Raw genomic sequence first — 57,671 nt, 5'->3', positions numbered from 1 at the left:
TTCATCGCGAAGAAAAGGTGTCCCAAGAACGCTTTCCCGGAAAAAACGTTGTCTATTTACTCAAAATGGCTTTCTGCATACCGCAATTTGGACAGAAATGAAATAACGACATGCCGCCGGAGAATCCAATGAACGCCGCGCTTTCACTGATTCGGATTGTGACGACAGCGATAAATGTCCCCGGGCCGGTCGCGGCGGCCCGCTTGGCGGAGATGGGAGCACACATCGTCAAAGTGGAACCGCCCAACGGTGACCCGCTGGCCGCTTACGACGCTGACTGGTACAAGACACTTGCAACGGGCCAGGAAATCATAACGCTCGACTTGAAAAGCGAAACAGGGACAACGCGTTTTCATGAGTTACTGGAAACCGCCGATCTGCTGCTGACGGCGCAGCGTCTCCCGGCACTGCAAAGATTGGGGCTGGATTGGCCGCGACTGCACCGCCGTTTCCCGAAACTTTGCCATGTGGCCATCGTTGGACACGCCCCCCCGGATGAAGACCTGCCGGGACACGACCTGACCTATTGCGCCGCCGTCGGTCTGGTTTCGCCCCCCGCATTACCCCCCACGCTCATCGCGGATCTCGCGGGTGCCGAAAGGACCGTCAGCGAAGCGCTGCGTTTGTTGCTGATACGGGAACGCACAGGCCTTGCGGGTTGCGCCCACGTGGCGCTTGCGGATGCGGCGGCGTTTTATGCGGAGCCGCTTCGGCGCGGCATTACCCGGCCGGAAAGCGTATTGGGAGGCGGAGTGCCCGATTACGGGTGTTACGCCACGCGCGAGGGTTGTCTGGCCGTCGCGACGCTCGAAACCCATTTCGCGCAGACCCTCCGCCGGGAACTCGGCCTCGAATTCGCCGACCGCGAAGCGCTTCAGGCGGTATTACTGACGAGAACCGCCGACGAATGGGAAGCATGGGCACGGGAAAAAGGGCTTCCCATTTGTAAAATTCAGAGTTACGAATAAGAAGACCGGTTGTCCGTCGCCGATTTGTAAGTACCCCGTCCTCTCCCGATAGATCGTTTTCGATTCGATCATTTCGAGGCTTCGGCCTTGCCTGTGCTACAATCCGGCCCGGATTGGAGCGTATATGCTGTTTGCAAAACCAAACGCGGAATTGTTGTGCAAAGGCGTCGAGACGGACGAGGAATTGCGCCTCGCCAACGATCTGATGGCCAAGGTGCACATGGCCGATTATTTCGCCGCGCTGAATTGGCTGGAAACCTGCGGGGCGGGCTATCCCGGATTCCGCCGGGAACACACCCGCATCGCCTTGTGGCGAGGCGAACTGGCCGGCGCCTTGCGCATGAACACCGAGACGATTCGTCTGGGCGAGGCGCGCCTCAAGACGGGCGGCATGGGATGGGTCACGACGGAACCGCGGCACCGTAAAAAGGGGATCGGCCGGGCGCTAATCATCGACACGCTCGACTACATGCGCAATCACGGCTACCACCTCTCCCTTCTTTTTGGCATTCCCAATTTCTATCATCGCTTCGGTTTCGCCACGGCGTTGTCGGATTATGCCATCATCGTCGAATTGGAGGAGACGGCGTCCTTGTCGGCATCCGCCCATAAAGTCCGGCTTGCCAAGCCTGGCGATATCCCCACGATTCAGCGCATTCACAATGCAAACGACAACGGGGTGGCGTGCAGCCTGATTCGCAACAGCGCCCATCTCACCAACAAATGGGCCCACTGCGGCAAGTCCATCCGCGTGCTCGCCAACGGACAAGGCAAGGTCGTCGCGTATTTCATGGCGCGCAAAGACGGGACGGCTCTCGTGGTTGACGAAGTCGGCGTTGCTGAAAATGCCTCCTGCGAGTCCGTGCTGGCCGCCTGCGCGCACATGGCCGCCGACGAGGCCGCCGGGCGAATCCGCTTTCTCGTGCCGCCGCCGCATCCGTTTGCGCATTTTCTGCTCCAATACAAATCCATTCACGAAATGCGCGTCACCCACGATGAGGGCGGCATGCTGGCCTTCGTCAATCTGTCCGAAACCCTTGAAAGCATGACCCCGGAATGGGAACGGCTCATCGCAGACAGTTCGTTGCGGGACGCGCGCGCGGAATTGACGCTGCTGGCCGGCGGGGAAGCGTACCGCATCCGTTCGAACCGCGGCGCAATTGACGTCGCGGCGGCTTCCGGCCGAAACCGCGTCAGCCTCACCCCGGTGGAATTGATGTTTCTTGTCACGGGGTGCAGGCATGTCGAGGACGTGCTGGCGGCGCGCCGCCGAATTCTATCCGAGGAAACCAGGCGATTTCTCGCCGCGCTGTTTCCCCGCCGCGCACCGTATGTCTGGACCTTCGACCGCTTCTAACGGGCTATCGGACCCGACCGGACGCCTTCTTCGTCTTCCAACCCGGCACAGGTTTTCACCCCGATTTCCGTTGGCCGCCGGGAAAAATAGAGTATCCCGTCGCGTTCCTCCGAGGCGACCATGCCGCATTCTTCCAGGATTTCGAGGTGACCGAGGACGCTCGATAGGCCAAAATGAAGGGTATCCATCGCGACACGCGGGAAAAGCATGCCCATCAACTGATGCGGCGTGAAAGGCCCCGCTCCCAACAACGCATACACTTGCTGCGTAAAGCGTTCCTGGCGGCGCAGCAGGGAGTCTATGATTTCACGGTGATTTCCAAAGGGGCTGCCGTGGCCGGGGTAACACACATCCATATCGAGCGCGCGGGTGCGCTGCAACGATTGACGGTATTCGGCCAAGGTGCGGACTTTCGCCTCACCGGGCCGGGGCCGCCGTATCAAGGGACTCGGACTGACGCCCTTCAACACATGATCGCCCGTAAAGGCCAAACGGCGGACGGGATCGTAAAAAAGGATATCGGACGGCGAATGGCCCGGCACATGAAGCGCCCGCAATCCCGCTGCCTCATCGCCGTCGCGAAGTTCGCGGGTGATGTCTATGCGTTCCACGAGTGTTTTATAAGATGCGCGAAGTTCGCAGATGCGTTCGATGGTGTCCGACGGTACGCCGCAACGCCGCATGATGCCCACAAAAAACGCCAGCGACTCCTTGGCGTCGTCCTCGTACGCGCGAAGGTGCGCGACAACGTCGGGATGGGCGCCGGATGTCGCGCCCGATACATGCACAATCCGGTTTACCATGCCGATATGATCGATGTGCCCGTGCGTCAGCAAAACCACGCCGATATCCCGCACGGAGAGACCCTGATCGGCCAGGCGCTGTTCGAGGCGTTCATAGGCCTCGTCGGTATTCGCTCCGGCATCAATCAGGACCGGCGGGTCCTGTTTCACGAGAAAAACGTTTACCGGACCCACCGGGAACGGGGTCGGCAAGGAAATTCGGACAATATCCGGATGCGACGGGACAGCGATCACGATGGAAACACCGATACCGGCTCGGGCGCGTGCATCATGCCGAGATAGAAATCAATCATGGACTGGCCGAAAAACAGGAAGAGCAGACCCGCGGCGGCCAGATAGGGTCCGAAGGGCAAATAATGGGCTTCCTCCTCGATGCCTTTCCTTTTTTGGATGATGACGAGCGTAACGCCGACCGCGCTTCCAACGAGCGAGGCCAGCATGATGATGACGAGGATGCTCCGCCAGCCGAGAAAGGCCCCCAGCATGGCCAAGAGTTTCACATCGCCAAAGCCCATGCCTGGCTTTTTGAGCAACAGTCGCGTCAACTTGTCCAGCAGGTACAGAATACCGCCGCCTAGGAGAATGCCGAACAGCGAATCGAACACATCGCGCGTCAGAAAGCCCGATTCGGGATAAAACATGCCCACGAGCGAACAGGCCAGTCCGAGTGGAATGCCGGGAAAGGTCACCTCGTTCGGGATGGTCCAATCGGCCAGATCCACGAAGGTAACGAGCACAAGGCCCGCGCACACGGCCATGTAAACCGGCGTGGCCATGCAAAGACCGAACCGCGCATAGACACAGGCGAACAAGACGCCCGTCAAGGCCTCGACCAGCGGATACTGCCAGCTGATCCAGGTGTGGCAATGCCGGCATTTCGCGCCGAGCGCCAGCCAGCTTACGATGGGGATATTGTCGTACCATGCGATGGGCGTGCCGCATTGGGGGCACTTCGATCGGGGTTTGACGACGGATTCGTTGCGCGGGAGCCTCCACACGCAAACGTTCAAAAAACTGCCGATCATGCATCCCAAAACGAAGGAAACAATCAGAAAAAAAGTATTCAGCACCTCAATTTGATTCTGCATGGACCTCGCGCTGCCTTGGTTGCCGGAACCGCTTCCTATGCGCCGTATTATGCCATCGTGTTTCATGCTCCCACAAATGGGCCTCTCGCGCTCGAATGCGCGAATTCGGTATACTTGCCCTGTCACGGGGTTGAAACGGAACCGGAAAAGAGGTGTTTGACGCGTGTTCAAAGGACTGGAAAATCTGGGCAATTTGCAGGGCATGTTCAAGCAGGTGTTCGAGATCAAGTCTCGGATGGAGGAAATCCGCGCCTCGCTGGCCGACCAACGGATTGAAGTTTCGGCGGTCGGGGGCATGGTGCGCGTCGTCATGAACGGTCATTTCGAGATTGTGTCTATCAAAATCGAGCCGGAAACCATGGCAAACAACGATATTGAAATGCTCGAAACATTGATTCGAAACACGATAAACGAAGCCGTGCGCAAGACGCAGGAACTCGTCAAAGCCAAGTTGGCCGAAGCCACGGGCGGCATTGACATACCGGGCATCACCTCGTAATGCGCATCGTTTTTTTCGGCACTCCGGATTTGGCTGTTCCGACCTTGCAGGCGGTATCGGCATCGCATGATGTCTCCGCGGTCGTGTGCCAGCCTGATCGTCCGCAGGGCCGCAGCGACAAACCGGCGCCGCCGCCCGTCAAACAATGGGCCTCCGCGCATGGAATCAGTGTCGCGCAACCGTCGAAATTGAACGACGGCTCCTTTGAGGAATGGTTGCGCGGACAAGAACCGGACGCATGCGTGCTGGTCGCGTATGGCCGCATACTCAAACAGCCGCTGCTCGATGTGCCGCGCCACGGTTTTCTCAACATGCACCCCAGCCTGTTGCCGCGTCATCGGGGACCGTCGCCCATCCAATCGGCCATTCTGTGCGGAAATGAGAAAACGGGCGTGACGATCATGCGGCTGGATGCCGGCATGGACACGGGCGATATTCTTCTTCAGGAATGCACGCCGATCGACCCGGATGAAAACGCCGTGGAACTGTCGGATCGTCTGGCCGAGATGGGCGCGCGAATGATGGTACAGGCATTGGATCTCCTGGCCTCCGGCAAGGCCGTGTTCACTCCCCAAGATCACGCACGCGCAACGGTTACCCGTATGCTGGAAAAAGCGGACGGCCAAATTCAATGGGCCCAGCCGGCAGCCGCCATTCACAACCTCGTGCGCGCCGCCTTGCCGTGGCCGGTCGCGCATTGCCGGTTCAAGGGCGAAATCTGTCGAATTTACCGGACGCATTTGGAAAGTGAGGAATGCCTGCCCTCTCCCCTACCGGCGCCGGGCACGGTTATTCGCGTCGAACGCGATCGCGCGATCGTCGCATGCGGAAAAGGCGCCATCGCTATTCTTGAAATTCAAATGCCCGGGAAAAAGCCGATGGGAATGGACGCATTCATGCGGGGGCGGCCCGTCAACATCGGCGATTGCTTCGAGGATCTCCCGACATGATCACGGCGGGCATTCTTCCGCCCCTGGGAGCAAGTCATGAATCTCGATCTTGTTCGTGATACGGCCGTTCGCGTGCTGGTGCGCGTATTCGAACAGGGGGCTTATCTCGATTTGGCGGTGGATGCGGCCTTGCGGCGGCGTACGCTGACCGACCGCGGACGTCGTTTCATGACGCAACTCGTCTACGGAACCGTTCGCCACCTGCTGCTGTGCGATCACGTGCTGAATCGCCTGCTGCGCGAACCGGCCGGGGACCTGCCGCCACCAGTGCGCGCCATCCTGCGGATGGGCGTTTTCCAAGCGCTGTTCTGCAAACAGGTCACTTTTCCCGCGATGGTCCACACCAGCGTTGACCTTGTCAGGCATCACAGCCATGCCGGGTTGGCGCGCGTGGCCAATGCGGTCCTCCGCCGAGTTCCACAACGAATTGACGATGTCCAACTGCCCGCCCCCGATAAGGATTTCACCGGTTATTTGAGCATTCGTCATTCGATGCCGCGTTGGCTGGTCGAGGAATGGTTGGACGAATTCGGCCCTGAAACCGCGGAAGCCCTCTGTGTCGCAAGCAATTCGGAAGCACACGCCACCATTCGGACAAACACGCTTGCGACAACCCCGGAACACTTGGTGGAAGCCCTCAACCGGCTGGGCAAATCCGGCGGATACCTCGCGAAAAAAACAACCGTCGTTCCGGAGGAAGTGACGCTCTCGCACGGCGCGCCGTCCGTTCGCTCGAAACTTTTTCAACAGGGCTGGTTCATGGTTCAAGACCCCGCGTCCATGCTTCCCGCGCACCTCCTGGAACCCAAAGCGGGCGAACGGGTATTGGATATGTGCGCGGCGCCGGGCGGCAAAACGACGCATCTGGCGCAGTTGGCCGGCAATGCGGCGTTAATTGTGGCGATGGACCGCCACGCAAATCGCCTGCCGCGAATCGCGGAGAACGTCGGGCGATTGCACATCAAGGGTGTACACCTGGTGTGTGGCGACGGTCTTTCACTTCCACTGAACGCGGTTTTCGACCGGGTATTGGTGGATGCGCCCTGCACCGGAATTGGCACGTTGCGCCGGCACCCGGATTTAAAGTGGCGCGCAACGCCACAGGGACGCGAGGAACTGGCCCGCCTGCAAACCGCGCTGTTGCGGAATGCGGTGCGAGTCTGCAAGAATCAGGGACATATTGTCTATTCCGTCTGCACGACCACGCGCCAGGAAACGCTTGATGTCGTGCAGGCTGTGCTGCAAACAGAAAAGGTCATTCCGGAAGATGGTCCGGAATGGTTCACGCCGTGGAAAACGGGACCGGGACAGTATCGAACACTCCCCACAGCCGGGGACTGGGACGGATTTTTCTTGATGCGATTTCGGAAGGCATCCTGAACGGCATCGCGTTTGTATTCCTGTTCATGGGATGGTGTGTGCGCTGGCTGCTGGCCACCGTTTTTTTCCTCGCCGTCATGGCTGGAACGGGATACTACGTATTCAACTATTTGTTGAGCGGCGGGGCCTATGTCAAAGTGCCCGATGTGACGCTGCGCCCAATCACAGAGGCATCGCTCATGCTTGCGCAACAGGGACTGGAGGTTGGCGGACAGACGCAAGTCGCCGACGATCACGTGCCCAAGTACCATGTCATCGTGCAACGTCCTGCGGCGGGCAAGGTGGTACGTGGCGGGCGCAAAGTCTACCTCACCGTCAGCGCGGGCAACGAATCACTCACTCCGCCCGACCTTGTGGGCAAGACCCTGACGGAGGCGGCGGAAATCCTGAGGCAAACCTCTTTTACCCTGGGCGCGGTGGCGCGCATTGCCCATTCGAGTCCGCGCGACACGGTTTTGGCACAAGATCCGGCCCCCACGCGCTTAGTGGCCAGCAATACGGTTATTGGACTGCTTGTCAGCGAAGGCCGCCGCGCCGGAAATGCATGGATCATGCCCGACCTTTTCCACAAGCCCGTCCAGGAAGTCCTGCAAATACTCGCCCCCTTTGGCGTGAAACCGGTCCCGAACATCGTCAATCAACCCGACCAACCGATGGATGTCGTCCTCGATCAGCAACCCGCCGCCGGCTCGCTGATTCAAGAAGGCGACCGGGTCGTGTACAGCGTGCGCCCGTCGGGCACCATTGCCCTGCCGGACGTTCAGCAGAAGGCCAACATATCCTACGTCGTGCCGCCGGCGCCTTTCGACCGCGAAGTGCGCATAGACGCCATTGACCGCAACGGCACGCGCGTTACGCTCTATCCGCTCGAAAGACAATACGTAAACGGCGAACCGCCCCGGCTGGCGCCGGGATCCTCGCTCGTCCTGCCGCCCGTGTCGTATGTGGACAAAATGGCTGTGGAAATTTACGTTGACGGCCAACTCGCCGAATCGCGATTCTACGAAAACGGCGCCGAACCCATCGTCACGCCGCACGCCATCCAATAAGAGACTTCGATCCCATTCCACCCATCGGGCGGTTCATGTTCGACTTCGGGCATGGGTTCATGGATAATCGTTTTCCGGGAGGTTCGATGCTTTGCGAGAATGGATCCGGATGGCGAGGAATGCCGTGGGCGGCATGCCATTCATGCGGCGCATGGTGCGGCATGAACTGGAAAAACTGGCCGCGGAACCGTGGAGCGGCGCGCTGATTGCGGATTTTATCGAAGGCCGTTCCGGCGAGGCGTATGGCATTTCCCGGTCCGAGAAAGAAACGATGGTTGAGAAATTCCGCCGGTGCAATGCCGGGATTCCATCCGGGACCTCGCCGCTGGTGCATGTGGCGCTTGCGCGCGAAATCATGGATGTTCCGCCGGACGTGGCGGGCAGCGTGGTCGAATGCGGGGTTTGGAAAGGCGCGAGTTCGGCAAGCCTTTCCCTCGTATGCGAACGCGTGGGACGCAAATTATGGGTCTGCGACTCGTTCCGGGGACTTCCGGACGATGGTTTGCGGCGTCACGAGGGCTTGCACACGGGTGTCTATGGATATTACAAGGAGGGGATGTTCGCGGGCGCCTTGGAAGAAGTCCGCGCGAATATCGCCCGGTACGGCTGTATCGAAGTCTGTGAAATGGTCGAGGGATATTTTGCGGATTCGTTGAAAACGCTACGGGATCCGATTGTGTTTGCCTTCCTCGACGTGGATCTCGTTTCATCCACCCGCGATTGCCTTCGGCATATTTGGCCCTTGCTTGTCGAAAACGCGGCCGTTTACACGGACGATGCCGGCGATCTCGACGTGGTCAAGGTCTTTTTCGACGATGCGTGGTGGCGGGAAACGTTTGGAGTGTCCGCGCCCGGTTACGTGGGATCGGGCTGCGGCCTGCCGTTGAATCCGAAATGTTCCCCGCTCGGTTACACGCGCAAACGCACGCGGTTCGATGAGGCCCAATGGCAACGTGCGCCATTTCTTTACTATCCGGAAGAACCACCCCGGACGAAGCCATAAACGGCCGGCGCTTACAGTAAATTCAGCCCCTTATCCGGACACCCATATCAAGGGAAACCAGAACGCCGTAATCCATGCCAGCACAATTCCGGATGCGACAATGCCGGAACGGTAATCGCCCGCGCCGCGCGTGGCCAGCGCATGGACCGCCGAAATGAAGATGAGAACCAGCGCAAGAATGCCCAGCATCATACCGGCGAAAGCGATGCCGTGTCCCATGAGCGCAAGCACGGCGCACCCCGCGAACAAGGGAACGGCGCGCGTCAATGCGCCCACGGCAAAGCGCTGAAACGCCGTGCGCAGGGGATTGCGCTCCAATGCGCTTGTAGTCAAGAAAAACACCCCGGCAAAAACCGGCGTCACCGCGATCCACATCAGCAAACGTTCCGGATGATTCAGGCTGCAGGTGTACACGTTGTCCGTCAGCAACCACGAAAGCAGCAGGACCAATGCAAGGCCGAACGCAACGCCCCGCAGGATGGCGTGATACAGGCTTCCCGAACGCGGCGGCGCAGCGATTCCTTTGCAGCCCGCCGCCCACGCGGCGATCCGGAAGGCGTTGAAGCGCCCCGGCATCGGAAGTGCGCCGGGCGCCTGTTGGGGCGGGGTTGGAAAAGAGGCGGCCTGTTCCGCAAGCCGCATCGCCGCCGAACAGCCGGCAAGCACGGCCATCAACAGCAGCGCCCCATGAAACCAAGGAAACGAACCGGGCGTGTCCAGTCCAAGCGCGGCGCCGGTCCAGTCCATGATGCCTTTGATCAGCAGCGGATCAAATGGCTCCAGCATGTGATCGCTGAAGAGACTGGCCAGCACATCGGCTTTGTCTTTGGCTACTTCGCGGGCGCGCGAGACGGAAAACAACTCCTCGAATTGTCCCATGGCGATTAGGGTTCTACAGGCGGGCGCGTTCCGGGGCAGCATGCCCATCGAGACAAACGCCTCGACAGGCGTTTCATCCCGAAAAGCCGCGTCTCCCGCTGCGCCGCCCATCGAATGGCCGAGATAGGCTAGGGGAAGTCCCTCAAAATGCGTGCGAACCCAGCGGCACCATGTCTTGACCTGATCCCCGTTTGACGGCCAGTCGAATCGTTCCCGCGATCGCCCATGGCCCCAGAAATCAATGGCTGCCACCGCATAGCCGTTCCGGGCGAAAGCGTTTGCCGCGACCGCCATGTAACCCCGGTTGGCCGTCACGCCGTGGCCGATTACGATAGCCGCCTTGGGCGACGGGGGTATCCAGGCCGTTCCAAGGCACGGCTTGCCGCCGGGACCGTCAATCCGGACGCTCCGCCTTTCAATACCCGCCACGAAGATGATCTTCATCGCAATGAGCGCCAACGCGTATACCCCCGCGGCGGCAACGAACCTGCGTCCTTTGTTCGCGGCAGGACGGGACTTGCCATCATGGTCATTGTGCATCATTTCCAACATGACTCCTCCGATTCCGGCCGCTCAGCGGGTTATAATGGGCTCGCAGAAAGCCCTTTTCCCGCTGTCTTCGTTTCACTTTGTTCCCTGCAAAGTCCCGGTCATTCCCGCCCTTGTGCGTTCATCTTAACTCCTGAAAACGATGAAATGCAACGGCTTGACTGTCCGAGCCCACATCAACGGAGACTCCATCCCCTCATGGACGCCCGCACCTCCTTAACGCACTCAGATCCTACTCCACAGGTTGTTCCTATACCAATCTACAGCTTGTGAACGGTTACGCCATTTACAGTATGAATCTAAGTGTCAATCCAGTATTCCGCCGCCAATACAATTGGCACAGAAGCCGCTGATACTGCACTCGGGACACAAGATCATTCCGCAGCCGGCACACTCCGTAGCTTCTTCATTCATGATTTCTTTGCCGCACATGTCGCACTTCATGTTGACCCCTTTCTAGTTGTATTGGCAATACCCCCACGGTTGATTCATAGCATGGCATTCCTTCGTTTTCTTGTTGCAGCAGCACATTTCGGCTGATGTTGAAAACCCTCTTGCGTTATGCGGGGGTAGGTTACATGCGTTCCATACGGTACTTGCCTAGGCCGAATGCGCTGGCTTTACCCAGGTGAAGCCGTTCACCCCAGGCGAGTGCGTCGAGAATTTCCTCCGGCATGGAGTCATACTCTGCCCAGCCCATGAATCCGCCGAATTCCATAGTCGTCTTCTGACGGGAGGAATAGCGCGTCCAATCCTTCCAAGTGACTTCGGATCGCAACAGTTTGACCGCAGAGCCCGCTGCGAGCAGACAGTCTATGTCCCGGACAAAAGTCCCCTTGCAGAAGAAATATTCCAGTAGGCTGAGTCGGCGTAATAGTGATGGCAGTAGCGCAGATAATTCAGGCGACATGGACAGTCGCCCCTCAACCATCAGACGCATGGGGGTCTCAAAGGTGAGCCTTACGGGGCAGTTTCGCAGGTCTTCTGCCCTTGCCCGCACGTCTTGCAGCGTAAGCGGCACAGGTGTTTCCGATAACCGTTCGTTCTGCCCGTCGTACAACGTTCGGATTTCACCATCGCGCGTTTCGGTCTCTACACCGAGGAGTTTCGTCTTCCCGCGGTTTCTGCCCAGCCCCCCTTTGGCCATCTCATCAAACGCATAGATAAAGTGCGGCAGATGATCTTGGGCCGTACCTACCAGAACAAGCCCTACCGCCAATTCTTCGCCCGGCTCATATTTACACCGGTCTTCCAGCGGCGGTTCTAGAATAAAAGGATGCGGTGCGCGCGGATACTTGCGCATGATTTCCGAACTCTTAGGCACCGGCGTTTCAAAGCACACACTGTAGGCACAGCGTTCGCGCAAGAGACATCCATCACAGGTCTGCCTGCGTAAGGCGCAAGCCACCTGGCGAAAAGCATGCCCCAGCGCGCCCCGGAATGTCGAACCCTTGTATTCCGGGAGCATCAAGGGCTCCTCTGTCCGAAATCGCACGCGCTGGACTGTCGCGTTCAACTTGTCAAACATGATCTATCTTTCATCTGCTTCAAGAGAGACTATGGCGTCAGCGAATCGTTGGTATGGATCCGTTCCCAGCGTAATTCCTTGTACAAGGAGCAATTCAGCGAGAACGTCAAGAATCTGGTCATCATTTTGTTTGAATTTCACGGTTTCAAGCAGCTTTTTTTTTGACAATCCCTCAAATCCGTGCGCGATTACACACTTATTCCGCAGGTCCGCCAACGGTCGAAGCTGTTTCACAACGGCATGAAAACGTTGAAAAACATCCAAGTTGAATCCGGCCTTCTTGATGGTATCAGGGTGGTTCTCGAAGAAACTGAGTGACGCCGAGAGAACCCCCACATTGCACGCAAGCGGTTGCGCCTTCTTGCTCTTTTTGTCGAACTTCTTCCGAACATATTCGGCATATTCAGATTGCTCCGACGCATTTGCCCATGCTTCAAAACTTATCTTGAACTCGAGCCCGTCATCTTTTTCCAAGCCGGTGATGCGAGCGATGACGCGGTAAAGGCTTGCCTCAAGCAAACGCCATGCTCTGCCCAGAAAATCAGCGCATTCATCGAGCCGCCATTTGGTTACAGCACTCCAGTAGACCTCGCGGAGCACATGAACCCGTGATCCTTGTGACAACAATCGCGCCTCGGCGAACAGTTCCTCAAGGCCTTCCAGCTTGCGTTCCGTCTTCAACTTCTGTAGATCATACAAGCCCTGCTCAAAATCCAAGTTCATCCGCGCAGCCGCCGCCTTGGCCAAGGCTCGTACCGTCTCAGAATGATCCGAGTTCTGGACGATTGCGTCGAAATCACGCCGTTCCACAAGCCGGCGCAAGGCGTGCCGACGCTGCCGGGCCAACACGTATTCAACGACATTCAAACGCAACGGTTCACTGGCGCCTTCCGGCACATGTAGCGTCACACAACGTTCCCCGAACTTCTCAATAGCGCGCAATGACAATGCCATGTTGCAGGCCGGTGTCCCCCCGGTGCAAAGCGCGAACAGCAGGTCGGCGTCAATAGTGGAACACAGTGCTCCATACTCATCCAGCATGGCATTCAGATCATGAGGCGGTTCGTACAGCGTTTGCACGCGGAGTCGCGCATCCCCGATTAACCCCGCATACTTGTCCGGCAGGAGTTGTGTCAGGACCTCGGCACATACGAACGTGTCGCCTTTCATGAACTCCTTGTCCCGCTGCTTTGTTGCAACAAGCACAATCTCGTTCAGCCGCTCGCCCCGTTTGGCCAGACTATCCAGCGCACTACACAGCATGGGAGCATCCAGGAAGGGGGCCAGCGCAACATAGTCCTTGGCGATCAGGCGTCCCCATTCCCGTATCCGCTTTTCCTCGCGCAACCGGCGTAGATTTTCAGCCCGCTCGGGGTCCTTAGAGGCCAGCGCCTTCTCATCCAGGGACAGGTCCCGTTGCCCGACATTCGCAATCAGTATAATCGTCATACAGATTCTCCTCTCTGGATTAGCCATCGCGCGTTTTGCGCATCATAGAGAATGTCCTGCATTCTACCCGTTCTACGATCCACACTCAAAGGTCCATGTGTGCGTAGGCGCATCGAACACACCGCGCCTTATGTCCATGACTGCAATTCCGGATCAAGCGTTTCCTGTGCCTGACCCTTGGTGATTTCAAGTACGCTCGCTGCATATTCGAGCGCCGCCTGCTTGTGCACCGGGTTCCCGCTTCGGTCATACCGGTTGGATTGCACGCACCGGGGGCAACCGTTTGCACACGGGCATTCCCGAGCGATCTTCATGCCGTACTCAAGCACCGTCCGCCACACCTCGTACAACTTTTCGGCCAAACCGATCCCGCCCGGCACCGTCTCATTAATATATACGGTGATTGGATCCTTGGTGCTGGTCAGACTGCCGAGGTCATACCGGTCGCAGGGAATGATAAACGGCGCGCCGATCCGGAGCAGTTGCTCCAGCCCTCGGAAACCCTCTTCGGCATCGCCCGGCACGACAGGTTTTTCGATGCTCAACCAGAACGCCCGCACTCGCAGCGATCGCGCCAGGCTTTCCCGCTTCTCGTCGATCACGGCGCCATCGGCATCGAAGGTTTTGTACCCCGCGAAATTCTCGAAGATGGTCAGACTCCCATGGTACGCATTGAAGGCCCCATTCCAGCGTCTCCCACTCCGCACCGCATCCGTGATGGCTGTCGAATAGAACGATGCCTCGGTACGCAGGCCGGCGGGTGCATCTTCGAGGAACACCTCGTTGTTGCCGTGAGCCACGACGCGATACGTCCGCCCGAAATGGCGATACGCGGCTCCGAGATAGCACTCGCGAAACAGTTGTTGATTCGATACGCTGCCGATCTCGCGGCCATGCAGCTTGAGTACCCAAGTCTGGCCGCCGACACTGCGTATGGCGCAGCGCATGTGCGGCGCAACCCGATGGTTCGCGGGCTTGTAGTCTTTGGACGCCTGCCGGTACCGCTCCAGAAATGCGGGTCCCAGAATCGCGTGATACGCGTCGTCATTTTCCAGCCGACCGGATTCGTAGAGAAGACAAGGCAAATGCCGTTGAATCAACTCATCGTTGTCCACGCCGACCATGATTTCATCGAGCGGGCGTTCCAGAAACGCCGCGAGGTTGTCCGCGTAAAACTGGTCCACCGCGTTGTTCTGTGCATAATACAGAACGAACGCTTTGCGGTCCCAACGCCGGCCCGCCCGGCCGATGCGCTGCCAAGCCGACATGATGTTATCCGGGAACCCCGCGAGGATGCAGACGTCGAGCCGCCCGATATCTATGCCTATCTCAAGCGCATTGGTCGTAAACACGGTTTGGTACGTTCCATCGTGAAGACCCTGCTCGATGCTGCGCCGTTCTTCCGTCGTGTATCCCGAGCGGTACGGGACAATGCGTCCAGGGTCCAGGCCAAACCGCTCCGCGTCCTTGTGGGCTTGGGCGAGGATTTCCTCAACGGACTTGCGCGTGGGACAGAACACGATCGTGCTTAGCCCCTTGCGCTGACAAGCCAACGCCGCACGCGCGATACGTAATGCAAAAATCGAGGAGAATTTATAGTCCGGCGCATTGAGCGCAATGAAGCCGAAATGCCGTTCCGGCCGCATACCGCTCTCATCGCGCACAATCGTGGCGCGCAACCCCGTCAGACGCTCCGCGTGCTCTTCGGGGTTGGCGCATGTTGCCGAAGACAGCACCACCGTCGGCCGCGAGCCCAGTTCAGACAGCTTGTGCAGGAACCGGCGGAACAATAGGGCCGCATTCGTGCCAAAGAAGCCCCGGTATTCGTGAATCTCATCCAGCACCAGAAACTGAAGCCGGCCAAGGAAGTCGCGCCACTGTTCCCCATGGCCCAGAAAAGCCAGGTGCAGATACTCCGGATTCGTAAGCATAATTTGCGGCGGGGTCTTCCGCAATATCGCACGATCGCTCGAAGGCGTATCCCCATCGTAGATCCACGAACTCACCGATTCCGCCCCATAGGCCCGGCAGAACATCTCAAGCTGCGCACGTTGATCCGCCGCGAGGGCCTTCGTGGGAAACACCATCAGGGCCGTTGCCCGTGGGTTGGCGGCAAGCGCCTCTACAATCGGTGCGTTGAAACACAGGGTTTTGCCGCTTGCCGTCGGCGCGGATAAGACCACCGTCTCTCTTGCCTGGATGTGCCGGATGGCATCCACTTGGTGTTGGTGCAACCGTTCGATGCCCAGCGCCGCGAGTGCGCTCCCCAATCGTCCGCCCGGGAACGACGGGTCCGCCGATTGAGGCGGCCGCGCCGGTAGCCAACCGGTCTGCACGCGGTCCCGCCGGCCTGTATCACTTCCGTCCCGCAATGCCTCGAACGCCCGGAGCGTATCGAGCAAGGACTCCATCCCACAAGGCTCGAATGTCTCCCTCGGCGCCGAACCCAAGCGCGGCAGATTGTTCCCGGCCGACGCATGCGGACCAGCGCCCGTCATGGACCGCTCCAACCGCGACAATAACGCCGGCATGTCCGATCGCTCGACGCCCGGAATGCGTTGCGTCAATCCACCGAGCCTGAACGCTCCCCGTCTCAAATCGCCTTGTGCCTGACATGCGTGCGTCATAACCTACTTCCTCATGTATCCTCCCGGCCCCATGCCGGGCAGATGAGAGACTGAACGCAACATGCATGCCAGTGCATGTCAAAAACGCGTAACCAGCTGAAACGCCAATCTTTTGAAGGAAATGGCGTCTGCACCGATACACCGAGGCGCCATCTGGACAGTCAACCATGGTTGATCAACGGCCAAACTCGGTTGATCATGCTGAAATGGAAGGCGGATTGGCCCCTCCGCGCGTGACGGCGTGCAGATGCCCCGAAAAGGCGCGATGAGAAAGCACGGGATACCCCTGCCGAAAAATGCCCTGAAGGGTGACGCTTTGAAAACCACCCGCGTCAACATGTCGTTTCTATCCCCTTTTCATCAGGTCATGGGGGTAAAGAAAGTTATTGCCGATCTGCAAGCAAAACTTGCGGCGGCGTTTCTATCCCTTTTTCATCAGGTCATGGGGGTAAAGCGGTCGAAAACGAATGGTTGATCAACGCGAAATACCGGTTTCTATCCCTTTTTCATCAGGTCATGGGGGTAAAGACTTTCGGCGCACTTAGACGCGCCGCAAGTACGCTGTTTCTATCCCTTTTTCATCAGGTCATGGGGGTAAAGGCATACACGGAATCAAGCAAGGAATCGTTGGGCACGGTTTCTATCCCTTTTTCATCAGGTCATGGGGGTAAAGCGGGTTCGCGACGGGAATGAAGTGCATTTCTAAGTGAAGTTTCTATCCCTTTTTCATCAGGTCATGGGGGTAAAGCACAAATGGCTCATGTTTTAAATCATATTTTGTTGTTTCTATCCCTTTTTCATCAGGTCATGGGGGTAAAGACGATGCCGCAGCGTTGTTGGCCGCCGCCGCGACGGTGTTTCTATCCCTTTTTCATCAGGTCATGGGGGTAAAGCGTTTTTGTACACCTGCCTGTTTTCCCACTGTACGTTTCTATCCCTTTTTCATCAGGTCATGGGGGTAAAGCAATGGCGGCGGAGGGAAAAGAATTGCCCGAGAAGTTTCTATCCCTTTTTCATCAGGTCATGGGGGTAAAGCTCCCCGGGGCGTCCCGGGAGTTCGAGAGGGAAGAGGTTTCTATCCCTTTTTCATCAGGTCATGGGGGTAAAGAAAAAAAAGGTTGAGGTGGCGAGCGGCGTCGGCAAGTTTCTATCCCTTTTTCATCAGGTCATGGGGGTAAAGCCTGATCTATATGATCAGGTGGATGCGTCCGGCCACCGAGTTTCTATCCCTTTTTCATCAGGTCATGGGGGTAAAGTATTGAGGATAGTTGTGATGGTGCAGTTATAGATGTTTCTATCCCTTTTTCATCAGGTCATGGGGGTAAAGCCGCATGACCCACCCGATAACTGGATAGAGGAGGCGTTTCTATCCCTTTTTCATCAGGTCATGGGGGTAAAGGCCGAAGAAATTGGGAAACAAGTAGGGGACGCGATGGTTTCTATCCCTTTTTCATCAGGTCATGGGGGTAAAGATCCACTAGATTTTGGAAAGAGGTATGGCCCGTCCCGTTTCTATCCCTTTTTCATCAGGTCATGGGGGTAAAGGACCCGCTATATTTATAAACGGTGCGCGCGGTGCGCAGTTTCTATCCCTTTTTCATCAGGTCATGGGGGTAAAGCGGGAAATCGCGCGAACATGGCTGAGGGAAACCGGGTTTCTATCCCTTTTTCATCAGGTCATGGGGGTAAAGCCGCAACTCGGCAAAACCAATTTTTCCGCTAATAATTGTTTCTATCCCTTTTTCATCAGGTCATGGGGGTAAAGATACGATGGATACGAAAGGCAATTATAGAAGAACTGTTTCTATCCCTTTTTCATCAGGTCATGGGGGTAAAGCATATAGCGCACTGACGAACGGGCGGCGGTTTCAAAGTTTCTATCCCTTTTTCATCAGGTCATGGGGGTAAAGACATGGCTATGTCGGGGTACGACGCCGCAGCGTTGTTGTTTCTATCCCTTTTTCATCAGGTCATGGGGGTAAAGTTGCAATTGATGGCACGTGCCGCAGCCGCTGCTTCGTTTCTATCCCTTTTTCATCAGGTCATGGGGGTAAAGGGCGCTGAAGCCATTGTACCGTGACTTCATCTGGGGTTTCTATCCCTTTTTCATCAGGTCATGGGGGTAAAGGGGGAGAAAGATCGTCAGCGGGCCAATGAGATGGATGTTTCTATCCCTTTTTCATCAGGTCATGGGGGTAAAGGATCGTCAGAGGGACAGTGAATTTCTAGAGCAGGTCGTTTCTATCCCTTTTTCATCAGGTCATGGGGGTAAAGTACAACACGCGACGAATCCGTGGCTATGGGTAACAGTTTCTATCCCTTTTTCATCAGGTCATGGGGGTAAAGAAAGAGTGATCACGAATTCGGTGAGCGACTCACCGGTTTCTATCCCTTTTTCATCAGGTCATGGGGGTAAAGGGCTGGCGCGATTATGGATCGTGCCAACGAAACGTGTTTCTATCCCTTTTTCATCAGGTCATGGGGGTAAAGTTACTTGGCGGCGTGCAGAACCGAATTGACATTGTTTCTATCCCTTTTTCATCAGGTCATGGGGGTAAAGTTCTGCTGCTTCAGCGAGAATGGTCTCTGAGTGTCCGTTTCTATCCCTTTTTCATCAGGTCATGGGGGTAAAGCCAATTTCAAAGACGCCGAACGGGGAGGCGTCGAGCCGTTTCTATCCCTTTTTCATCAGGTCATGGGGGTAAAGATCGATGACAGGGACTCTGTCCCTGTTATAAAAAGTTTCTATCCCTTTTTCATCAGGTCATGGGGGTAAAGTGATATATGTTTGAGTTATGGGGAGTCAGTTAGTTGTTTCTATCCCTTTTTCATCAGGTCATGGGGGTAAAGAATCTCACACCACACGAAATATCGTTTCCCGACGGGTTTCTATCCCTTTTTCATCAGGTCATGGGGGTAAAGAAAACCGATCCGGCGTTGGCCGCCGTGCTGGATAGTTTCTATCCCTTTTTCATCAGGTCATGGGGGTAAAGAACAGATATATACAACAAAACAATCCGTGCGGTTGGTTTCTATCCCTTTTTCATCAGGTCATGGGGGTAAAGAAAAAGAAAGGAAAATGAGATGAAAACGCTAAAGGAGTTTCTATCCCTTTTTCATCAGGTCATGGGGGTAAAGGCCCGGCCGAGCGGCCGGGTTGGTCGACGAGGAACTCGTTTCTATCCCTTTTTCATCAGGTCATGGGGGTAAAGAATCTTTGCGTCGTAAATGACGCGCCCTGCTTCACAGGTTTCTATCCCTTTTTCATCAGGTCATGGGGGTAAAGCCTCTTTTTATCCGATGTTCCGGTGTTATGTCAAAGCGTTTCTATCCCTTTTTCATCAGGTCATGGGGGTAAAGATGGTGCGCACCGAAAAACTTGAGTCTCGATAAACAGTTTCTATCCCTTTTTCATCAGGTCATGGGGGTAAAGCGAGCTATGGGAGCAATAAAAATTGACGGGGACCTTGTTTCTATCCCTTTTTCATCAGGTCATGGGGGTAAAGGACAAAAACGCGATCGCCTGCCGCAATTCGGCAGGCGTTTCTATCCCTTTTTCATCAGGTCATGGGGGTAAAGGAAATCGAACATGCCCATGCGGCAAAGGAGGAAAGTTTCTATCCCTTTTTCATCAGGTCATGGGGGTAAAGAAAGGAGACGGAATGAACGCAGACGCGAAAAAAATCGTTTCTATCCCTTTTTCATCAGGTCATGGGGGTAAAGGGCGTGAAAAATAACCCACCCGCCGGTGGCCGGCGGTTTCTATCCCTTTTTCATCAGGTCATGGGGGTAAAGATACTCTCGAGCTGCATGAGCAGCTCGACGGTATAAGTTTCTATCCCTTTTTCATCAGGTCATGGGGGTAAAGTGAGTAATCGGAAAGACTTCATGGACGGTCTGAATGTTTCTATCCCTTTTTCATCAGGTCATGGGGGTAAAGAAAATGAAAATGTTGAAGGAAAAGGTAATGGAAATCGTTTCTATCCCTTTTTCATCAGGTCATGGGGGTAAAGAGACCAAGTCTAACGGCTGGCGCGCGCGCGACGCGCGTTTCTATCCCTTTTTCATCAGGTCATGGGGGTAAAGTAAAAAACAATGAGGAACTCGGCAGATCGCTTACCGGTTTCTATCCCTTTTTCATCAGGTCATGGGGGTAAAGTGGTTGAGAAAATCGAGAGTAGTTTGTGAGTGATCGTTTCTATCCCTTTTTCATCAGGTCATGGGGGTAAAGCCAGGCCGAACTCGGACTCTCCAAAATGGAGATCGGTTTCTATCCCTTTTTCATCAGGTCATGGGGGTAAAGTAATTGTCGAGGGGAAGATAGGTTTCGCCGAACTCCGTTTCTATCCCTTTTTCATCAGGTCATGGGGGTAAAGAAGGTGCCCAAAACAACCATAAGGACATAAAGGAGGTTGTTTCTATCCCTTTTTCATCAGGTCATGGGGGTAAAGTAATTATATTGTTAGCCTCAATCTGTCTAGAAAGTAGTTTCTATCCCTTTTTCATCAGGTCATGGGGGTAAAGCGCAAATCGCCTCGTGAATCGGCGGCACTTTATCGGTTTCTATCCCTTTTTCATCAGGTCATGGGGGTAAAGATTTCGTTCCGCCGCGTCTAAGATACAGTGTGGTGAAGTTTCTATCCCTTTTTCATCAGGTCATGGGGGTAAAGAAAAGAAATGGCCAGAGACAATCAGAATCGCAGAATGTTTCTATCCCTTTTTCATCAGGTCATGGGGGTAAAGGGCGTGCTACCGCCCGATGTCAGGGCGGCATGGCTGTTTCTATCCCTTTTTCATCAGGTCATGGGGGTAAAGTGCAAGACGCGCTGAACAAATTGCTGAACGACATGATGTTTCTATCCCTTTTTCATCAGGTCATGGGGGTAAAGCGAAGGACATCGAAGACAAGAAGACGAGTCTCGAGGTTTCTATCCCTTTTTCATCAGGTCATGGGGGTAAAGGGCCTTGAAACGGACATAAAAATCATGTGAAAACATGTTTCTATCCCTTTTTCATCAGGTCATGGGGGTAAAGAAACCGATCCTGCCCTCCAATATCATTTTACGGATGCGTTTCTATCCCTTTTTCATCAGGTCATGGGGGTAAAGATGAGCCATTAGACGGATTTACGGTATTTTGAAATTTGCGCCTTGTGTTTTTTCCCTTGCTCAAGGTTTTGAATCCGTTGAAGTTGCGTGACATTTCCGGTCGAGTTTCTCAGATTGGTTTCTTATATGCTGTAAACGAGGCTTTTTTGAATGGATTTGCTGGCCCAAAATGTGTAACCCGTTTGATTCAAATGGTTTACTTCATTCGAAGATCGGGGGCTTTTTCAGGGCCTTTCGCGATCTTCGGGCTGATGTATTTGATATCATGTTTTTAGTAAAGCATAATTCTTGCAGGAAGTCAAGGGATTGTAGGCCGACGTATGTTTAGACGAACGCAAAGAGCGCTGCTACTCTGCGAAAACCGCGCGCATCGAGGCGGCTCGCCTATTCCAATCCCTCGTGAATCCAATCGAGAGGGCCGGACCGCGCCATCGGACAGCTTCCATAATCTACAGCGCAACCGGCTCTTTGACCGTGAACCGTTTGAATGTGGTTGGGTGAGTTTGGCGTCATGTTGCCGGTCGCGTTAGCTGGGGGCGCGTGTCTTGTCTGCTGCTTTGTGTCGGACTCGGTCTTCGGTGATGCCGATTTTCCGGGTTGCGGGCCGCTATAGGATCATGATTGGGGGGAGTCGGCAGGGCTCGACAGGCGTGCGGGATTCACGTCCGAGTTGCACGGCTTTGTTGAAGTCTGCGGCGCAGATGGGAAACATTTGGATACATAGTTTGCGGTCTTGGTCGTCTTTTTTCTCTTGCTTGAGGTATTGACGAATAAGTTGCTGAATCGTGTCGAGCAGTTTTTCGCGTTCGTCTTCATCGAGTTCGCCGAGGAACGCGGAGAACTGGGTGCGCTCCATGGCGGCGTCCCGGCAGGCGGTCTCGACCTGTTTTCGCAGGCGGTCGTTACCGATATCGAATGCGACGAGTGTCTGCATGGGCGTTCCTCTTACCAGGGCGCGGTGAATGGTTCGTGTGTTCGTTCCCCGCGAAGTTCCGCCGCGATTTCATAGGCTTTGGCCTGGATGATGTAACTGATGGTTTGCCGTTTTCCGTGGTATTCGAGGGTGTCGTTGAGTCGTTCGAGGACGCGGCCGGCGAGTCGTTTTCGGCTTTCGGCGTCGAGACGTCCGTGGGTTTCGAAGGTAGGGGTCCATCGTTTGGTGAGGATGGCGAAAACGGGCCGGTCCACGGTAAGCTGGCGGAATTCTTCGATGAGATCGCAGATGAAGGCGGGTTTGCCGTCTTCGAGGGCGTGGAGAAATCCGGCGTAGGGGTCGAGTCCGGCGATGAGCGTGGCGCTCCAGATGCGGCTGTAGAGGATGCCGTATCCGTAGTTCAGGGCGACATTGACGGGGTCGTTGGCGCCGCGGCGCACGCGTTGTTCGAAACGCAGGTCTCCGGGCAGTATGGCCTTGATGGCGGCCCAGTATTCGAGGGCGGCGAGTGCTTCGCGATTCATGAGTTTGGCTCGCGCTTCTTCGACGGGTTCGTCGGGGATGGCGTCGAGCTGCGGCACGAATGCGTTGATGGCGTCGGCGGCCTTGCGGAGGATGGCGTATTCGCTGGGGTCGGATTCTTTGCGTGACTTGGCGAAGTAGCGAAGGGTGGCGGCTTGGTTACCGAGCTTGGCGCGTAGGATGACGCGGGCGATGCGAATGCCGCGGGTGTCGCGGGTGGCGTCCAGTTGGGTGCGCCGGAGTACGACGTGCCGGTGGGCGTCGGCCGTGACGAGATGGGCATAGGGTTCGCCGTTGTAGGAGAGGAAAGAGACGGCGGCGCCTTTTTCGCAGGCCAGGCGGATGGCGTCGGTTGAGAAGGTGACGGATGGCCCGGCAATGAGGACGTGGGACACCGCGTGGGCGGGCAGCTCGCGCGGGGGTTCGCCGGGCGAGCGGACGACGAAGCGTTCGCCGGTCTTGCCGAAGTGCGCGTTGAAATCGGAAATTACAAGTTGCATGGATACAGTTCTCCTCTTCACCCCCATTGGGTGATTCAACTTCCAAAGAACATTCGCGGCGCGCAACAGCGCGGGCCGCGTATGGCTTGCTACTTCCAGTCTATTTCGAGTCGAAACCAGCCCATGGGTCGGTAACCGTCTTTGGCCGTGGCCGCCCATTTGCGGGTCTTGGGGAAAACGGGATGGCCCGGAGACCCCATGTTCTTGTTAGGCTTTCCTTCTCGATTGCGCCCGTACTTGTGGCGAATGGCCGCCAGTTCGTTATCTTCGAGTTGAAGTCCCACGGTCTTGGCGTTCCAGCCTGTGCCGAAACCGAGGTCGAGATGGATGGCGCCGGTTCGGCGTAATCCCTCGAAAAACGATACGGCGTTGTTTGCATGTTGATCGCGATAGAAGGCGATTTCGTGATCGATCAATGCGGTGGAGAATGCCTGTAATGCGCCCGAGAGTTCAGCGCCCTCTTGGAGCAGCCGTACCGTTCTGCCGCCGGCAACTTCTGCGAGAGCCGAGTCTTTCTTCAGACGGAACAAGTCCACGTAGAAGGGAATCTCGATGGCGCCGGTACCGGGCATAAGGCTTTCGAGGTAGATGGGCATGCCGTACTTGGCCTCGAAATTTCGCTGCACGATGTTCATGACTTTGACGTGGGTCATCGCGAAGCGTTGCCGGAAATCTTCCAGGGGCGCCGAGTCGCGAACGATGAATGCCTTCAGTACGTCTTCGGTCGCGCCTCTGCCGAACATCCGGGGGTTTACCGTATTGGTAAAGAGCCATTCTGGTCTTTGGCTTCTGATGTTATTCAGCACCTCGGGGCCGGGGCGTTCCGACTCGGATAATACGAAGGCCAGCGCCGTGCGCAGACAGCCTTTCAGGCTGGATCCGGGGATGTAGGGCTTGCCGAAGGGATCCTTGATGAACTCGCGGACTTCGGAGCCCTTGTCCTTCGGTTGGTCCGGGGGGGGTGGCGGCGCGGCGGGCAGCCCGCTCTTCGCCTGGGCTTGCTTCATGAGTTTTTTCATTTGCGGGTCAAACTTCTGCGTCGCCTGAAACATCGGCTCGTCGGCGCGTCTTCCAGGGGGTCCGCCGGAACGTCCCTGGGTGCCGGTGCTATTACGCGGCCTTTCGCCATAGAACGATAATTCGTAGCGCACATAGTTCGGACCCAATGGAAGCCCATCGCGGACGGCTTTCATAGCGGTGTCGGGATCGTCTATGTGGTCTTCGAAATACTTCCGGACGTCCTTGACCTTGTACATCTTGCCGTCGAGGACATAGTCCATCGGCGTTAAGACCTCGCCCGACCCGATGTGGATTGGCGACACGGGCGTGATGCGGAACACGCCGGATTGGCGATCGGTATTCGTCATCGGGAGTCCCTCCTAATTGGTTTGTCCGGGGTGTTGAAACGCCGCCGGAAATGCGAGGCCTGAGCGCCAGATCGGGTGCTTGTCGAAACCGACCGGGCGGACATCAATCACGTCGCCGTTTGGCGGCACACCGTTCAACGCGGGGAATACGCTTCCTTCGAGGCACATCCGCAGGGCGCGTTTTGGGCGGTCGCTGCCGGCCGTTCCATGGATCCAGCCGCCGCGCAAGGTACAATCGTATGCCGCGATGCCTTCAAGGACGCCGGCGGCGATTTCGGCGCGGGTCGGATGATACAGGCTGAGCGTCAGGACGGCATTGGCGCCGTTTGTGCGCTCCAAGACGCTGTTTGTCGGCAATTCTTCCATTCCGAGCACATTGAAGCGCCCGTAGCCGACGGTGCGTTCGCCGCCGAGGCCGTATGTGCCCAGCAGCGCCGCCAACTCCAGGAAGGAATCCTTGCGTTCCGGGGGCAATTCGACCAGGAACCAGGCGCCGACACCTTCCTCAGTGTTCAGACGCAGGCCGTGCCGATCGTAGGGTGTTGCCCCGGCGGCGCAACGGTCCACGGTGACCGCGGGGGCCAAGTCGCGCACTAGGAACGCGTTCAATGGCCGCGGTTTGCCATCCATCTCGGGTTTCAAGGCGGCAAGGCCTGAGCCCAGGACTTCGGTCTGCTCCGGCACGGATGGATCGCCGCGCAACCACGCTGCGAGTAAGCCCTCGGACACGAGCCGGATGGATTTCCATTGCTTGCGGCCTTTGTCGTCTTCTTCGCCAGACTGCTTCGGGTCGCGCACACCGGGAACCGGTAAGAACGGCTTCGGGTAGAAGTGGATGTTTTTCCAACAGGGAAAGAGGGAACTGACCCGGAGCCGCGGCGCCTCGTCTAGCCACGGCGAACCGCCCACCGCCGCGACAGTCATCAGCGCGCCGTGCAGCGTGTCCGAATGGATCAGCGCCGCCGCCTTGCGCGCGTGGCTGTTCATGCCGGTGAAGAACGGCCCCATGGGTTCGAGCTGGACTCGGTAGCGCGTCATGACGTAGCCTCCGCGCTGGGACGTTCGAACTTGTCCTTCCATGCCGTGACGCGACTGTCGCCGGCCACGTCGAATCCGTTGAAGGATTTCAGAACAACCTTGCGGGTTTCGAATCTGACTTGGCCGTGGCCGCGTGAACCAAGTCCACCCAGGTAATCGATCTCAAGCAGGTCCATCGCTTCGGTCAAGAAAGGAAGCCAGTCGAGGTCTGTTTCGAGGTAGAGATTGAAAACGATCTCGTAGTCGAAGAGCGCCCCGGCGGGGACGCGTTCGACCTGACGCGGCGTTGCCGCCGACGTGATGCGGTCGATAACCACTTCGGTCTTGACCTGCGAATAGGGCATGTCGATGTAGAGGCTCTCCTCAAGGGCCTCGGCGGTTTCCGGCGCCATCATCGCGTCGCGGAAGATGAGGCGGGTGGGCATGGCCTCGCCGCCCAAGTTTTCGATCTCTTTCGGCGTGACCCCAAAGAGGTGAAAGACAAAACCCTTCTTTGGGTCTTGATAGTCACTGAGACTATTGCAACCATAGATGCGCGAGTTGCCGACTCTCTTGAGTTCGCCCGGCGTGTAGATACGGTCAAGCAATGAACGCATCTTCCCCTTGAGGCTCGATCCGGGGATGTAGGGCTTCCCATCGAGGCCATTGCGAACGACGGTGCTGTCCGCACCGCCAATGGCAAGGCCGATTTCCGTGCCGCCGATATGGAGTCCCGTCACGGCCTTGATTTGACCGCTGATCTTGATCTGCCCGATCTGTTTCAACACTGTCTGCTCCGTCATGGTATCTCTCCTTTCGCTTATTTGCCGCCATGGGCGCGGTGATAGGCCAATATCGCTTCGAATCCCTGGCAAAACCGGTGGAAACGTTCGTTCTTTTCCGCGGGACTCTTACCCTTGTCAATCATGTCTATAGCATCGGTCAGTTGCTTGGCTAATTCTTTTAGTTCCCTATTCCTTGCACTCGCATAGGCGATCCGCGGTTTGAGAAGCAGGACCTTCGAGAGGTTCATCTCCGCTTCCATTTCCATCTTCTTCACGCTACCGAAGATGTTACGGATCTGTGACGTCGTCACAGTTCGCGCAATAGCCTTGCCAAATTCCTCGGCCGACGTGATGAAATCATTGTCTATTCCCTTTTCTACTGCAGTTGCCAGCGTCGTCATGATCTATCCTCCTCTTTCTTGAGTAACAGTTCCGTCCATCGGAGCGGTACACCGAGCCGGTCCTCAATAGGCCGGTTGGCATCCAGTATCCGATCCTGAATTTCCTTGATTTCGTTTTCCCAATCCTTGGCCTTCTTGGCAAATTCGCGCAGGCCATAGACCAGCATCCAGCGCCAACGTTGCCATTGGGCCGTGCGTCGCAGTTCGTCCATATTGACGGGCGCGCCACGTACCCGCTTTTCGATGGCTTTTCGCTCACGCTGGTATACCTCCCATACTTCGAAAAGCCTTCTCAGGAAGCCTGAAGGAAGCGGCTTCCGACCGTTTTCTTTGGCCATCACCTTTTCAAGCAATGCTTGGAATTCGGTGAAGCGATCCATCTCATCGAAGCCGATAGGCATGCCGAACAAGCACAACGCGTTCTTCGTCTTGCCGTCCCGCTCATATCCCTTTGCGGTTTCTTCGGCCTCGCGGGCGAGGTCGGCGGCGAACCGCAAGGGAAGGTGATCTTCGACAATGGCGACGCCGCCGGAGAAGGTCAGCACCGGATTCCCGCCGGTATATTGGGTGAAGGCTTCCCTGAGTTCGATGGCGAAATCGATGACGGCATCCCAGGCGCCAACGACGAACAAATCGTCGCCGCCGGTGTAGATGACACCAACAGTATTTCCGTACCTGGTGGCGGCGAGATGATCGACATACCCTTCGAAAAAGTCGGTAAGGGCGGCGCTGAGCATGGCCATGCGGCCAATCGTGGCGCGTTCTTTCAAACCAGATCCGAACAATGCGCCGAGGTTGTCTACATCTGCGCGGAAGATGGCGAACTTTTTGGCGCCGGTGGAGCGTGCGGCCAGATCCTCGAAGGTGGCCACGTCCCAGTCGCTCTCACCGCGCGGCCAGCTCTTGGCGAGCATGCGGTAGGATAGTGCCGATTCATCGGGTGGGCGGATTGCTTTGCGCGTTTCGGCGGGGTCAAATGCGCCCAGTTGGATGACTTCAAGAATCTGGTTGCGATCCGGCGCTTCGCTTGTGCTGGACGCCAGGTGATATCCGAAGCCCAAAGGGGCAAAGAGGGCGTTCACGGGATCGGGATTGTCGCTCGGTTTTGTACGAACGAGCCAACGCGCATCGCGAAGACGGCGGCCAAAGTCGCGCAAGGACTCATCGAAATCGGTCAGCGTTTCTTCTTCGTCGCCGCCATAAACTGTCACGGGGAACACGTCTTCATCCAAGCTCCCAAATAGCGTGTCGTAATCCTGGCGCGCGTGCAGGGAGAGTTTCTGGGCCTTCTTGAGGTTCGCCTGTTCGCCTGCCTCGCGCCATTTGCCAGAAAAAACCTCACCGATAACAAAATCTTTTGGCGCAAGCGTCGTGTCGCCGACAAGAAGGCTAAGCGCGCCATGGAATCCATCGAGGATGTGCTTCGACAATTGTGCCGCAATGCCGTCTATATCGGCGTTCAGCGGGAATAACAGATAGAACCGGCCGCCGCTGTTGTAGATGACGCAACAGGATGGAAGACCAGCCTGCTCGCAAAGGTACGTTGCGCACGCCTCACAAACGAGCTGCAATAGAAAAGACCGGGCTTTGAGGGTCTTCGCGGCCCCTTTGCGTGGTATCGCGTAGAGGAAATCCTGGATGCCCGACAGATCGCCGCATACGAGACGGCAAATGGGTTCTTTGGCGGGACCGTCTAGCTTATGGTCACTGAGATGGGTGCGGATTGCGGATGCACGCTCTTTGGAAACATCATCGGCAGCGAAACATGCCGCAAGCGCGGCGGTGGTCCGGCTGTGTTCATAGAGGCTGATGTCGGGTATATAGGCGCCCACGCGCGTGGGCGTCGCGGCGGGGATGCGTGAGGTGAAACGGCGCATGAGAGCCAGCCAGGTGCCATGTGGCGCCACGACGGATTCGATTCCGGATATTGCGGCCTCAAGAGACTCCCATAGAGCACAGTATTGTCTTGCCGAGCCTTCCTGTCCTTCGTTAGGCATGAAGGCGCGCTCGTCGAAGGCGCCATGGGGTATTATCGGCAAGGCGTATGGCTGTGGCGTGTCTTGCTTCAGCCCGGCAAGTACGCTGTACAAGCAAGCCTTTTCCGGTGTGCTTCGTTCCTGCTCTGCGTCGCATTCGCGTTCCGCAGACGAGAGCCAGTCGGCGAGCGAAATTAGCATTGCTTCGCGTGATTGGTCGGGATCGTGGTGCGACCTGACCCAATTCGCGAGTTCTGCGTCGTGAAGATGAGCCTCCACGAAATGCGCGCTCCATAGGGCGTGGTCGTAGGTACCGAAGTGCTCCTTCTCCTGCGAGTTGAACGGTTTTTTCAGGCCCGTGCGGCTCCAGAACTTGCCGATGTCGTGGAGCAGCGCGGCGGTTGCTACTCTTTCAACGTGTTCTTTCATGATGCCTCCTCGATCTTGTTTGCCTGAACGCTGTGAATAGAGGTGTAGCAATGACTGTGCCAACATTCAATTGTCTGTTTCTTTGCCGTATCCGGTTCAACCTCGATATGGCGCTTTTCATGGCCGTGGGCGCCAATATTCAATTGCCTATTTCTTTAACAAATTCCCTCTCCCTCGCAGTAGCCACCACGTTATCTTTTTCCCACCCAACTTTACTGCGTTCACGTCAGAACAACCTGTGTTGATACTATCGCAATGCGGGTTGTTGTTTCTACTCTTTCCCTCACTGGGACTTGTGTGTCTTCTCTCGAACGTGCTTATTCATGGCTTGCGGAGATATGCCCAGCAAGCGGGCGGCCTTGGCCTCGTTTCCTTCTGCCAATTCCAAGGCGCGCCGTTTCAGCTTGCGATCAATCTCTCTCTTGTACTCCTTCAAGTCAAACCCCTCGTGAGGTTCTGGCAGCGCCTCCGGGATTCCGCCCTCGCAGGAGAGCGGGAAAACGCGGATATCCTCGGCGTCAATCGCAGGCCGTCCTTGGGCATATGTCAGCGCGCGGTCAATAGTGTCCTTCAGCTCGCGAATGTTTCCGGGCCATGTGTACGCTTCGAGCGCGGTGATGGCCTCGCGCGTGAGATGAATCGGTTTGGAGGCATTGTTCTTTGAGAGGAAGTACTGGGCGAGGCGCGCAACGTCGCCGCGGCGTTCGCGCAAGGCCGGCAGCCGGATCTGCATGCCGCTGAGGCGAAAGTAAAGATCCTTTCGGAAGGATTTCTCTCTGATGCCACGTTCAAGGTCGGCGTTCGTGGCGGCTACTATACGTACATCTACGAGGTGGCCGTGTTCTGAGCCAACAGGGCGGACCTCTCGATCTTGCAGTACGCGCAACAACTTGGCCTGAAGATTCATGGGCATTTCGCCGATCTCGTCCAGAAACAGAGTCCCTTTGTTGGCCATGTCAATAAGGCCTTTGCGGTCTTTCTCGGCGCCGGTAAAAGCACCCTTGACGTGGCCAAACAATTCACTCTCCAGCAGTTGATCGGGAATGCCCGCACAATTGACGGCCTCCAACTTGCCCGTGCGTCCACTGGCCTCGTGAATGAGGCGCGCGAACAATTCCTTGCCCGTGCCGCTTTCGCCAAGGATAAGTATGCTCAGGGGACTGTTCGCAAATCGGATAGCATCTTCGATAGCCTTCACAAACGCCGGGGCCTCTCCGATAATGCCTATTCGATCGAGTAGTGCAGTCGTGTTTGTTGGAGCAACGCGTGCCCAATCTGTTTTACAGACCGCCGGAATGACGCGAGGAAATTCCGGGCGCGTCAAATCAATCGCCGAAACGATAGGGCGGTCCATTGTGACGTATTGGCGAGGACGGATCTGTAATACGGTACAGGGCAGTTCGCCCGATGCGGCCAGCAAGAACCAACAGGCGTGTATCTGCGGGGTACCCGATGTTACGGAGACGCTGACGCTAGCGGCTTCGATAAGATGGTGAAGTCGCTTCAATGACCTGCGCAACACACTCAGGACTGCTACATGGTCTGTCGGGTCATTCAGATTAAGTTTTTCGATCTCAACCTGTGTTTGTGGCGCCACTTCCATCAAGCGTATTTTGGTACTTTCGGCATTGGGTTCCATCGGCGGTGTTGTAAACAAAATGACGGTTTCAAAGGTCAATTCGCGAACAAGTGAGACGATGGGACCGTCAACAGTTGTTGCGGGCGAAGACGGATCGTGACTTCCCACAAAAGTCAGTAGCATACGTTGTTTGGAACTGCTGCGCTGTTTACTCGTCCCATGCCCCGGTGATGCAGTATTTACATATCTCGCCATGATATTTCCCTCAAAACTCGAATACACGGTACATTCTAGGTATCAACTACAGTGAAGACAAATAAACCGAACGCGACATGGGCATGGGAAAAGTCCGCAATGCGTATTGGCGTATTGGAGTTTTTCCGATTGGAACGGATTGGTCATCAGAAAGACATGCAGCAGATGCGCCCGCGAACGTTGCCGACGCAGTTTCTCGGCGGCACATGCCGTATACGCACAAAGGGCCTCGCGCAACACCGAACAATCCGACACCGGTCCGCCGCACGTGCGCGAACACATGATCGTCTGCCGTGGCAGGGAGCCGCTCTCCAGCGGGTAACAGGCTATACCATGCAATTTCAATACCGTCCGCATGACGCATACGTTGAAACGCCGTCTAATCCGGTCCGGGGCCATCCACGCGAGAGCCAGCTCGGTGCGCACACCCATGCGTTCCAGCGCCACTTTGAGACGCATCCCCACGACTCATACATTTTCCACGGACAGAGCGACTACACGTTCGTCCGCCGGTGACGGAAATCCCGCTTCCACCGGCATGCCCGCCAGAGGACAGGATAGGCCGGGTACAACGTCCCCGCGGGCGTTCCACAATTCCATGACGATCATCGCCGGCAACCTTTATGCTTCCGTGCGACAAAGGGCAATCGCCCCAATCCATGGCAGTGTATATCAGAATAAGTGTTCAGTTATATTCCGGGTCCAGGGTGTTGTTCATTACTTTGGAAGGCGGCATCACCGATTTGGACAAGCTCTTGCGCCCGTCAGCAGACCTTATCCTAAGGACCGTCAAGACGGGACGATAATCTGTCCAAAATGCCAAAGAATTCAATTATCCGGCTTTGTCGATGGCACTAATTTGAACAGCAGTAATATAAAAAGCCTCTTCAGTTGCGGCTGTACTCGCCCTGACAGACTGAGTAGTCGTAGCGGAACCCGCTACGCTGCTGCTCTTCGCGCGTCAAGGCGAAACACAGGCAGGCGGAGTAAATCCAGCGCTCGCAGACCTGGACCAAGCGCCCTACAGCGCTCGTGGCGCTCATGGTATCTGCGACTTTGGCCAGGCCCGCGGCGTCGGAAACCTCGGTAAAACAGTTGCCTTCTTTGGTGAACCCGATACCCTTGCGTTGCGTTTCTCGGGCATCTTCATCGCAATTACCCCGTCTGCAAACGAGATAGGTTATACTACAACTACCTTCGACGCGGTTACGCCGAAGGCGTCCCCTCTTCTGGACGAAGTCCCAGACGAGGCGTAGTTTCTTTGAACGAGACATTACACAGGAGCATTGCACGACATGCACAAGAACCTTTTGACGATCTCCCTGATTCTTCCCGCATTCTGGATGTCGGCCGCCGTTGCGCAAACCACGGACATGGGCAGCCTGTGCCGCATCCGGGAGGCGGAGACCCGTTCCATCAGTCCGGAAAACTTCACCGGCGAAAAAGGCCAGGGCGGCATGGCGACGCTGGAAAACGGGAGCGCCGCGCACGCGGCGCGCGAATTGGGACAGGGCTGGAAAGTGAATCCGTACGTTCACATCGAGCCGGGGACGACGTTCACGCTTGCGCAGATTGACGGATCGGGCGTCATCAACCATATCTGGATGACGCCGGCCGGGGAATACCGGCTCATGATTTTGCGATTCTACTGGGACGGCGAAACGGAACCGTCCGTGGAAGTTCCCGTGGGCGATTTTTTCGCTTCGGGCTGGGGCATGGGAAAGGAACCGCGCATTTCATCGCTCGCCGTCTGTGTAAATCCGAGAAGCGGTTTCAATTCGTATTGGCAGATGCCTTTCCGCAAGGGATGCCGTGTGACCATGGAAAATCTGGGCAACAAAAGGGCGACGGTTTATTATCAGATTGACTATTCCTTGGAAACCGTGCCGGATGACGCCGCCTATTTTCATGCGCAGTTCCGCCGCGTGAACCCCCTGCCGGAAAAGGCCGTCCACACCATCGTGGACGGCATCCGGGGCCGTGGACATTATGTGGGCGCCTATCTGGCGCATGGCGCAAACAGCCAGGGATGGTGGGGCGAGGGCGAAATCAAATTTTACATTGACGGCGACGAATCTTTTCCGACGATCTGCGGCACGGGCGAAGAAGACTACTTCTGCGGATCCTACGGCTACAACGAGCAGGAAAAGGACGGCAAATACTCCTACGAAAATTTCAGCAGTCCGTATACGGGTTTTCATCACATTCCGCACGATGGCGCGCAACGGCGCATCGGCCAGTACCGCTGGCACATCACGGATCCCATCCGTTTCAAAAAAGACCTCCGCGTGACCATCCAGAGTCTGGGTTGGCAAAGCGAGGGCCGATATCTGCCGCTACAGGACGATCTCGCCTCGGTGGCGTACTGGTATCAGGAGGAACCCCACAACACGTTCCCGGCCTTGCCGGCGAAGGAACAACTGATTATTACGGATTGAACCGGTCTTGAAAGATTTCTCCACGCGCGGCAAAGTGCGCCGCGCCCTTGGATTTTTCAATGGCGTTGGCCGGTCTTTCGCGCGCGGCCCCGGATCGCGGATTGATTTCAGGCGCCTTGAGGGCTATCGCCCCGGGAGATTCGCATGGTTGGCATGACAAGCGCAATGGCGTTCGCCACGTTGCTCATGATTCGTGCGGGAACGCTTCCGGGAGCGCCATGCGCGGCTGAACCCGATACGTGTCGCATCCAGATTCACGAGACCATCGTATTCGATGGGAACCGGGGCTGGGAACACAAGGGTGTAACCTACCGTCTGGCCTGCGGGGCAAATATTGCGCAAATGCCCAACGGCGACCTGCTGTGCTGGTGGCTTTCCGGAAGCGACAACGAACCCTCAACGGACAACAACGTCCTTGTGTCGCGTTCGACGGACAAGGGCAAGACATGGAACGATCCCCATGTGCTGCTGGAAGCCGGCCAACATGCCGCCGCGCTCACCGTCATGCACGTCGCGCCCGGCGGAAAAGTCATTGCCTTCGGGGCGGAATGGCCCTCCGAACTCCATTACACCGTATGGCATTACTTCCGCATGGAATCCACCGACAACGGGCATTCCTGGTCGCCGCGTGAGCCTTTCCGCATTCGCGACGATGAAAACATCATGATTGGCCGGCCCATTCAATTGCACAACGGCGAATACCTGTTGCCCGCCTCCTTCTTCGAGAAACGCCCCGTCCCACTGGCCGGCGCGATCGCCGAAACGGCCCGTGCCGCGTCCGAGGCCGAAGCGCTCGCCCTGCTGCCTGATCCGTCTGGAACGGCGAAAGCCAACAAGTTCCTCACCCATCTGCACGGCTGCTCCGTCCTGATAACTTCCAATCCCCAACTGCGGGGAATGGCCGAATTCGGCGGCATCCGCAACCGTCCGCTCGGTTTGCTCGAAAGCACGGCGGTGCAACTCAAGGACGGCCGCATCGTCATGCTCATGCGCGCGGAATACGGCGGTTTCCTGTGGCGCGCGGAAAGTTCCGACAATGGACGCACGTGGACCGGCGCGTGGCAGACCGATATCCCGAACCCGACAACCCTGCCCGCGATCATCCGCCTGCCCGACGGACGCATCGCGCTGATTCACAACGCCACCGGCGGCGTGGTGGGAGAACGCGCGAAACGCGATCCGTTGTCCATCTGGATCAGCGACGATGAAATGAAAAGTTGGCGCGTCAAGGCAGACGTGATTACGGGCGGTTCGCTGGCCTACCCCTGTCCGCTTATCGTGGACGATCGGCTCGTTTTTTCCTACGACCGAAACCGGCGCGAAACGCGTTTTGTGGAAGTCCTGCTGCCCCCTTTGTAACGGAACCGGCACATGTCCAAGATTGTCTTGTTTACCATCAACGCACGGTACACTCATCCCTCCATGGGATTGCGCTGTCTGCGCGCAAACATGGGTGCTTTGCGGCGCGACACCGTCATTCGCGAATTCCACCTGAAACAGGACACCGGCGAAATGGCCGATGCCGTCGTCGCGGAGAATCCGGTCCTTGTCGGCGCGGGCCTGTATATCTGGAACGTGGAAAAGGCAACGGAAGTCCTGCGCCGGATTCGGGCGATCCGGCCGGACGCGGTGATCGTCGCGGGCGGTCCGGAAGCCGGCCACGAATACGAAAACACGCCATGGTTCGAACTGGCCGATTACGTGGTCGCGGGCGAAGGCGAGCCGGCCTTCGCGGATTTGGCCGGTGCGATTCTGGCGGGAAAACGCCCCGCGCGGAAAGTTATCGTCGCGACAGCCGTACCGCCCGAATCGCTTGCCCTGCCCTACGGCGAATATTCGGAGCAGGATTGCGCGACGAGGATAATCTACGTCGAAACGTCGCGCGGATGCCCGTTCCGCTGCGCATTCTGCCTGTCGGCGCTCGAACCGCGCGTCCGGGAATTCCCACTCGATCCCATCTTCGACGCCCTGTCGGACCTGATTGCACGCGGCGCACGGCGATTCAAATTCGTGGATCGAACCTTCAATCTGCGATCCGAACGCGTTCACCGCATGCTCGATTTTCTGCGTCCCCGCATTCGCGACAACATGCAGGTTCATTTTGAAATCGTGCCCGACCGGCTGGACGCGGATTTTGTGGCCGCCCTCGCGGATTTTCCTCCCGGCGCAATCCGTCTGGAAGCAGGCATCCAATCCGTCAACCCGGAAACGCTGGCGGCCATCGCCCGTCCGCAGGATTCGGACCTTGCCCTGCGCAATCTGCGGTCGTTGCGCGATTGCACGGGCGCAATTATCCACGCCGACCTTGTCGCCGGGCTTCCGCACGAAACCCGCGAAACGTTCGCCAGCGCGTTCGATCGGGTTCTTGCCACGCGCCCCCATGAAATTCAGGTGGGTATCCTCAAGCGCCTGCGCGGCGCCCCGATCAACCGCCTGATCGAACCGTGCCGCCTCGTGTTCGCCGAACAGCCGCCGTACGAAATCCTCGAAACCCATCGCCTCGGACGCACGGAAATCGAACGCATCAAACGATTCGCCCGGTATTTCGAGATCTACCACAACACCGGCCATTTTCCGCGATCGCTTCCCCTTTTGTGGCAGACAAACGCCTCGCCGTTCGAGGCATTCATGGCCTTCTCGGACTCACTGTTCCAGGCAACGGGCCGGACCCACGCCATTCCCCTCGCCGAACAGGCCTCGCGCCTGCTCGCGTATCTGGGCGATAAGGGCATCTCAAACGCACGGGAACTCGTCGAAGCCGATTATTACAGCGTCCCCGGCCGCCGGGAGAAACTCGCGCCCGGCTGATTTTTCAAATCAAAATCCGTTTCTCTTTGGTTCTTTCTCTTTTCGCAAAGAGAAAGAACTCAAATATCACTCAAAACCGCAGGGGATCGGGTTCGGACATGGCCGTCTTTTTTTCGCGGGGCACGAGCACTTTCACCTTTGCGCCTTTCATGAACACGGGGGAACCGGGCCGCAGCGGAACGGTCAGCGTGGAGCCGTCCCGTTCGACCTGCACGGGCTCGCCCATGAGGTTCGATACATTCAGGCCGCCGCGGCCTACACGGCACGTCACCGTCGCCGGTTTATCCTGCGTCCACACGGCCAGCGCGTCGCCCATTTCGAGCGCAAGGACGCCTTTCGGCAGACGTTTCGGCATGCCCGGCTTGCCCTTGTCAAAGGTTCGGCAAACGGTCGCGAGCGCGCGATAGGCCGGTTTCGGCGTCAAATCGGTGCGCAACGTGCCGAAGTTCGCCTCGAAATAGAACGGATCGTCGCCGTCGTTGCGGAAATCGTACCAGCCGATGTTCTGAATCGCGCCGGAGGCTACCGCAGCGAGGTAACATCGCGCAAGGAGTTGCGCCTGGGCGCGTTCGTCCACGCCGCCGATGTGCGTGCTCCAGCCCATTTCCGTGATCCAAACGGGCCGTCCGTTCACGAGTTCGGCGGTCGATCGCATTTCCTTGACAAACTGCGCATCATTCAGGCGCGCGCGATAGGGATGGATCGTCAGGATATCGAAAGGCGCTTGTGCATCCAAACATTGCTGAATGAACTTGCGGTCCACGCCCGCCGTTGAAATGGCGAGCACAATCGCCTCGGGATCGGCTTCCTTGATGGCGGCGTAACATTTCTTCACGAGCACCGGATACAACTCCTTCGGTCCGCTCCAGAAAAAGATGTTCGGTTCGTTGTAGATTTCCCAATGCTTGACGCGGTTCTTGAAATGGCTTACCGTCGCGCGCGCCCACACGCAGAAATCGTCTATGCCTTCTTCCGTGTAGGCCTTCGTCCACGTGGACCAATAGGACAGCAAACCGTACACGCTGATACCGTGCTTGAGGGCGGTGTTCACGACCTGATCGTAAAAAGTGAAATCGAACACGCCGCGCGCGCGCTCGATGCCCGCCCAACTGAATTCCTCGCGCGTCCACTTGACGCCCGCCGCTTGCGCCGCGGCGGCAATCTTCTCCATTTGCCCGTAGTCGCCGTAGCGATATAGATAGACGCCCATGCCCCACGGCAATTCGGGCCGCAAGGCCGCGTCGCCCGCGTCCGCCATCGGCTGCGTCAAGCCCGCACGCGACGTCGCGGGCGCGAATTCCGGCGCATCGAACCGGAATTCCGCATCGGCGAAATGCAGCGAGGCCGGGACCGCGCGATCGATCGCGATCGCGTGGCGCTGCCCGCGCGCAGGCAAGGTACACGGCCGCGATTCCGTGTGCAGGACGCGTTCGTCCCAATCGCGAAGCGTCAGGGTCAGGGTTCCCGCGACGTCGTTCGCGGTCATGTTCCACATCGTGCAGCCCCACTGCGCGTTGCGTTCGGCGCCGGACACGCCGGTTTCGCGGGCCGACGCCAAGAGGACAATCAATCCCGAAGGCTGCACCGTCGTGTCGCAGCGCAGTCGGATGAGGCGGATATCCGTGGCTTGCGCCGGTCCGTCGCCGCGTTCGATCGTCAGATCAACGACGCGCAGTGGATACGAGATGTTCTTTTCTTCCGCGCCGGAATGCACCCATCCGTCCGGCGGCGGCGGCACGGTAAACGTCTGCTCCGAACCATCCAGCAGGCCGAGCGTTCGCGTGAAGTTCTGGAAATGCGACCCCAGCGTCAATTTCAGCACGTTGCCCTTACGGCCGCCGGAAACCGTGAGCGACAACGCGCCGGGCTGGCCGAACAAGGACAGGCTGTGACGCAGCGACGCTTCGGACACTTTGGAAAAATCAATCTGCCACAGGCCATCCGTAAGCAACGAACCGTTCGTGGGCGCGAACCCGCTGTCCGCGCCGAAATCCGTTGCGACATATTCGCCCTGAACCGCATTCGCCGCGCCTGTCTTGGAATCCATTGGTCCCGCCTCCCCGCCGACATCGGCGATATGGATTTCACCCACCGGCGCGTTCAGCGACACGTTTTCGAGCAGGATGCCCACGCTGACAATCGGCGGGCGCACCACGCCGTCGTTCGCGCCGCCCCAATGCGCCGTCCAGTCTTTCATCCCGCACACAACCGGCTGCCAGCCGGCATGATCATAAACAACCGGCTTCTGGAAGGACTGCCCCGCCGAGTCCGCGATGCGAACGGTCAACTGCGCCTCCGCCGGTTTGCGCACGCGAAACGTCACGGTTCGCAACGCGACAGGCGTGTCCAGCGTGCAGTACGCCCCAACATAGTTGCCGCCGCCGCGGAAGTCGTACTTGAGCGTCAGGACGCCCTTGGCGTCGGCCTCCAACGCGCCCGCCGCGCCGGGAAACTCCGCACCGTCGGAAAACGTCCATTTCCCCGCCATCACACCCGCCGGGCCGGGCAGGACAATCTCCCCCGCGCCTGCCAGCAATGCCGCACACGCCAACCCAATCGTCATCATGATTCATCCCTCCGCATTGACATTCGACTTTCATTTTACCGCCATACCCCCTCAAAGTCACGATCCCGTTTCGAGTAGATTTTTATTTGAGGCAAAAGACTTGGAGGCCGCAAATCGGAAATTGTATGATAGCAAGGGCGAAATGTGGCTTGGGAACGAAAGGCGTTGGACGTGAAGAAAATCCTTTTGGCCATTCTTGTGTTGGTTGCCGTCTTGGGCGGGATCGTGGCAGTGCGTACAGTACGGTTCGCGCCCCAAGCGCCGCCTTCGGTCGTGCCGGTCACGATAACCGTGGACGATGCCGCCGCGGCCCGGCATCTGGCGGAAGCCGTCCGGTTCAAGACGATCAGCACGCAGAACCCCGCGGAATTCGACGCGGAGACTTTTCGCGCATTCCATGCGTTTCTCGAAACGACGTTTCCGAACGTGCATGCGACGCTCGCGCGAGAACCGGTGAGCGACTTTAGTCTCTTGTACACATGGCAGGGCGCGAATCCGGCCCTCAAGCCCATTTTGCTCCTGGCGCATCAGGACGTGGTGCCGGCCGATGCCGACACGATCGGACAATGGACGCATCCGCCCTTCGGCGGAATCATCGCGGACGGATATGTCTGGGGACGCGGCACACTCGACGACAAGGGCAGCCTGATGGGCATTCTGGAAGCCGCCGAGATGCTTATCACGGATGGATTCAAGCCGGCGCGGACGATCTATTTCGCATTTGGGCACGATGAGGAATTGGGTGGTGCGACCGGCGCGCCGAAGATTGCGGAATTGTTGAAGTCGCGGAACGTCTCGCTGGAGTCGGTTCTTGACGAGGGCGGCATGATCCTCGACGGCATCGTGCCCGGCGTGGCATGCCCCGTTGCCGCCATCGGCATTGCCGAAAAGGGATACGCGAGCCTTCAACTTTGCGTCGAAGGCAAGGGCGGCCACTCCTCCACCCCGCCGCGCCACACGACGCTGGGCATTCTCGCCAAGGCCATCACGCGCATCGAAAACAACCCGTTTCCGGCGGATCTGATATTCGCGGAGCCTTTTTTCGATCGCGTGGGGCCTTATATGCCGCTTGCCCGGCGCGCCGTGTTCGCCAACATGTGGTTGTTCGGTCCTGTGGTAAAACGCATCCTGTCCCAGGAGCCGGAAATGAACGCCGGCATTCGGACCACCGCCGCCGTGACAATGGCCAGCGCCGGCGTCAAGGAGAATGTGCTTCCCAGTCGCGCGACCGCCGTCGTGAACTATCGCATTCTCGCCGGCGACAGCGTCGAGACGGTGACCACGTTTGCACGCGCGCTGATCAACGACGACCGGGTCGCGATAACGCCCATCGGGAAGCCCCGCGAACCCTCACCCGTTTCGGATACGAATTCGGCGGCGTACCGGCGCATCGAACAAACGCTGCGGGAGGTCCGCGGCGGCAAAGAGATTGTCGTGACGCCTTATCTTACCCTTGGCGGCACGGACAGCCGTTATTTCTGCGGTCTTTCGGAAAATGTCTACCGGTTTCTGGCGATATCCGCCGATGCGCAGGGACTTAAGAGCATGCACGGGGTCAATGAGCGGGTTGCGGTTGCGGACTATGCGGATTTGATCCGTTTCTACGCGCATTATTTGAAAAAAAGCCAGGAATAGAAGACAGGGCGGCATGGTATAATCAGGCTGGCGTTGACCAGGAAGGCGATTGGGCGATGGATCCGAACGAGGCGGTCGAGTTGTACCGGCGCGCGGAACGGCTTTTCATGGAAGGCCGCTTCAAGGACGCGCTTTCGATCGTCGAGCGCCTGGATGCGGCCTTCCCCAAGACTAAACCGTTCATGTTTTCCCGCGCCAAATGCCTTCAAAAACTCAACCGGATTTATGAGGCGGCCGTCCTGTGCGACGTCATCACGGCCCAGTTTCAGGATCCGCGCGCCGCAGAGTTGAAACGCAGCCTGCTGACGCTCATGCCGGCGGAAAAGGGAATGGACACGGGAAGTCCTGAGCCGTCCGAAATTCAGAAAGGGAAAGGGGCGTTTCTTTGGATTGGCGCGGCTGTTGCCGCCTGCATCGCCCTTGCGCTCGGCATCGCGCTGTTTCTTCTTTGGCGGACGCCCTGATCGCCGTTTTGCGCAATCGGGACCGATCGATCAAATATCGTCCACGTCGGCCAGGCTCTGGTAAAATTCGGAAAAGGTGTTTCCGTGAACGCCTTTCATGAAGGCCATGGCCGCGCGCGGATGCTTGTTGAGCATGCCGGTGATGGCATAGGGGATTTCGTATCCCCACCGCAGTTCCTTGCACATGTCCACAAAATGGTTCTGGATGAGATCCATCACGGGGCGGATATTGTATCGGGGGTTCTTGAGAAAACCAATCAGGAGTTCGAGCGGGCAATTGCCGGCGGCGCGGCCGATGCCGTAGATGCTCGCATCGAGATAATTGACGCCCTTGATGATGGCCTCGATGGTGTTGGCGAAAGCCAGCTGCTGGTTGTTGTGACAATGGATGCCTATCTGTTTGCCCTTGAGTCCCGCCAGATATTTTTCGGCAAGGTAATGAATCTGCTCGGAGTAGAAATAGCCGAAACTGTCCACGATGTAGACCATTTGGAAATCGGTTTCGGCGAGTTGCGCGATGGCTTCGTCGAGATCCGGTTCGAGCGCATGCGAGACGGCCATGATGTTGACAGACACGTCGTAGCCAAAGGAGCGAATATGCTTGCCAAGATGGATGGCCTTATCAATGTCCTTCACGTAGGTCGCGACGCGAAACAACTTGATGATGGACTCGTCCGCCGGCAGAAAATCGTCGTAATCCACCCGCCCGACGTCAACCATGACCGACACTTTCGTGTCGCATTCGTAGGCGACCTCGCGCAGATCCGCCTCGTCGCAGAACCGCCACGGTCCAAAATCCTCGACCTTGAACTGTTTCTTGTCGGCCCGATAACCGAGTTCGACATAGTCCACGCCGGCCTGCGCCAGGTTGTGAAACACTTCCTTGACCAGCGCCTTGTCGAACTTCCATTCGTTCATCAGTCCGCCGTCGCGAATGCTGCAATCGAGTACTTTGATCTCCGGTCTGAACATGTGGGTTTCTCCGATTCCGTGGTCGAATGCGATTAGGGCCGACTTGCGGCCTTGTTGGGCATATAAATCAACGGTCCGTAACCGTTGGTGCCGTTGGGCAGCAGGCAGAGGTCTGGATTTGAATAATTCGCCGGATTGGCCTCCCCGGACCGGGTCCGGTTACGGTAGTCGAAATCCAGCATTTTGTTGTCGTTTATGTCGCGCGTCGCCAGATAATAGGCGCGCAATGCCAGCACATGGTACCAGTGGAATTTGTTCACGTTGGCCAGGAATTCCTCGGTGTAGGCTATGCGAGCGTTGTTTGAAACCCGCATGGGTGTAACAATTCCGCCGGTATCCCCTCCCGGTCCCACGCTGATCAGAATGAAATCGTCGTACCGGATCGGCGGGAAACTGAGTTTTTTCAGGGGATTCGATGGATCGGGACTGTTGGGAAACGTTTCGTTCGGATCCCAGCGTGTCGCATGGGCGCCCGCGAGCAACTCGCCGTTGTCATACATGATCTTGGCGTAATATTCATAGACCAGCTGAGTCTGGGCGAGATTCACGGGGATATAGATCATAGGACGCTGGGGCGAAATGTCCGCGCCGCCGCGCAATTGCCGCTCCACCTCGGTGGAGAGATTTGTCCCGTCATACCGCAGGGTCTTCGCCTCTTGCGAGAAAACATATTGGTTTGTTCGCACATCTTTTTCGCCCACCAGCGAAAATTCGAGGAGGCTCAACGCCCCGTCCATGTCGGTATCGTGGGTGCGCGTGCCGAACGGATCGTACACGTCATAATTGCGCATGTACTTGAGCGGACTGACGTAAGGAACCAAGCAGAAGTAATCGTTGTCATGTCCTTGGCCAATTTCGTGTTGCAGCGATTCGTCCACGGCTTGCCGCAGGTAGCCGTAGGCGGGCGGAAATGTGTCCACGCCAACGGCCTTTTTGGTATAGAAGGCAACGGCCGTTGTGCGAAGTTCGTTGCAGGTCTGGGTCCAACTCGTGATCTTGGCCCGCTCGATCATGCGCGGCCCGACAATGAAAATCATGCTGGCCAAAATGGAGATAATCGCGATCACGGTCAGCAGTTCAATAAGCGTAAACCCTTTTGCGGAGAGGCTTTTCAACGGCGTATCCTCCTTGGGAACCCATTCTCCCGATCGGAATCTTACCATGCCCGCCGGAGTACGTCAAATCAACGCCAGAAAAGGACTCGGACTCAATGGCTGTACGGGTCGGCGGCGTCGCGGAGGCCGTCGCCGAGGAAGTTGAACATGAGGACGGTGACGATGACGAAGAGGACGGGGAACATGAGCCATGGGTAGAGCGCGATGGCGCGGATGTTCTGTGCGTCCTGCAGAAGGACGCCCCAACTGATGGTCGGCGGACGGAGGCCGAGACGAAGGAAACTGAGGGAGGTTTCGGCGAGGATCATGCCGGGGATCGCGAGTGTGACGGATACGATCAGGTGGCTGGTGAAACCGGGGACAAGGTGTTTGAGGATGATGGCGAATTCGCGCACCCCGGCGACTTTGGCCGCGAGGGCGTAGTCTTCTTCGCGCAGCGAGAGCACTTTACCCCGGACGACGCGCGCGAGACCGGTCCATCCGATTAGCGCGAGGATGACGGTCATGCAAAAGTAGACTTGGACCTGTGTCCAGTGGGACGGCATCGCGGCGCTCAGCGCGAGCCAGAGTGGAATCGTGGGGAAGGATCGCAGGACTTCGATCAGGCGTTGAATCAATGTATCCAAGATACCGCCGTAGTAGCCGGACACGCCGCCGATAACGATACCGAGGACAAGGCTCAGAAACACGCCGACAAGTCCGAGCGAAAGCGAAATCCGGCTGCCGTAGAGGATCCGACTGAAGAGGTCGCGGCCGAGACGATCCGTTCCCATCGGACACCAGCGCGAGCCGTCGGACAATCCGGCGAGGTGGCGGTTCATGGGTAGAAGTCCCCAGAGTCGGTAATCATCGCCGCGCGCGAACAAGCGGATCGAAATTGGGCGCTCGGTGTCGTCGGTATAGGTTCGCGCAAGCGTTTCCGGGTTGATGTGCTGGATATGTGGGTAGACGAAAGGCCGGTGGAGGCGGCCCTGATGGACGATGCGCGGCCGTTGCGGCGGCTCGTAACTACGGCGGGCGTCGCGCGCGTTGGGCGCGTTGGGCGCGATGAATTCGCAGAAAATCGCGACGGCGTAAAGGCATGCAAGAACGATCAACGCGAAAACGGCCACGCGGTGATCGAGAAACTTCCACCACATGAGGCGCCATTGGCTCGCGACATAGAGGCGATCTTCATGTATGTCGGAGTGGCTCATGACGCCTGCCCTCCGAAACGGATGCGCGGGTCAACCCATGCGAGCAGGATGTCGGAAATCAGCGTGCCGATGACGGTCAGCGTGCTTAGGATCAGGATGAACGATCCGGCAAGATACATGTCCTGCTCCATGAGCGCATTCATCATCAACGGGCCGGTCGTCGGCAGGCTGAGCACCATGTCCACGATGACGGATCCGGAAATGAGGCCGGGCAACATCCACCCAATCGTGCTGACGATGGGGTTGATTGCAATGCGCACGGGATACTTGATCAACAGCCGCCACTCGGACAGTCCCTTTGCGCGCGCCGTGACGACGTAGGGCATTTCGAGTTGGTCGAGCAGGTTCGCGCGGACGAGCCGGATCAGGTCCGCCGTGCCGCCGACCGCGAGGACCGTCACGGGCGCCCAGATGTGCCGGAGCAGGTCGGCGACTTTCGCCCATGACCATGGCGCGGCGGCCTGCGCGTCGGAGAAGAGTCCGCCGACGCTCGTGCCGAAGACCGTGTAGGAAATCCACATGAGGATCAGCGCGAACAGAAAGGCCGGTGTGGACATGCCGATAAAGCCGAGGAAAGTGAAAAAATAGTCGAAGAATTTGTATTGGTGCGTCGCGGAATAGATGCCGATGGGCACGGCGATGATCCACGTGCAGACGACGGTGATGAGCGCGATGGCCATGGTCAAGGCCAGCCGTTCCCAAATGAGTTCCCGGACGGGCTTGTTGAGCGAGAAGGATTGGCCGAAATCGCCGTGCAACACGCCGCCGATCCATTTGATGTACTGGACCGGCAGCGGCTTGTCGAGTCCGTATCGCGCGCGGAGGCTTTCAATGACGGCCTCATCCGCCGTCTCGCCGGTTTGCGCGAGATTGGCGATGTACGTCGTGAGGTAATCGCCGGGCGGCAGTTGAATGATGACGAACGAGATGATCGAAATGAGCAACAGCGTCGGAATGGCAATAATGAGGCGTTTGACGATATAGGCCAACATGGTTCAGCGTCCCTCGTCAATGTAGAACTGCTCGATGCCGATGTAGCCGGGGGTCATGACGCGGTAATCGTGCACGATGTGTTCCGGTACATTTCTGAACCGGTTCGACACGATGGCGAGCAAATCCGGGCGGCAGATGCCGATGGTGTAGCAGGATTCGGAGAACTGCCGGAGGATGTTGCGGCCCAATTCGAGTTTTCGCGCGTCGTTGCCGACACACGACCGCAATTCGAGGTACCATTCGCGCAGGCGGCGGTATTCCTCGGGCGGTTCGACGCCGCCCTTGCCGTTCGTGGCGTAGTAGCGCCCGTACAACGGCGCGAAATAGCTGAAATTCGTCCACGGCACGTACCAGATGGGATCCACGATCCACATCATGCCCGAAGCGGCATAGGCCCAGAAATTCGTGTTGCCGTTGGCCGTTTGCATGACGCTGAGCGCAACGGCGTCAACCTTCACGGTGAAATCGAGTCCCACCTCGCGCCAGTAGTCCACCACAAGTTGCCAAAGATCGGGTCCGACGCCCGTTTCGGCGGGATAGACGTTGAGCATCTCGCGAAACGGCTTTCCAGACGGTAAACGCCGCAAGCCGTCGCGTCCGCGCGTCAGGCCGAGTTCGTCGAGCAGCCGGTTTGAGAGCGCGGGATCGTAGTTCATGTAGTCCGCCTCGAATTCGGGCCGGTAATACGGGTCGAACGGCGACGCGATGCCGCGTGAGGGCTGGGCCATGTCCGAGTAAATGAGTTGGATGAGTTCGGGGCGGTTGATGGCCGTGGACAGTGCGATGCGGAATCGGCGGTCGCGCAGGATATCGCGGAGATCCGCATTCGGGCTGCACGGATTGACATAGACGACGACCGGCGTTGGATTGCCGTCGCGCAGGACACGGTACCGGCCCTTCTGGCGGTTTTCCATGAACAGCGGAAAGTTGGCGGCATCAATGCGGCGATCCTGGAAATCGGCATCGCCGGTCATGGCCTTGAAATTGAGGATTTCCGGACTCTGAACCATCGTGTACACGATGGAATCAAGATAAGGGAGTTGGTTGCCCGCCGGATCCACCTTCCAATAATACGCATTGCGTTCTGCGACCAGCCGTGTTGCGGGCGGCGGCGTGCGCAGCACAAAGGGTTTTAGTGTCGGAAGATCCACGTTTTGTTCACAATTCGCCATCCGGCCAAACAGTTGATGCCAGAACGCCATGCCTTTGGCTTTGGCTTTTTGTTCGAGATCCGTCTTGTCTGCATATTTGGGATGAAACTGTTTCAAATAGTGTTTCGGATAAAACATCGAAATGCCGTTGAAGGCCGTGAATTCGAGGAAAATTCCATAGGGTTTGCCGAAACGGAATTCGACCCAATACGGATCGGGCGCGGCGATATGGACCGGTTCGCCGTCGAGCGTGAGCCACGATGGAAAGACCGGCGTCAGTTCCTTGTTGCCCAGCACGTCCTCGAACCAGAACATGAGGTCTTCCGATGTGAACGGCGCGCCATCGGACCATCGCGTGCCTTTGCGGAGATGGAACACGTACCTCCGCCCGCCGTCGAGAACGTCCCAGCGTTCCGCCAGCCCCGGAATTACGCCGATCGCGCCGCGATCCCAGCGCACAAGCGACTCGTATCCCAGACGCGAATTCAGGCCGATATCCGCCGGTCCCACGGCCAGCCGACGCCACGAACCGCCATACCGGCCGATGGATTCGACCGGTTCGACCACGGCCGGATTTTCCGGCAGACGATCCACTACGGACGGCAATTCGCCGCGCGCGACGCGTTCCGCCAGCATCGGCGCCTCCTGATAGGCGAATGCCGGAGACGCCATGAGGATGAAGAGTGTGCATATTGCACCACGAAGAACACGAAGAGCACGAAGTCTTTGGGGTTTGGGAATGGCAAATGACGGGGGATGAAGAGGGGATCGAATTTTTTTTGTTTCATCGGTGAAGAATGCAAAAAGAATAAAGGGCAAGAATGGAACGGGAACCAATTCAGGTGTCAAATCCTGACGGCCCGCCGAACAATAATATTTCTCTTCGTGCGCTTCGTGTCCTTCGTGGCGAGATCTTCTTGGCATTACTTTCATCTATTCCCGTGTTGTTTCAGATACGACAAGTAAAACAACGCATTCTCGACGGGCACATTACTTGGAATGTGGTTGCCGACGGCAAACATGAAACCGGGGCATGCGCGCGCCAATCGCAGGGTCGCGTCCACTTCCACCTGGATTTCGGACGGCGTGCCGAAGGTCAGTGTGCGGCAGTCCACAAAACTGCCCGCGATGAAATGCGTCTTGCCGTATCCCGCGACGACCCGTTCGAGCGACGTCAGCGGTTCGAAAATAAAACCGTCCGCGCCGGCGTCAGCCAGATCGTCAATGAACATCGTAAAATTGCCGTCGGAACAGAACAGGACCTTCTTGCCCGCATCCTTCAATATCTTCCAAAGTTGCCGGTAGCGTGGAAAAATAGCCCGGCGATAGAACGCGGGATCCATGAACGGCCCCTCGGTCCACACCATGTCGTCATGGCAGATAAAGGCTTCAATCGAGGTCCGTGCCCATGCCTGGTAGTGATGCCGGCTCAGACGGAAGATCGAGTCGAGCACCTTTTCAAAGCGGTCTTGATCAGCGGCGGCCGTCAACAGCAGGTCCCACCCGAAAGCCTCGATGGCGCCCGATACAATTGTCTTGTAGTAGCCGCCCGTAACGACTTGGTTGGGACGCGCGGCCTGAAAATCGCAATATGATTTTTCATAATACCCGACGAGCGCATCGAAATCCGGCAAGCCGTATTCCGCAACCGCGTCGAAGGCCAGCACGTCCTCCACATTGTAAAACGGCGACGGTTTCGGCGGACGCTTGTCGCGGCCGTTTTCGAGGAATTCCGCGTGGCCCATATCGGTCACGCGCCCGCGTTCAGACCACGGAACCGGCCCGTCGTTCGTATTCCAGATAAAATCCAGGTTGAGCGCGTCCTCCGCGCAGCCGCCGTCCGGCAGCAGCGCCCGAATGAGCGCCTCGTTTGAGCAATACTCGGTATGCGCGATCCGTTCGGTGGGACGCAGAAGGATCGTGTCGAGGCCGATGCGGTAGCTCATACGCGAACCTGCCGCAACACATCACGCAACATGGCCGCCATGCGCGCGCGTTGCATGTCAATCGCTTTGCGTCCTTTTTCCGGGCTGGCGTGGATGCGCGGATCGTCGCCGCCGATGCCCAGCGGCTGCACGGCGGGATCGGGGTCGAGGCCGTTCATTTCGACGAGGTCCGGCCGCAACGCCATTACAAGCGATGTTTCGTTCGCCGCCGCATGATCCGTCTGAATGCCGAGTCCGTCGCTCTCGTCTTCACGCCAACAGGCGAAGACTTTGACTCCGTAATGCGCCTCCCATTCAATCTTGCGGCCCAGCCACGCCTGTACAGAAGGGGCGTGCCCATGACCCACAAGAATGCGGAAACCGGCGCGCACCAGTTGCGCGACGATGCGATCGAGCATTGCTTCGTAGAATGCCTGTTCGACCCAATAGGCGCTGCCTTCGAGCCGCCGGGGGATGCCGTCCGAAAAAGAGTAAACGTCCATGCCGTAGTATGGGTGTCCCTCATATTCTTGCCGGAAATCCGGGCCGAGGAAAAGCATCGGCAACACGACGCCGCCTACCTCGCGTGCGAGTTCGATGAAAAATCCCCGCGATTGCAGGCCATCTGAACCGAGCGGCAGATGTTCGCCGTGCCATTCGAGCGTGCCCAGCGGGACATACGCAATCGGCGCGGCGGTCAGCCGTTTCCGAAACGCCCGCGGCGTCAACTCCTCGTAACAAACAGTCTCCATGCCAATCCCTCCGTATGACATCCCAGTTTTACAGGGGCTTTGCAAGGAATACAATTCGGCACGTTATGGGTCCTGGACGGGAATATAACGTCCGGGCGCAATAATGCCATGAGGATCCAGCGCATGCTTGACGGCGGCGGCCACGTCCCAGAAGACGTCGTCCGCCCGCTGAATCTTGGAGAGACCCCGAAGGCCCACCCGATATGGGTAGTATCCGGCGCGGATAAGCGCGTCCATGGTCGCGTCATAACAGGCTGTGGCGCGCGCGGTCTCTTCCGCGTCGGATTTGTCGAAGGCGACGTTGAGGATGGCGATCATGGCGCGCTCGTTAATCAGCGTGAAGGTCGCGAGTAACTCAAACCCGAAATCGTCGAACAACGGTTCGGCAATGGATAGCACGGCGCGTGCATCGCGGCCGGTCATGGGTACGACAGGGGAAATCCACATCAGACCACAGCCGGCATCGAGCGGATCGCAAACATCGCCGTCGGGCGGTTTTCGCAACCGCCATTGGGCGCCCAGGAGCGGTTCGTCCGTCGGGACGCCTTGCAACAGCCCGTAATTGTGCCGTAACGCCTGCAACTGCCGTCCGAGTTTCTTCCCGGCGCCGAATACGTGGAGGGCGCTCTCGGCCATGCCGCCCAAGGCGAGTTTGCGGTCGTCAACGAATACGACGCGGGCGAGGCCTTTCATCGCCTTGCGCAATGCGCGGATCGAGGCGCGCACGTGTCCCGCTGTTCCTGTCAGGGAACCGCCCGCGTTCCATGCGCCCACACCGGCTTCCTGCGCAAGCCGTGCGCGGATGTCGTCCGGCAATGGGGTCTTGCCGCCGCTCTGCGCCCATGGATAACGCCCCGAGGCGCTAAGGATACGCAGGTCGTTGCCGATGTGCACGGCGGAAGCGATGACGCCCTGCAATCGCAAGGGGCGCAGGCGATCGATCAACTCGTCGAGGTCTGTGTCGCGGTCGAGTTTGATGAAGAAGAAACAAAAGGCCTCCGGTTCCGGCATGAGCCAGATCCCGATTTGGGTGACGATGCCAAGATTGGACTGGCAGAAAAGCCCGTCGAGCGAGGGACCGACCCCGTAACGATAGATATGAGCCGCCCTTGCGTCTTCGTAATGTCCGAATCCCGTTTTTAAGACCTGTCCATCCGCAAGGACAATTTCCATGCCGCACGTGCTCAGGACATGATCGCCGTAGCGGGTATGTCCAAATCCCCGGTCGAGCGTGTTTCCCACGAGGCTCGCGTCGCGTCCCGCGCCCGTGCAATCGAGCCAAAGGCCGGATTTGCGTTCGCGCAGGCACTCGTACAATTGTTGCTGGGTCACGCCCGGCTCGATGATCGCGTAGGCCAGTTCGGTGTTGACTTCGACGATGCGGTTCATGCGGCTCAGATCGAGGATGGCTGCGCCATGCGTGGGCGCGCAGGCATCGCCATACCCCCAATTGCAGCCGCGCGAAATCGGATACAGGGCAATGTGGTGATTTGCCGCAATCCGCACTGCCGCCTGCACCTCCGCCGTCGAACGCGGATACAACACGCACAACGGGCGCGTCCCCGCGTCTTGCGTCGTGCGCGCATACCGGTCGCGTGTCGCGTCGTCCGCCGCGACATTCTCCGCGCCCATCGCCTCCGTCCATTCTCGTACCGCGTCGTTCATGAGGTCCACACCTGTTTTGCCACGGCCATGAACCGCCGCACGATATCGCTGTTCCGGAACCATTCCCGGCCATTCATGTAGGTGCGCGTGCGGTTGCGAAACGGTTTCCACCAATGCGCCGGAACGTTTTTGGCGCCGATGAGTGCGCCGAGAATCGAACCGGCGGTCGCGGCGGTGCAGTCGTTGTCAAGACCCATTGCGACCGTCATGCCAACGGTTTTCGTGAAGTCCATCCCGCCCAGCAGGAGTCCGAAAATCGTCAGGCACGCGTTGTTGTTCGTGTGGACAGCGTGCATGCCGCGGAAGCGTTGATCAACGGCCGCGCGCGCGTCGCGCCAATCCTTGAGCAATGGCGCGGTGTCGAGCGCCCACCGGATATCGCGGGCAAGACGGCAGTATTTCGGAATTTCCGTCAGGCCAACGGCGATGGCGTCGCCGGGCGTGTCCACGGCGAATGCCGCGGCGATTGCCGCCGAAAAGAACATCGCGCCATAGATGCCGTTGTGTCGGTGCGAAAGGTACGCATCGCGCCAGGCGAACTCGGCGGCTTTTTCCGGCCATCCCGGCGCGGCGTAACCCCATGGATCGCTCCGGATGTCCGCGCCAATCCATTCCTGGAACGGGTTGTCCTTCGCGCCGGCCTTCGACGCCGGGATACCCTTCTTGAGATTGCGCAGCGCAACGTCTTCGGCCGTGCATGCCATGGGCAGATACTTGATCCAGGCTTGTCCGACGTCGTCCGTCGTGAAATCCGGGCCATATTCTTCGAGAATCAGCAGACCCAGCAACGTATAGGTCACGTCGTCGTCAACGGGAACGCACGTCATGCCGCCTTTGAGATACTCGGCCATACGGCTCTTTTCATAACGCAATTCATCGGGCTTGGGATGCGCCCGCCAGTAATCCTCCGGTGGAAATGGGGCGTCTGTTCGCTTGGCGAGTTGTTCCATTTCGGCGATAGGCCAGTTCTCGACCGGCGCGCCCAGCGTGCAACCGATTGCCCGGCCCAGCCATGCACCCTTGAGGCGGTCATTGAGTCCCGCCGTCTTGAACTGTTTCCAGAGACGCCGCGGTCCTTCCGGACGCAATGCGCGAATCATGTCGAGCGTGTTCGGTTCCTGTTGCCGCGTCGCTGTGCCCGGCGCGGTTTTCCCCAATTCCTTTTGCGCGCGCGTGATGTTCTCGCGCAGAACCTTGACGATCCCTTGCACGTCTCCGCCTTGTTCATGCCGCAGGTCCGCCCACAACAGCGCCTCGTCCAACAATCCACGCAAATCGTCGAAATACGGCATTGCCGACTCCCTTCCGCTACAACCGCGATGAGTATAGCATGTAAGTGCATTTCCAAGAGGTCGCGATGGACGCAGTGGACAGTGCGAACGCATCCAAGGGCGCCAGATGCCCAAAAACCTGTTTTAGCCGTATGTGCGTTTCGTCGTGCTCGTGCTCGTAATCGTGCTCGATCGGGCTCGTAATCGTATTCGTAATCGGGCTCGCAATCGGGCTCGCAATCCCCGCGAGCAAACAAGATCAAACGGTTTTCCGACGACTGTCCGCCATCAGGTCTCGGTTGTTGGGTTCGAGAACATGGATCCGCGATCTTCGATTGCGATTGCGAGGACCGTTTTGTCGTGGACACCATCGGTTCGCGGACTATACAATAGCGTTCCGAGAGGAAAATATGGTGAAAAGAGAAAACGGAATAGGCCGGCGGGATTTCATCCGCGCGGCTGCGGTGTTTGCGGCCGGCGGCGGCGCGTGGGTTGCCGCGCAATCGGGTGCGGAACGTACCGTGTGGCAGATCGATCCGGCGAAGTGCCAGCAGTGCGGACGCTGCGCCACAACCTGCGTGTTGAACCCCTCCGCCGTGAAGTGCGTCCATTCGTTCGAGATTTGCGGTTACTGCGACTTGTGCAGCGGTTACTTGTTGCCCGGCGCCAAGGCGCGCGACAGCGGCGCGGAGAACGAATTGTGTCCGGTGGGCGCGCTGCGCCGCACGTATATCGAGCCGCCGTTCTATCAATACACGATCGACGAGGACTTGTGCATCGGCTGCGGCAAGTGCGTGAAGGGTTGCGGACAATTCGGCAACGGCTCGCTGTACCTTCAGGTAAAGCGCGACTTGTGCGTCAACTGCAACGAATGCGCGATCGCGCGCAATTGTCCCTCGGATGCGTTTCGCCGTGTCACTGTGCACGACGGCTATCTGCTGAAACATCGCCAATCCAAGAACGAAGGATGACGGATGAAGGATGAAAGGGCCAGATCGTTCCGATTCATTTCGGCCTTCCGTCTTCGGCCTTCCGCCTTCGTTTTGGCCGTGTGCGCGCTCCTCTTTGCAAGCGCCGCTCCGGCCCAATACCGCTTCCCGATGCCGGAGTTCAGTTCCGGTTATCAACGGCCCGACACCTTTGCGCCTAAGGGCCGACTGACATCGCCCGTTGTGGATATGGCATTGCTCGCGGGCGGCATGGCATTGACGGCATGGATGGCGATCAAGAGGCGCTCAAGGCGCGGCGTGTTGATGATGGCCGTTTTTTCGGTGGTCTATTTCGGGTTTTACCGGCAAGGCTGCGTCTGTCCGGTTGGATCGATTCAAAATGTCTTGAATGCCTTTATGGGCGGCCATGTTCCCGTGCCGCTTCTTGTTTCGTTGTTTTTTTTACTTCCACTGATTTTTGCGATTTATTTCGGACGCGTTTTCTGCGCTGCGGTGTGTCCCTTGGGGGCGATTCAAGAGATCTGCGCGGTGAAACCGGTCCAGATTCCGATGGCGGTCGAGATGGCGCTCGGCATGTTCGCGTACGCCTATCTCGGACTCGCCGTGCTGGGCGTCGCGACCGGTGCGGGATTTCTCATTTGCCGGTTCGATCCGTTTATTGGATTCTACCGGCAAGGCGGCAGCTTCAACATGCTGCTGGCGGGCGGCCTTCTGCTACTGGCGGGCGTGTTCATCGCGCGACCCTACTGCCGGTTCCTGTGTCCATACGGCGTGCTGCTTCGTTGGGCGTCGCTCTACTCGCGCTGGCACGCTTCGATTACTCCCGCCGAGTGCATCCAGTGCCGCCTGTGCGAGGATTCGTGTCCGTACAACGCGATCCGGATGCCCACGCCGGAGGATCGTCCTGAAAACCGCCGGGTCGGGGCGCAACGGCTTGCGCGCTTGTTTTTGATCGCGCCGGTCGTCGTCGCGTTCGCGGCCTACGTGGGGTTCGCGTCGCACCGTTTCATGGCGCGCATCCATCCGACGGTCTGGCTGGCGGAGCGCGTGGCGGCCGTTGAACGTGGCGAGGCCGACGACTCGCCCATAGACACCGAGGCGTTTCGGTCGGGCCGGGAATCGCCCGCCGAATTGTATGCCCACGCGGAAACCGTCCGGCAGCGATTCAAGGCCGGCTCGGCGCTGTTCGGGGGCTTCATGGGACTGGCCCTTTGCGGACGTCTAATCCGGCTTTCCGTGATTCGCACGACAAACGACTACGAACCGGATCGGGCGGCCTGTGTGAGTTGCGCGAGATGTTTTGCCTATTGCCCCGTGGAGAAAAAAGATGCCGCGAACTAAGCCAAGGAAACGCCGGTTCACGGCCAATGAAATCGGACGCCACGCTTCCGTCGCGGTCGTGATCGTGTCGGGCGTCTTCTGTCTTGTCGTCGCGACGCTGCTGATTGCCAATTTCGTCCAAATCCAGGCGTTCAACCCGCTGGACAACCCGGAAATGCTGAAGTTGCGCGCGCAATGGGCGGCGGCGCCCGAGGCCGACGAGAAGTTGTTGCAGGAAATCCGGGCAATGGACCTGTTGGCGCGCAAGGCCTATTTCACGAGCCAGACCCATCTGAAGACGGGCGGCTACCTGTTGACGGGCGGCGTGGTTGTCTTGCTCGTGGCGATTCGTCTTGCGGCGCGGTTTGGGCCGAAACTGCCGGTTCCCGATCCCGGAGCACCGTCCGCCTCCTATTGGACATCCCGCGCCCACGCCCGTGAACTGCTCGCCTTCATCGGCCTTGCCGTGGCGCTTGTCGCGCTCGTTTCGGCCTATTTCACACGCCTCGACATTCCCCCGGTTGACACAAGCCCGGCGGCCGCGTCTCGTGAACCGATTCCCGTACAACCGGCGGAAACCCGGCCCCCAATCCCTTGGGAGACGATTCAACGGAATTGGCCGTCGTTTCGCGGACCGGGCGGCTATGGCGTCGCCTTCCACACGACCGCTCCCGTGGACTGGGATTTGGCTTCGGGAAAGAACATCAAGTGGAAAACGGACATTCCGTTGCCGGGCGCCAATTCACCTGTGGTGTGGGACAACCGCGTTTTTCTGAGCGGAGCCGACGCGAATATGCGCGAGGTGTATTGTTTCGATGCCGATGGCGGCCAGATGCTTTGGAAACATGTCGTCGAGCGAATGCCCGGCGCCCCGGACAAGCCGCCCAAGGTCGGCGAGGAAACCGGATTCGCGGCGCCCACGATGGCCGCCCATGGCAACCGTGTCTTTGCAATTTTCGCGAACGGCGACCTCGTATGCCTCGATTTCGACGGCAAGAAACAATGGGGGAAGAGCCTCGGCCTGCCGGACAACCATTACGGCTATTCATCGTCGTTACTGGCGTGCGAAAACCTACTCTTTGTGCAATACGATCAGAAAAAGGGCGGGAAATTGTATGCCTTCGATGTCTTGGACGGACACGAAAAATGGTCCGTGAACCGGACCGCGCTCTCGTGGTCGTCGCCGGCATGCGTTCCGACACCGTCCGGCTTGCAACTTGTCGTGAATTCCGCGAAAGACGTGGACGCATACGATCCGTTGTCCGGAACACGGCTCTGGAACGTGCCCTGTCTGGACGGGGAAGTGGCGCCCAGTCCCGCCTATGGCGGGGGCATGTTCTTTGTGGCCAACGACATGGCCACGGCCACGGCGATACGGTTTGTGCCTGGCGATCCGCCAAAACCCGAAATCGCTTGGCAGTGGGACGAATCGTTGCCGGACGTGGCGAGTCCCGTCTGCACGGACCGTCATTTCTATCTCGCCACGTCCCGCGCCGAAATCGTCTGCCTCGATGCGGCCACGGGGAAAGAGCAGTGGTTGCAGGAATTCGACGAGGGATTCTATGCGTCGCCGATTCTTGTTGGGGATCGCATCTACGCGCTCGACATGAAGGGGACCACGATCATTTTCAAGACAGGCGAAACGTATGAAATGATTGGTTCCCCGAAACTGGGCGAAGATACGCTGGCGACGCCGGCCTTCATGGACCGGCGGATTTATTTCCGCACGGGCAAGCAGTTGGTCTGCGTCGCGGAAGACTGAGCATGGAGATTTCTCTCGCCATCGCGGAAGCGGACCGGATCGTGGCCGAATGCGGCACGGGAGCCGATGCGCTGATTCCGATATTGCAGGCGGTTCAACGCCGGTTTCGATACTTGCCGCGGGAAGTCTTGCAGCACATTTGCGAGATTTCGGAAATAACCTGCGCGGACATGGACAGCGTGGCGACGTTCTTTCCGCAGTTTCGCACGCGCCCCGCCGGCCAACACACCATTTCCGTTTGCGACGGCACCGCATGCCATCTGAAAGGCGCGCCGGACGTGTTCGACGCAATAGCCGAAGAACTCGGCCTTGCCGCGGGCGAGGACACCGACGCCGATCGCGTGTTCACGCTTCAGAAGGTCCGGTGCCTCGGCTGTTGCACGCTTGCGCCCGCCGTGCAGATTGACGGGATTACCTATGGCCATGTTGCACCGGACAGCGTGCCGCGCATGTTGGACGAGTTTCTCGCACAGGCCGCGCGCGCGCCTGTGCATGTTGTTCCACAAAGCGAAACGACCGTGGCGGACGAAGCTGAGATTCGCATTGGTCTTGGCTCGTGCTGCGTGGCGGGCGGAAGCGCGCAAATCCGCGAGGCGCTCGACGACACTTGTGCACGGTTCGGACTCAAAGTGCGCATCAAACCCGTCAGTTGCGTGGGCATGTGCCATCAGACGCCGCTGATGGAAATCGTCGCGCCCGGCCAATTGCCCGTTGTTTACGCGAAAGTTCATCCGGAAGACGTGCCGGCGCTTGTGCTGACCCATTTTCCTCCGCAATCCCCCATGTCGCGATTTCGCGCGGCCACGGAAAACTGGCTCGAACGGTTGTATGCGGATGGCGCGCGTCAACAGGCCGCTATTGATGCGGAAAACCCGGCGGTTGTGCAATTTCTCAGCGTCCAACGGCGCATCGCCACTGAATGTTGCGGCGAAATGGATCCAACCGATTTCGACGAATACGTCCGCCGGGGCGGCCTCGTCGCATTGAGACATTGCATTGGCCGGTTGGATAATCCCGATACGATCATTGACGTGATTGAACGGAGCGGTCTGCGCGGGCGCGGCGGCGCGGGGTTTCCTACAGCCCGAAAATGGCGCGCGGTGTCGAGTGCCCGTGGCGCGGACAAGTGCGTGATTTGCAACGGCGACGAGGGCGATCCCGGCGCGTTCATGGACCGCATGATTCTCGAATCGTACACGTTTCGGGTAATCGAAGGCATGGTTATCGCCTCGATTGCCGTGGGCGCGCACCGCGGCGTCTTCTACATCCGCGCCGAGTACCCGCTCGCCGTCGAGCGTGTGCGCAACGCCATTCGGAAGTGCAACGAGGCCGGCATGCTGGGCGACAACGTCCTGGGAAGCAGGCATTCGTTCCATGCGGAAGTCCGCGAGGGGGCAGGCGGATTCGTTTGCGGCGAGGAGACCGCGCTGATCGCCTCGCTCGAAGGCCGGCGGCCCGCGCCCCGGTATCGGCCGCCGTTTCCAGCCTTTCACGGTCTGCATGGTGCGCCGACGCTCGTCAACAATGTCGAGACACTCGCGCTTGTCCCCTGGATAATGCGCAACGGCGCGGAAGCATTTGCGGCACTAGGCTCCGGCCACAGCAAGGGAACCAAGGTTTTTTCGTTGGCGGGCAAGATCCGGCGCGGCGGACTTATCGAGGTGCCGATGGGTGTTGCCCTTCGAC

41 protein-coding genes, 1 pseudogene and 1 CRISPR repeat array (1 of these 43 only partly in view) are annotated in these 57,671 nt (G+C 58.0%); of the genes and pseudogenes, 17 read left to right on the top strand and 25 right to left on the bottom strand.

Annotated elements, in window-relative coordinates:
* Positions 1 to 128 precede the first annotated feature (128 nt).
* A complete protein-coding gene (locus P5540_05865) occupies positions 129 to 968 on the top strand; it encodes a CoA transferase (GenBank protein HRT64336.1) in 840 nt (279 codons plus the stop codon).
* Between the two features lie 124 nt (positions 969 to 1,092).
* Positions 1,093 to 2,325: a GNAT family N-acetyltransferase gene (locus tag P5540_05860; GenBank protein ID HRT64335.1), complete on the top strand. Its 1,233-nt coding sequence runs from the start codon at positions 1,093 to 1,095 to the stop codon at positions 2,323 to 2,325.
* On the opposite strand, the gene P5540_05855 is transcribed toward P5540_05860, so the two are convergent.
* Both P5540_05855 and P5540_05850 read right to left on the bottom strand, forming a co-directional pair.
* On the bottom strand, positions 2,322 to 3,362 hold the full coding sequence (locus P5540_05855) for an MBL fold metallo-hydrolase (protein ID HRT64334.1): 1,041 nt from the start codon (positions 3,360 to 3,362) through the stop codon (positions 2,322 to 2,324). The two genes, P5540_05860 and P5540_05855, sit on opposite strands and share 4 nt — an antisense overlap.
* Positions 3,359 to 4,216, bottom strand: a complete 858-nt coding sequence (locus tag P5540_05850; protein ID HRT64333.1) for a prepilin peptidase — start codon at positions 4,214 to 4,216, stop codon at positions 3,359 to 3,361. Before P5540_05850 ends, P5540_05855 begins: the two co-directional genes overlap by 4 nt.
* A gap of 163 nt (positions 4,217 to 4,379) precedes the next feature.
* Between P5540_05850 and P5540_05845 the strand changes: the two genes are divergently transcribed.
* The 5 genes from P5540_05845 (at position 4,380) to P5540_05825 (ending at position 9,097) form a co-directional block, all read left to right on the top strand.
* On the top strand, positions 4,380 to 4,715 hold the full coding sequence (locus P5540_05845) for a YbaB/EbfC family nucleoid-associated protein (protein ID HRT64332.1): 336 nt from the start codon (positions 4,380 to 4,382) through the stop codon (positions 4,713 to 4,715).
* Positions 4,715 to 5,665 carry a methionyl-tRNA formyltransferase gene (fmt, locus tag P5540_05840; protein HRT64331.1) on the top strand — a complete coding sequence of 317 codons (951 nt, stop codon included), beginning with the start codon at positions 4,715 to 4,717 and terminating at the stop codon, positions 5,663 to 5,665. Before P5540_05845 ends, fmt begins: the two co-directional genes overlap by 1 nt.
* A gap of 36 nt (positions 5,666 to 5,701) precedes the next feature.
* A complete protein-coding gene (gene rsmB, locus P5540_05835) occupies positions 5,702 to 7,045 on the top strand; it encodes a 16S rRNA (cytosine(967)-C(5))-methyltransferase RsmB (protein HRT64330.1) in 1,344 nt (447 codons plus the stop codon).
* Positions 6,955 to 8,094, top strand: a complete 1,140-nt coding sequence (locus P5540_05830) for a PASTA domain-containing protein (GenBank protein HRT64329.1) — start codon at positions 6,955 to 6,957, stop codon at positions 8,092 to 8,094. Before rsmB ends, P5540_05830 begins: the two co-directional genes overlap by 91 nt.
* A 109-nt stretch (positions 8,095 to 8,203) precedes the next feature.
* Complete coding sequence (locus P5540_05825; GenBank protein ID HRT64328.1) at positions 8,204 to 9,097, top strand: TylF/MycF/NovP-related O-methyltransferase; 894 nt, start codon at positions 8,204 to 8,206, stop codon at positions 9,095 to 9,097.
* A gap of 30 nt (positions 9,098 to 9,127) precedes the next feature.
* Here P5540_05825 and P5540_05820 read toward each other — a convergent pair whose 3' ends face one another.
* The 13 genes from P5540_05820 to P5540_05760 all read right to left on the bottom strand — a co-directional run bounded on the left by P5540_05820 (position 9,128) and on the right by P5540_05760 (position 31,461).
* Positions 9,128 to 10,519, bottom strand: a complete 1,392-nt coding sequence (locus tag P5540_05820; GenBank protein HRT64327.1) for an alpha/beta fold hydrolase — start codon at positions 10,517 to 10,519, stop codon at positions 9,128 to 9,130.
* 580 nt (positions 10,520 to 11,099) lie between these two features.
* On the bottom strand, positions 11,100 to 12,053 hold the full coding sequence (gene cas6, locus P5540_05815; GenBank protein ID HRT64326.1) for a CRISPR system precrRNA processing endoribonuclease RAMP protein Cas6: 954 nt from the start codon (positions 12,051 to 12,053) through the stop codon (positions 11,100 to 11,102).
* A 3-nt stretch (positions 12,054 to 12,056) separates the two neighbouring features.
* Entirely contained in the window at positions 12,057 to 13,502 is a 1,446-nt protein-coding gene (locus P5540_05810) for a hypothetical protein (GenBank protein HRT64325.1), read from the bottom strand.
* A gap of 128 nt (positions 13,503 to 13,630) precedes the next feature.
* A complete protein-coding gene (locus P5540_05805) occupies positions 13,631 to 16,129 on the bottom strand; it encodes a DEAD/DEAH box helicase (protein HRT64324.1) in 2,499 nt (832 codons plus the stop codon).
* Between the two features lie 342 nt (positions 16,130 to 16,471).
* Positions 16,472 to 21,237: a CRISPR direct-repeat array (repeat unit 37 nt; unit sequence GTTTCTATCCCTTTTTCATCAGGTCATGGGGGTAAAG).
* Positions 21,238 to 21,844: 607 nt separating this feature from the next.
* On the bottom strand, positions 21,845 to 22,171 hold the full coding sequence (cas2, locus tag P5540_05800; GenBank protein ID HRT64323.1) for a CRISPR-associated endonuclease Cas2: 327 nt from the start codon (positions 22,169 to 22,171) through the stop codon (positions 21,845 to 21,847).
* Positions 22,172 to 22,182: 11 nt separating this feature from the next.
* Positions 22,183 to 23,193 (bottom strand): CRISPR-associated endonuclease Cas1, encoded by a 1,011-nt coding sequence (gene cas1 / locus P5540_05795; GenBank protein ID HRT64322.1) that lies wholly within the window; start codon positions 23,191 to 23,193, stop codon positions 22,183 to 22,185.
* A gap of 89 nt (positions 23,194 to 23,282) precedes the next feature.
* Positions 23,283 to 24,560: a type III-A CRISPR-associated RAMP protein Csm5 gene (gene csm5, locus P5540_05790; GenBank protein HRT64321.1), complete on the bottom strand. Its 1,278-nt coding sequence runs from the start codon at positions 24,558 to 24,560 to the stop codon at positions 23,283 to 23,285.
* A gap of 12 nt (positions 24,561 to 24,572) precedes the next feature.
* The gene (gene csm4, locus P5540_05785) at positions 24,573 to 25,598 is read right to left on the bottom strand and encodes a type III-A CRISPR-associated RAMP protein Csm4 (protein HRT64320.1); all 1,026 of its coding nucleotides are present in this window, start codon (positions 25,596 to 25,598) and stop codon (positions 24,573 to 24,575) included.
* Entirely contained in the window at positions 25,595 to 26,380 is a 786-nt protein-coding gene (gene csm3 / locus P5540_05780; GenBank protein ID HRT64319.1) for a type III-A CRISPR-associated RAMP protein Csm3, read from the bottom strand. Before csm3 ends, csm4 begins: the two co-directional genes overlap by 4 nt.
* A 17-nt stretch (positions 26,381 to 26,397) precedes the next feature.
* On the bottom strand, positions 26,398 to 26,763 hold the full coding sequence (gene csm2, locus P5540_05775) for a type III-A CRISPR-associated protein Csm2 (GenBank protein ID HRT64318.1): 366 nt from the start codon (positions 26,761 to 26,763) through the stop codon (positions 26,398 to 26,400).
* Positions 26,760 to 29,234: a type III-A CRISPR-associated protein Cas10/Csm1 gene (gene cas10 / locus P5540_05770; GenBank protein HRT64317.1), complete on the bottom strand. Its 2,475-nt coding sequence runs from the start codon at positions 29,232 to 29,234 to the stop codon at positions 26,760 to 26,762. Before cas10 ends, csm2 begins: the two co-directional genes overlap by 4 nt.
* Positions 29,235 to 29,451: 217 nt before the next feature.
* Positions 29,452 to 31,002, bottom strand: a complete 1,551-nt coding sequence (locus P5540_05765; protein ID HRT64316.1) for an RNA repair transcriptional activator RtcR family protein — start codon at positions 31,000 to 31,002, stop codon at positions 29,452 to 29,454.
* A 42-nt stretch (positions 31,003 to 31,044) separates the two neighbouring features.
* Entirely contained in the window at positions 31,045 to 31,461 is a 417-nt protein-coding gene (locus P5540_05760; protein HRT64315.1) for a hypothetical protein, read from the bottom strand.
* Positions 31,462 to 32,297: 836 nt separating this feature from the next.
* Here P5540_05760 and P5540_05755 point away from each other — a divergent pair.
* The 3 genes from P5540_05755 (at position 32,298) to P5540_05745 (ending at position 36,248) form a co-directional block, all read left to right on the top strand.
* Positions 32,298 to 33,440 (top strand): DUF2961 domain-containing protein, encoded by a 1,143-nt coding sequence (locus P5540_05755; GenBank protein HRT64314.1) that lies wholly within the window; start codon positions 32,298 to 32,300, stop codon positions 33,438 to 33,440.
* Between the two features lie 144 nt (positions 33,441 to 33,584).
* Positions 33,585 to 34,799 carry a sialidase family protein gene (locus P5540_05750; GenBank protein HRT64313.1) on the top strand — a complete coding sequence of 405 codons (1,215 nt, stop codon included), beginning with the start codon at positions 33,585 to 33,587 and terminating at the stop codon, positions 34,797 to 34,799.
* Between the two features lie 12 nt (positions 34,800 to 34,811).
* Positions 34,812 to 36,248 (top strand): DUF4080 domain-containing protein, encoded by a 1,437-nt coding sequence (locus P5540_05745; GenBank protein HRT64312.1) that lies wholly within the window; start codon positions 34,812 to 34,814, stop codon positions 36,246 to 36,248.
* Positions 36,249 to 36,318: 70 nt separating this feature from the next.
* On the opposite strand, the gene P5540_05740 is transcribed toward P5540_05745, so the two are convergent.
* Positions 36,319 to 38,814 carry a beta-galactosidase gene (locus P5540_05740; protein ID HRT64311.1) on the bottom strand — a complete coding sequence of 832 codons (2,496 nt, stop codon included), beginning with the start codon at positions 38,812 to 38,814 and terminating at the stop codon, positions 36,319 to 36,321.
* Positions 38,815 to 38,985: 171 nt separating this feature from the next.
* Between P5540_05740 and P5540_05735 the strand changes: the two genes are divergently transcribed.
* Positions 38,986 to 40,449 carry a M20 family peptidase gene (locus tag P5540_05735; protein HRT64310.1) on the top strand — a complete coding sequence of 488 codons (1,464 nt, stop codon included), beginning with the start codon at positions 38,986 to 38,988 and terminating at the stop codon, positions 40,447 to 40,449.
* Positions 40,450 to 40,505: 56 nt separating this feature from the next.
* The gene (locus tag P5540_05730; protein HRT64309.1) at positions 40,506 to 40,913 is read left to right on the top strand and encodes a tetratricopeptide repeat protein; all 408 of its coding nucleotides are present in this window, start codon (positions 40,506 to 40,508) and stop codon (positions 40,911 to 40,913) included.
* Between the two features lie 30 nt (positions 40,914 to 40,943).
* On the opposite strand, the gene P5540_05725 is transcribed toward P5540_05730, so the two are convergent.
* From P5540_05725 to P5540_05685, 9 genes are all read right to left on the bottom strand, one after another.
* Positions 40,944 to 41,885, bottom strand: a complete 942-nt coding sequence (locus P5540_05725; protein ID HRT64308.1) for an aldolase catalytic domain-containing protein — start codon at positions 41,883 to 41,885, stop codon at positions 40,944 to 40,946.
* Between the two features lie 32 nt (positions 41,886 to 41,917).
* The gene (locus P5540_05720; protein ID HRT64307.1) at positions 41,918 to 43,000 is read right to left on the bottom strand and encodes a type II secretion system protein; all 1,083 of its coding nucleotides are present in this window, start codon (positions 42,998 to 43,000) and stop codon (positions 41,918 to 41,920) included.
* A 92-nt stretch (positions 43,001 to 43,092) separates the two neighbouring features.
* Positions 43,093 to 44,196, bottom strand: a complete 1,104-nt coding sequence (locus P5540_05715) for an ABC transporter permease (protein HRT64306.1) — start codon at positions 44,194 to 44,196, stop codon at positions 43,093 to 43,095.
* Entirely contained in the window at positions 44,193 to 45,188 is a 996-nt protein-coding gene (locus P5540_05710; protein ID HRT64305.1) for an ABC transporter permease, read from the bottom strand. The genes P5540_05715 and P5540_05710 overlap by 4 nt, the downstream gene beginning before the upstream one ends.
* Before the next feature lie 3 nt (positions 45,189 to 45,191).
* Positions 45,192 to 46,976, bottom strand: coding sequence for an ABC transporter substrate-binding protein (locus P5540_05705; protein HRT64304.1), 1,785 nt, complete (start codon positions 46,974 to 46,976; stop codon positions 45,192 to 45,194).
* A 293-nt stretch (positions 46,977 to 47,269) separates the two neighbouring features.
* On the bottom strand, positions 47,270 to 48,286 hold the full coding sequence (locus P5540_05700) for a uroporphyrinogen decarboxylase family protein (GenBank protein HRT64303.1): 1,017 nt from the start codon (positions 48,284 to 48,286) through the stop codon (positions 47,270 to 47,272).
* A complete protein-coding gene (locus P5540_05695) occupies positions 48,283 to 49,017 on the bottom strand; it encodes a creatininase family protein (protein ID HRT64302.1) in 735 nt (244 codons plus the stop codon). The genes P5540_05700 and P5540_05695 overlap by 4 nt, the downstream gene beginning before the upstream one ends.
* 63 nt (positions 49,018 to 49,080) lie before the next feature.
* Positions 49,081 to 50,682, bottom strand: a complete 1,602-nt coding sequence (locus P5540_05690) for an FAD-binding oxidoreductase (protein ID HRT64301.1) — start codon at positions 50,680 to 50,682, stop codon at positions 49,081 to 49,083.
* Entirely contained in the window at positions 50,679 to 51,974 is a 1,296-nt protein-coding gene (locus tag P5540_05685) for an ADP-ribosylglycohydrolase family protein (protein ID HRT64300.1), read from the bottom strand. The genes P5540_05690 and P5540_05685 overlap by 4 nt, the downstream gene beginning before the upstream one ends.
* Positions 51,975 to 52,363: 389 nt before the next feature.
* Between P5540_05685 and P5540_05680 the strand changes: the two genes are divergently transcribed.
* The 5 genes and pseudogenes from P5540_05680 to P5540_05660 form a co-directional block, all read left to right on the top strand.
* The gene (locus P5540_05680; GenBank protein ID HRT64299.1) at positions 52,364 to 52,924 is read left to right on the top strand and encodes a 4Fe-4S binding protein; all 561 of its coding nucleotides are present in this window, start codon (positions 52,364 to 52,366) and stop codon (positions 52,922 to 52,924) included.
* Positions 52,925 to 52,927: 3 nt separating this feature from the next.
* Positions 52,928 to 54,244, top strand: a complete 1,317-nt coding sequence (locus tag P5540_05675) for a 4Fe-4S binding protein (GenBank protein HRT64298.1) — start codon at positions 52,928 to 52,930, stop codon at positions 54,242 to 54,244.
* Positions 54,231 to 55,985, top strand: a complete 1,755-nt coding sequence (locus P5540_05670) for a PQQ-binding-like beta-propeller repeat protein (protein ID HRT64297.1) — start codon at positions 54,231 to 54,233, stop codon at positions 55,983 to 55,985. The genes P5540_05675 and P5540_05670 overlap by 14 nt, the downstream gene beginning before the upstream one ends.
* Positions 55,986 to 55,987: 2 nt before the next feature.
* A pseudogene (locus P5540_05665) lies at positions 55,988 to 56,434 on the top strand (NAD(P)H-dependent oxidoreductase subunit E).
* A gap of 69 nt (positions 56,435 to 56,503) precedes the next feature.
* Positions 56,504 to 57,671: the 5' portion of an NADH-ubiquinone oxidoreductase-F iron-sulfur binding region domain-containing protein gene (locus P5540_05660; GenBank protein HRT64296.1), read on the top strand. 662 nt of this gene lie beyond the right edge of the window; the window shows 1,168 of its 1,830 coding nt (coding positions 1-1,168); it begins with the start codon at positions 56,504 to 56,506; its stop codon lies off the right edge, out of view.

This window comes from Candidatus Hydrogenedentota bacterium (assembly GCA_035450225.1).
Classification (GTDB): Bacteria; Hydrogenedentota; Hydrogenedentia; order Hydrogenedentales; family SLHB01; genus DSVR01.
This window is presented reverse-complemented; position numbering and strand designations above follow the sequence as displayed.

What these genes read in the sequence shown, in the direction of transcription:
- P5540_05700 (HRT64303.1), bottom strand. Translation starts at nt 48,286, where the DNA reads ATGAGCTACCGCATCGGCCTCGACACGATCCTTCTGCGTCCCACCGAA.
- csm5 (HRT64321.1), bottom strand. Translation starts at nt 24,560, where the DNA reads ATGACGAATACCGATCGCCAATCCGGCGTGTTCCGCATCACGCCCGTG.
- P5540_05745 (HRT64312.1), top strand. Translation starts at nt 34,812, where the DNA reads ATGTCCAAGATTGTCTTGTTTACCATCAACGCACGGTACACTCATCCC.
- P5540_05765 (HRT64316.1), bottom strand. Translation starts at nt 31,002, where the DNA reads ATGGCGAGATATGTAAATACTGCATCACCGGGGCATGGGACGAGTAAA.
- P5540_05695 (HRT64302.1), bottom strand. Translation starts at nt 49,017, where the DNA reads ATGGAGACTGTTTGTTACGAGGAGTTGACGCCGCGGGCGTTTCGGAAA.
- csm2 (HRT64318.1), bottom strand. Translation starts at nt 26,763, where the DNA reads ATGACGACGCTGGCAACTGCAGTAGAAAAGGGAATAGACAATGATTTC.
- csm3 (HRT64319.1), bottom strand. Translation starts at nt 26,380, where the DNA reads ATGACGGAGCAGACAGTGTTGAAACAGATCGGGCAGATCAAGATCAGC.
- P5540_05825 (HRT64328.1), top strand. Translation starts at nt 8,204, where the DNA reads ATGGCGAGGAATGCCGTGGGCGGCATGCCATTCATGCGGCGCATGGTG.
- P5540_05805 (HRT64324.1), bottom strand. Translation starts at nt 16,129, where the DNA reads ATGACGCACGCATGTCAGGCACAAGGCGATTTGAGACGGGGAGCGTTC.
- P5540_05705 (HRT64304.1), bottom strand. Translation starts at nt 46,976, where the DNA reads ATGCTGGCGGAACGCGTCGCGCGCGGCGAATTGCCGTCCGTAGTGGAT.
- cas1 (HRT64322.1), bottom strand. Translation starts at nt 23,193, where the DNA reads ATGCAACTTGTAATTTCCGATTTCAACGCGCACTTCGGCAAGACCGGC.
- fmt (HRT64331.1), top strand. Translation starts at nt 4,715, where the DNA reads ATGCGCATCGTTTTTTTCGGCACTCCGGATTTGGCTGTTCCGACCTTG.
- P5540_05715 (HRT64306.1), bottom strand. Translation starts at nt 44,196, where the DNA reads ATGAGCCACTCCGACATACATGAAGATCGCCTCTATGTCGCGAGCCAA.
- rsmB (HRT64330.1), top strand. Translation starts at nt 5,702, where the DNA reads ATGAATCTCGATCTTGTTCGTGATACGGCCGTTCGCGTGCTGGTGCGC.
- P5540_05740 (HRT64311.1), bottom strand. Translation starts at nt 38,814, where the DNA reads ATGATGACGATTGGGTTGGCGTGTGCGGCATTGCTGGCAGGCGCGGGG.
- P5540_05750 (HRT64313.1), top strand. Translation starts at nt 33,585, where the DNA reads ATGGTTGGCATGACAAGCGCAATGGCGTTCGCCACGTTGCTCATGATT.
- P5540_05860 (HRT64335.1), top strand. Translation starts at nt 1,093, where the DNA reads ATGCTGTTTGCAAAACCAAACGCGGAATTGTTGTGCAAAGGCGTCGAG.
- P5540_05755 (HRT64314.1), top strand. Translation starts at nt 32,298, where the DNA reads ATGCACAAGAACCTTTTGACGATCTCCCTGATTCTTCCCGCATTCTGG.
- P5540_05760 (HRT64315.1), bottom strand. Translation starts at nt 31,461, where the DNA reads ATGCGTCTCAAAGTGGCGCTGGAACGCATGGGTGTGCGCACCGAGCTG.
- cas2 (HRT64323.1), bottom strand. Translation starts at nt 22,171, where the DNA reads ATGCAGACACTCGTCGCATTCGATATCGGTAACGACCGCCTGCGAAAA.
- P5540_05850 (HRT64333.1), bottom strand. Translation starts at nt 4,216, where the DNA reads ATGCAGAATCAAATTGAGGTGCTGAATACTTTTTTTCTGATTGTTTCC.
- P5540_05675 (HRT64298.1), top strand. Translation starts at nt 52,928, where the DNA reads ATGAAGGATGAAAGGGCCAGATCGTTCCGATTCATTTCGGCCTTCCGT.
- P5540_05820 (HRT64327.1), bottom strand. Translation starts at nt 10,519, where the DNA reads ATGATGCACAATGACCATGATGGCAAGTCCCGTCCTGCCGCGAACAAA.
- csm4 (HRT64320.1), bottom strand. Translation starts at nt 25,598, where the DNA reads ATGACGCGCTACCGAGTCCAGCTCGAACCCATGGGGCCGTTCTTCACC.
- P5540_05685 (HRT64300.1), bottom strand. Translation starts at nt 51,974, where the DNA reads ATGCCGTATTTCGACGATTTGCGTGGATTGTTGGACGAGGCGCTGTTG.
- P5540_05670 (HRT64297.1), top strand. Translation starts at nt 54,231, where the DNA reads ATGCCGCGAACTAAGCCAAGGAAACGCCGGTTCACGGCCAATGAAATC.
- P5540_05730 (HRT64309.1), top strand. Translation starts at nt 40,506, where the DNA reads ATGGATCCGAACGAGGCGGTCGAGTTGTACCGGCGCGCGGAACGGCTT.
- P5540_05810 (HRT64325.1), bottom strand. Translation starts at nt 13,502, where the DNA reads ATGACGATTATACTGATTGCGAATGTCGGGCAACGGGACCTGTCCCTG.
- P5540_05710 (HRT64305.1), bottom strand. Translation starts at nt 45,188, where the DNA reads ATGTTGGCCTATATCGTCAAACGCCTCATTATTGCCATTCCGACGCTG.
- P5540_05725 (HRT64308.1), bottom strand. Translation starts at nt 41,885, where the DNA reads ATGTTCAGACCGGAGATCAAAGTACTCGATTGCAGCATTCGCGACGGC.
- P5540_05680 (HRT64299.1), top strand. Translation starts at nt 52,364, where the DNA reads ATGGTGAAAAGAGAAAACGGAATAGGCCGGCGGGATTTCATCCGCGCG.
- P5540_05690 (HRT64301.1), bottom strand. Translation starts at nt 50,682, where the DNA reads ATGAACGACGCGGTACGAGAATGGACGGAGGCGATGGGCGCGGAGAAT.
- cas6 (HRT64326.1), bottom strand. Translation starts at nt 12,053, where the DNA reads ATGTTTGACAAGTTGAACGCGACAGTCCAGCGCGTGCGATTTCGGACA.
- P5540_05865 (HRT64336.1), top strand. Translation starts at nt 129, where the DNA reads ATGAACGCCGCGCTTTCACTGATTCGGATTGTGACGACAGCGATAAAT.
- cas10 (HRT64317.1), bottom strand. Translation starts at nt 29,234, where the DNA reads ATGTTGGCACAGTCATTGCTACACCTCTATTCACAGCGTTCAGGCAAA.